57 protein-coding genes and 1 pseudogene (2 of these 58 cut by a window edge) are annotated in these 57,671 nt (G+C 35.7%); 13 read left to right on the plus strand and 45 right to left on the minus strand.

Annotated features, from left to right (window positions below; translation table 11 throughout):
* Together gltD and gltB are read right to left on the minus strand one after the other, a co-directional pair.
* Positions 1 to 774, minus strand: the 5' portion of a protein-coding gene (gltD, locus tag H7K77_RS08250; RefSeq protein WP_186577330.1) for a glutamate synthase small subunit. The gene continues 723 nt to the left of window position 1, outside the view; 774 of the gene's 1,497 nt are visible here — the first part of the coding sequence; it begins with the start codon at positions 772 to 774; its stop codon lies beyond the left edge, outside the window.
* A gap of 15 nt (positions 775 to 789) precedes the next feature.
* Positions 790 to 5,343, minus strand: a complete 4,554-nt coding sequence (gltB, locus tag H7K77_RS08255) for a glutamate synthase large subunit (protein ID WP_186577331.1) — start codon at positions 5,341 to 5,343, stop codon at positions 790 to 792.
* A 134-nt stretch (positions 5,344 to 5,477) separates the two neighbouring features.
* Between gltB and H7K77_RS08260 the strand changes: the two genes are divergently transcribed.
* On the plus strand, positions 5,478 to 6,380 hold the full coding sequence (locus tag H7K77_RS08260; protein ID WP_186577332.1) for a LysR family transcriptional regulator: 903 nt from the start codon (positions 5,478 to 5,480) through the stop codon (positions 6,378 to 6,380).
* Positions 6,381 to 6,637: 257 nt separating this feature from the next.
* On the opposite strand, the gene H7K77_RS08265 is transcribed toward H7K77_RS08260, so the two are convergent.
* From H7K77_RS08265 to H7K77_RS08275, 3 genes are all read right to left on the minus strand, one after another.
* Positions 6,638 to 6,775 (minus strand): small, acid-soluble spore protein L, encoded by a 138-nt coding sequence (locus H7K77_RS08265; protein WP_186577333.1) that lies wholly within the window; start codon positions 6,773 to 6,775, stop codon positions 6,638 to 6,640.
* A gap of 66 nt (positions 6,776 to 6,841) precedes the next feature.
* On the minus strand, positions 6,842 to 7,723 hold the full coding sequence (locus tag H7K77_RS08270; protein WP_186577334.1) for a 5'-3' exonuclease: 882 nt from the start codon (positions 7,721 to 7,723) through the stop codon (positions 6,842 to 6,844).
* A 109-nt stretch (positions 7,724 to 7,832) separates the two neighbouring features.
* A complete protein-coding gene (locus H7K77_RS08275) occupies positions 7,833 to 9,224 on the minus strand; it encodes a PAS domain S-box protein (protein WP_222599278.1) in 1,392 nt (463 codons plus the stop codon).
* A 135-nt stretch (positions 9,225 to 9,359) separates the two neighbouring features.
* On the opposite strand from H7K77_RS08275, the gene msrA reads away from it, so the two are divergent.
* Entirely contained in the window at positions 9,360 to 9,890 is a 531-nt protein-coding gene (gene msrA / locus H7K77_RS08280) for a peptide-methionine (S)-S-oxide reductase MsrA (RefSeq protein ID WP_186577336.1), read from the plus strand.
* Positions 9,891 to 9,979: 89 nt separating this feature from the next.
* Here msrA and H7K77_RS08285 read toward each other — a convergent pair whose 3' ends face one another.
* From H7K77_RS08285 to H7K77_RS21020, 11 genes are all read right to left on the minus strand, one after another.
* On the minus strand, positions 9,980 to 10,972 hold the full coding sequence (locus H7K77_RS08285) for an LLM class flavin-dependent oxidoreductase (protein ID WP_186577337.1): 993 nt from the start codon (positions 10,970 to 10,972) through the stop codon (positions 9,980 to 9,982).
* Positions 10,973 to 10,988: 16 nt separating this feature from the next.
* Complete coding sequence (locus H7K77_RS08290) at positions 10,989 to 11,147, minus strand: N-acetyltransferase (protein WP_186577338.1); 159 nt, start codon at positions 11,145 to 11,147, stop codon at positions 10,989 to 10,991.
* Between the two features lie 92 nt (positions 11,148 to 11,239).
* Positions 11,240 to 11,908 (minus strand): bifunctional phosphoribosyl-AMP cyclohydrolase/phosphoribosyl-ATP diphosphatase HisIE, encoded by a 669-nt coding sequence (gene hisIE, locus H7K77_RS08295; protein WP_186577339.1) that lies wholly within the window; start codon positions 11,906 to 11,908, stop codon positions 11,240 to 11,242.
* Positions 11,889 to 12,656, minus strand: coding sequence for an imidazole glycerol phosphate synthase subunit HisF (hisF, locus tag H7K77_RS08300; protein ID WP_186577340.1), 768 nt, complete (start codon positions 12,654 to 12,656; stop codon positions 11,889 to 11,891). The genes hisIE and hisF overlap by 20 nt, the downstream gene beginning before the upstream one ends.
* On the minus strand, positions 12,653 to 13,357 hold the full coding sequence (hisA, locus tag H7K77_RS08305; protein WP_186577341.1) for a 1-(5-phosphoribosyl)-5-[(5-phosphoribosylamino)methylideneamino]imidazole-4-carboxamide isomerase: 705 nt from the start codon (positions 13,355 to 13,357) through the stop codon (positions 12,653 to 12,655). The genes hisF and hisA overlap by 4 nt, the downstream gene beginning before the upstream one ends.
* A gap of 42 nt (positions 13,358 to 13,399) precedes the next feature.
* Positions 13,400 to 13,996 (minus strand): imidazole glycerol phosphate synthase subunit HisH, encoded by a 597-nt coding sequence (gene hisH / locus H7K77_RS08310; RefSeq protein ID WP_186577342.1) that lies wholly within the window; start codon positions 13,994 to 13,996, stop codon positions 13,400 to 13,402.
* Positions 13,993 to 14,586 (minus strand): imidazoleglycerol-phosphate dehydratase HisB, encoded by a 594-nt coding sequence (gene hisB, locus H7K77_RS08315; RefSeq protein WP_328701070.1) that lies wholly within the window; start codon positions 14,584 to 14,586, stop codon positions 13,993 to 13,995. The genes hisH and hisB overlap by 4 nt, the downstream gene beginning before the upstream one ends.
* A 6-nt stretch (positions 14,587 to 14,592) precedes the next feature.
* A complete protein-coding gene (gene hisD, locus H7K77_RS08320; RefSeq protein WP_186577344.1) occupies positions 14,593 to 15,882 on the minus strand; it encodes a histidinol dehydrogenase in 1,290 nt (429 codons plus the stop codon).
* Positions 15,879 to 16,499, minus strand: a complete 621-nt coding sequence (gene hisG / locus H7K77_RS08325; RefSeq protein WP_186577345.1) for an ATP phosphoribosyltransferase — start codon at positions 16,497 to 16,499, stop codon at positions 15,879 to 15,881. Before hisG ends, hisD begins: the two co-directional genes overlap by 4 nt.
* Positions 16,496 to 17,620 (minus strand): ATP phosphoribosyltransferase regulatory subunit, encoded by a 1,125-nt coding sequence (locus H7K77_RS08330; RefSeq protein ID WP_186577346.1) that lies wholly within the window; start codon positions 17,618 to 17,620, stop codon positions 16,496 to 16,498. The genes hisG and H7K77_RS08330 overlap by 4 nt, the downstream gene beginning before the upstream one ends.
* Positions 17,621 to 17,661: 41 nt before the next feature.
* A complete protein-coding gene (locus H7K77_RS21020) occupies positions 17,662 to 17,862 on the minus strand; it encodes a hypothetical protein (protein ID WP_222599279.1) in 201 nt (66 codons plus the stop codon).
* A gap of 46 nt (positions 17,863 to 17,908) precedes the next feature.
* Here H7K77_RS21020 and hisJ point away from each other — a divergent pair, with 46 nt between their 5' ends.
* The gene (gene hisJ, locus H7K77_RS08335) at positions 17,909 to 18,736 is read left to right on the plus strand and encodes a histidinol-phosphatase HisJ (protein WP_186577347.1); all 828 of its coding nucleotides are present in this window, start codon (positions 17,909 to 17,911) and stop codon (positions 18,734 to 18,736) included.
* Between the two features lie 33 nt (positions 18,737 to 18,769).
* Here hisJ and H7K77_RS08340 read toward each other — a convergent pair whose 3' ends face one another.
* The 5 genes from H7K77_RS08340 to H7K77_RS08360 all read right to left on the minus strand — a co-directional run bounded on the left by H7K77_RS08340 (position 18,770) and on the right by H7K77_RS08360 (position 28,841).
* Positions 18,770 to 22,393, minus strand: coding sequence for a dynamin family protein (locus tag H7K77_RS08340; RefSeq protein ID WP_186577348.1), 3,624 nt, complete (start codon positions 22,391 to 22,393; stop codon positions 18,770 to 18,772).
* A gap of 659 nt (positions 22,394 to 23,052) precedes the next feature.
* Positions 23,053 to 23,511 carry a flavin reductase family protein gene (locus H7K77_RS08345; RefSeq protein WP_186577349.1) on the minus strand — a complete coding sequence of 153 codons (459 nt, stop codon included), beginning with the start codon at positions 23,509 to 23,511 and terminating at the stop codon, positions 23,053 to 23,055.
* A gap of 198 nt (positions 23,512 to 23,709) precedes the next feature.
* Positions 23,710 to 26,163, minus strand: coding sequence for a DNA topoisomerase IV subunit A (gene parC, locus H7K77_RS08350; RefSeq protein WP_186577350.1), 2,454 nt, complete (start codon positions 26,161 to 26,163; stop codon positions 23,710 to 23,712).
* Between the two features lie 14 nt (positions 26,164 to 26,177).
* Positions 26,178 to 28,133: a DNA topoisomerase IV subunit B gene (gene parE / locus H7K77_RS08355; RefSeq protein WP_186577351.1), complete on the minus strand. Its 1,956-nt coding sequence runs from the start codon at positions 28,131 to 28,133 to the stop codon at positions 26,178 to 26,180.
* Between the two features lie 288 nt (positions 28,134 to 28,421).
* Positions 28,422 to 28,841: a CoA-binding protein gene (locus tag H7K77_RS08360; RefSeq protein WP_186577352.1), complete on the minus strand. Its 420-nt coding sequence runs from the start codon at positions 28,839 to 28,841 to the stop codon at positions 28,422 to 28,424.
* 345 nt (positions 28,842 to 29,186) lie between these two features.
* Here H7K77_RS08360 and plsY point away from each other — a divergent pair, with 345 nt between their 5' ends.
* From plsY to H7K77_RS08380, 4 genes are all read left to right on the plus strand, one after another.
* Positions 29,187 to 29,771 carry a glycerol-3-phosphate 1-O-acyltransferase PlsY gene (gene plsY / locus H7K77_RS08365; protein ID WP_186577353.1) on the plus strand — a complete coding sequence of 195 codons (585 nt, stop codon included), beginning with the start codon at positions 29,187 to 29,189 and terminating at the stop codon, positions 29,769 to 29,771.
* 165 nt (positions 29,772 to 29,936) lie between these two features.
* Positions 29,937 to 30,875: a GTP cyclohydrolase FolE2 gene (gene folE2 / locus H7K77_RS08370; protein ID WP_186577354.1), complete on the plus strand. Its 939-nt coding sequence runs from the start codon at positions 29,937 to 29,939 to the stop codon at positions 30,873 to 30,875.
* 6 nt (positions 30,876 to 30,881) lie between these two features.
* Positions 30,882 to 31,115 (plus strand): membrane protein insertion efficiency factor YidD, encoded by a 234-nt coding sequence (yidD, locus tag H7K77_RS08375; RefSeq protein ID WP_186577355.1) that lies wholly within the window; start codon positions 30,882 to 30,884, stop codon positions 31,113 to 31,115.
* Positions 31,116 to 31,203: 88 nt separating this feature from the next.
* Positions 31,204 to 32,091, plus strand: coding sequence for a manganese catalase family protein (locus H7K77_RS08380; RefSeq protein WP_186577356.1), 888 nt, complete (start codon positions 31,204 to 31,206; stop codon positions 32,089 to 32,091).
* Positions 32,092 to 32,126: 35 nt separating this feature from the next.
* Here H7K77_RS08380 and rsgA read toward each other — a convergent pair whose 3' ends face one another.
* From rsgA to H7K77_RS08430, 10 genes are all read right to left on the minus strand, one after another.
* On the minus strand, positions 32,127 to 33,191 hold the full coding sequence (rsgA, locus tag H7K77_RS08385; protein ID WP_235988881.1) for a ribosome small subunit-dependent GTPase A: 1,065 nt from the start codon (positions 33,189 to 33,191) through the stop codon (positions 32,127 to 32,129).
* A gap of 271 nt (positions 33,192 to 33,462) precedes the next feature.
* A complete protein-coding gene (locus H7K77_RS08390) occupies positions 33,463 to 33,762 on the minus strand; it encodes a hypothetical protein (protein WP_186577358.1) in 300 nt (99 codons plus the stop codon).
* A 1-nt stretch (position 33,763) separates the two neighbouring features.
* Positions 33,764 to 34,186 (minus strand): acyl-CoA thioesterase, encoded by a 423-nt coding sequence (locus H7K77_RS08395; protein WP_186577359.1) that lies wholly within the window; start codon positions 34,184 to 34,186, stop codon positions 33,764 to 33,766.
* Positions 34,183 to 36,465 (minus strand): AAA family ATPase, encoded by a 2,283-nt coding sequence (locus H7K77_RS08400; protein WP_407926424.1) that lies wholly within the window; start codon positions 36,463 to 36,465, stop codon positions 34,183 to 34,185. Before H7K77_RS08400 ends, H7K77_RS08395 begins: the two co-directional genes overlap by 4 nt.
* 108 nt (positions 36,466 to 36,573) lie before the next feature.
* On the minus strand, positions 36,574 to 36,801 hold the full coding sequence (gene tlp / locus H7K77_RS08405; RefSeq protein ID WP_186577360.1) for a small acid-soluble spore protein Tlp: 228 nt from the start codon (positions 36,799 to 36,801) through the stop codon (positions 36,574 to 36,576).
* Positions 36,802 to 36,816: 15 nt separating this feature from the next.
* The gene (locus H7K77_RS08410) at positions 36,817 to 36,957 is read right to left on the minus strand and encodes an acid-soluble spore protein N (RefSeq protein ID WP_186577361.1); all 141 of its coding nucleotides are present in this window, start codon (positions 36,955 to 36,957) and stop codon (positions 36,817 to 36,819) included.
* Positions 36,958 to 37,347: 390 nt separating this feature from the next.
* Positions 37,348 to 37,488: an FbpB family small basic protein gene (locus tag H7K77_RS08415; protein ID WP_186577362.1), complete on the minus strand. Its 141-nt coding sequence runs from the start codon at positions 37,486 to 37,488 to the stop codon at positions 37,348 to 37,350.
* 68 nt (positions 37,489 to 37,556) lie between these two features.
* A complete protein-coding gene (locus H7K77_RS08420) occupies positions 37,557 to 38,135 on the minus strand; it encodes a TlpA family protein disulfide reductase (RefSeq protein WP_186577363.1) in 579 nt (192 codons plus the stop codon).
* A gap of 128 nt (positions 38,136 to 38,263) precedes the next feature.
* Positions 38,264 to 40,972, minus strand: coding sequence for an aconitate hydratase AcnA (gene acnA, locus H7K77_RS08425; protein ID WP_186577364.1), 2,709 nt, complete (start codon positions 40,970 to 40,972; stop codon positions 38,264 to 38,266).
* Positions 40,973 to 41,176: 204 nt separating this feature from the next.
* Positions 41,177 to 41,380, minus strand: coding sequence for a hypothetical protein (locus H7K77_RS08430; protein WP_186577365.1), 204 nt, complete (start codon positions 41,378 to 41,380; stop codon positions 41,177 to 41,179).
* A 108-nt stretch (positions 41,381 to 41,488) separates the two neighbouring features.
* Here H7K77_RS08430 and H7K77_RS08435 point away from each other — a divergent pair, with 108 nt between their 5' ends.
* Entirely contained in the window at positions 41,489 to 41,599 is a 111-nt protein-coding gene (locus H7K77_RS08435; RefSeq protein ID WP_186577366.1) for a small acid-soluble spore protein P, read from the plus strand.
* A gap of 44 nt (positions 41,600 to 41,643) precedes the next feature.
* Here the strand turns inward: H7K77_RS08435 and H7K77_RS21710 are convergent, their stop codons facing one another.
* A complete protein-coding gene (locus tag H7K77_RS21710; protein WP_186577367.1) occupies positions 41,644 to 42,774 on the minus strand; it encodes an ATP-binding protein in 1,131 nt (376 codons plus the stop codon).
* A 265-nt stretch (positions 42,775 to 43,039) separates the two neighbouring features.
* On the opposite strand from H7K77_RS21710, the gene H7K77_RS08445 reads away from it, so the two are divergent.
* Entirely contained in the window at positions 43,040 to 43,468 is a 429-nt protein-coding gene (locus H7K77_RS08445) for a DUF2621 family protein (protein WP_186577368.1), read from the plus strand.
* Positions 43,469 to 43,478: 10 nt separating this feature from the next.
* Here the strand turns inward: H7K77_RS08445 and H7K77_RS08450 are convergent, their stop codons facing one another.
* The 8 genes from H7K77_RS08450 to H7K77_RS08485 form a co-directional block, all read right to left on the minus strand.
* Complete coding sequence (locus tag H7K77_RS08450) at positions 43,479 to 43,940, minus strand: CcdC family protein (protein WP_186577369.1); 462 nt, start codon at positions 43,938 to 43,940, stop codon at positions 43,479 to 43,481.
* 58 nt (positions 43,941 to 43,998) lie between these two features.
* Entirely contained in the window at positions 43,999 to 44,424 is a 426-nt protein-coding gene (locus H7K77_RS08455; protein ID WP_186577370.1) for a Na(+)/H(+) antiporter subunit B, read from the minus strand.
* A 57-nt stretch (positions 44,425 to 44,481) separates the two neighbouring features.
* Positions 44,482 to 45,186: a cytochrome c biogenesis CcdA family protein gene (locus tag H7K77_RS08460; RefSeq protein ID WP_186577371.1), complete on the minus strand. Its 705-nt coding sequence runs from the start codon at positions 45,184 to 45,186 to the stop codon at positions 44,482 to 44,484.
* A 259-nt stretch (positions 45,187 to 45,445) separates the two neighbouring features.
* Positions 45,446 to 45,664 carry a YneF family protein gene (locus H7K77_RS08465; RefSeq protein ID WP_186577372.1) on the minus strand — a complete coding sequence of 73 codons (219 nt, stop codon included), beginning with the start codon at positions 45,662 to 45,664 and terminating at the stop codon, positions 45,446 to 45,448.
* A gap of 69 nt (positions 45,665 to 45,733) precedes the next feature.
* Positions 45,734 to 46,162, minus strand: coding sequence for a sporulation inhibitor of replication protein SirA (sirA, locus tag H7K77_RS08470; RefSeq protein ID WP_186577373.1), 429 nt, complete (start codon positions 46,160 to 46,162; stop codon positions 45,734 to 45,736).
* 177 nt (positions 46,163 to 46,339) lie between these two features.
* Positions 46,340 to 48,340, minus strand: a complete 2,001-nt coding sequence (gene tkt / locus H7K77_RS08475; protein ID WP_186577374.1) for a transketolase — start codon at positions 48,338 to 48,340, stop codon at positions 46,340 to 46,342.
* Between the two features lie 150 nt (positions 48,341 to 48,490).
* Positions 48,491 to 48,730 carry a DUF896 domain-containing protein gene (locus tag H7K77_RS08480; protein WP_186577375.1) on the minus strand — a complete coding sequence of 80 codons (240 nt, stop codon included), beginning with the start codon at positions 48,728 to 48,730 and terminating at the stop codon, positions 48,491 to 48,493.
* 96 nt (positions 48,731 to 48,826) lie between these two features.
* The gene (locus H7K77_RS08485) at positions 48,827 to 49,492 is read right to left on the minus strand and encodes a YneB family resolvase-like protein (RefSeq protein ID WP_186577376.1); all 666 of its coding nucleotides are present in this window, start codon (positions 49,490 to 49,492) and stop codon (positions 48,827 to 48,829) included.
* A 284-nt stretch (positions 49,493 to 49,776) separates the two neighbouring features.
* Here H7K77_RS08485 and lexA point away from each other — a divergent pair, with 284 nt between their 5' ends.
* Positions 49,777 to 50,400 carry a transcriptional repressor LexA gene (gene lexA / locus H7K77_RS08490; RefSeq protein WP_186577377.1) on the plus strand — a complete coding sequence of 208 codons (624 nt, stop codon included), beginning with the start codon at positions 49,777 to 49,779 and terminating at the stop codon, positions 50,398 to 50,400.
* Positions 50,401 to 50,457: 57 nt separating this feature from the next.
* Here the strand turns inward: lexA and H7K77_RS08495 are convergent, their stop codons facing one another.
* Positions 50,458 to 51,126 carry an abortive infection system antitoxin AbiGi family protein gene (locus H7K77_RS08495; RefSeq protein WP_186577378.1) on the minus strand — a complete coding sequence of 223 codons (669 nt, stop codon included), beginning with the start codon at positions 51,124 to 51,126 and terminating at the stop codon, positions 50,458 to 50,460.
* Between the two features lie 556 nt (positions 51,127 to 51,682).
* Here H7K77_RS08495 and H7K77_RS08500 point away from each other — a divergent pair.
* Positions 51,683 to 52,385: pseudogene (locus H7K77_RS08500) on the plus strand (IS4 family transposase); the annotation flags it as partial.
* Between the two features lie 167 nt (positions 52,386 to 52,552).
* On the opposite strand, the gene H7K77_RS08505 reads toward H7K77_RS08500, so the two are convergent.
* Positions 52,553 to 53,098 carry a restriction endonuclease gene (locus H7K77_RS08505; protein ID WP_235988882.1) on the minus strand — a complete coding sequence of 182 codons (546 nt, stop codon included), beginning with the start codon at positions 53,096 to 53,098 and terminating at the stop codon, positions 52,553 to 52,555.
* 524 nt (positions 53,099 to 53,622) lie between these two features.
* Between H7K77_RS08505 and H7K77_RS08510 the strand changes: the two genes are divergently transcribed.
* On the plus strand, positions 53,623 to 54,438 hold the full coding sequence (locus H7K77_RS08510; protein WP_186577379.1) for a hypothetical protein: 816 nt from the start codon (positions 53,623 to 53,625) through the stop codon (positions 54,436 to 54,438).
* Positions 54,439 to 54,893: 455 nt separating this feature from the next.
* Here the strand turns inward: H7K77_RS08510 and H7K77_RS21025 are convergent, their stop codons facing one another.
* Positions 54,894 to 55,169 (minus strand): hypothetical protein, encoded by a 276-nt coding sequence (locus H7K77_RS21025; RefSeq protein ID WP_235988883.1) that lies wholly within the window; start codon positions 55,167 to 55,169, stop codon positions 54,894 to 54,896.
* Positions 55,170 to 55,544: 375 nt separating this feature from the next.
* Here H7K77_RS21025 and H7K77_RS08515 point away from each other — a divergent pair, with 375 nt between their 5' ends.
* The gene (locus H7K77_RS08515; RefSeq protein ID WP_186577380.1) at positions 55,545 to 55,760 is read left to right on the plus strand and encodes a hypothetical protein; all 216 of its coding nucleotides are present in this window, start codon (positions 55,545 to 55,547) and stop codon (positions 55,758 to 55,760) included.
* A gap of 279 nt (positions 55,761 to 56,039) precedes the next feature.
* Here the strand turns inward: H7K77_RS08515 and glnA are convergent, their stop codons facing one another.
* Both glnA and H7K77_RS08525 read right to left on the minus strand, forming a co-directional pair.
* Positions 56,040 to 57,371 carry a type I glutamate--ammonia ligase gene (gene glnA, locus H7K77_RS08520; protein WP_186577381.1) on the minus strand — a complete coding sequence of 444 codons (1,332 nt, stop codon included), beginning with the start codon at positions 57,369 to 57,371 and terminating at the stop codon, positions 56,040 to 56,042.
* A 22-nt stretch (positions 57,372 to 57,393) separates the two neighbouring features.
* A protein-coding gene (locus H7K77_RS08525; protein ID WP_186577382.1) for a MerR family transcriptional regulator crosses the window boundary here: on the minus strand, positions 57,394 to 57,671 show its 3' portion. Its footprint extends 118 nt past the window's final position; the window shows 278 of its 396 coding nt (coding positions 119-396); its start codon lies off the right edge, out of view; it ends in the stop codon at positions 57,394 to 57,396.

Below are 57,671 nucleotides of genomic sequence, written 5' to 3' on the forward strand. Positions count from 1 at the left end.
ACGACCCTTAATTACTAGATCACGTTGTTTCTGAGCTCCCGTACAAACAATAACAGAATCATACTGTTGTTTTAACTCATCAGCCGTAATATCAGTACCTACTTCTGTATTTAATACGAAAGAAACACCCTCTTGTTCTAACAACTTTATTCTACGTGCTACTACATCTTTTTCTAGTTTCATATTAGGAATACCGTAAGTTAACAATCCACCAGCACGGTCAGCACGTTCGTAAACCGTTACGTTGTGACCAGCTTGATTTAACTGGTCAGCACTAGCCATCCCTGCCGGACCTGAACCAATAATTGCCACCTTTTTACCTGTGCGCTTCTCAGGTATTCTTGGTGTAATCCAACCATTTTCAAATCCTTTATCAATAATTGCTTGCTCAATATTCTTAATAGCTACTGCAGGATCAGAAATAGCTACTGTACAAGACCCCTCACATGGCGCTGGGCAAACACGTCCAGTAAACTCAGGAAAATTATTAGTCTTCATCAAACGTTCTAATGCTTCTTTCCATTTTCCTTTATAAACTAAATCATTCCACTCCGGAATTAAGTTGTAAACAGGGCAACCAGACGTTGCCCCTCCTATTTCCATTCCAATATGACAGAAAGGTGTACCACAATCCATACAACGTGCACCCTGCCTGCTCATTACTTCATCCGAGAAAGGAGCAGAATATTCTTTCCAGTCATTTAAGCGTTCGATTGGATCACGTTGCGTTGCTTCTTCGCGCTTAATTTCCATAAAACCTGTTGCTTTTCCCATATTCCTCTCTCCTTTCTACTGTACTACCTTTTCTTTTGATTCTTTTGTAACTGCTTTTTGGTTATTTTTCGCTAAAAAGGCACTCATTTGCGCTTCTTCAGTAGTTTCACCTGCGTCAATGTAAGATTGAATTTGACTTAACATATGCTTGTAATCATTTGGAATGACTTTAACAAACTTTTGAGAAGCCTCATTCCAATTTTCAAGGATACTAGCAGCCTTACTACTATTCGTATATTGGAAGTGACTTTGAATCATATGCTTTAACTCATCTTCTTCAGCTGTATCTTCCAAGGATTCAAAACCTATCATTTCTGTATTACATAGACCTTTAAATACTTGTTTGTCTTCAGCATAAACATAAGCTATACCACCAGACATTCCCGCGCCAAAGTTTTTACCTACTTCACCTAATACAACTACACGTCCGCCAGTCATATATTCACAACCGTGATCACCGATTCCCTCAACAACAACCTTTGCACCACTGTTACGTACTGCAAAACGTTCACCAGCCATACCATTTATATACGCTTCACCGTTCGTAGCACCGTATAAAGATACGTTACCAGCAATTACGTTTTTACTAGGGAATATGGTTGATTCTTTCGGGGAAGAAACTACTATTTTCCCTCCAGATAAACCTTTTCCAACGTAGTCATTTGCATCACCATTAAGTAGCATTGTCATTCCTTTAGGGATAAATGCCCCAAAGCTCTGACCGGCTGAACCATTAAAACGTAGTGTAATAGTATCTTCTGGTAGACCTTCTTCTCCATATCGCTTAGATATTTCACTACCTACGATAGTACCTGTTACTCGATTTATATTTTTAATAGAGAACGTTGCATCTACCTTTTCTTTTGTCTCGATAGCTTGTGTAACAACAGGCAAGATCTCTGTTACATCAAGAGATTGATCAATCTTATGATTTTGAGGTGTCTTGAACGTACGTCCACCTTCAACTTGGTATAACAATGTAGAAAGATCTAAATCTTTGGCTTTCCAATGCGCTTTCGCACGATCACTAATACCAAGAACATCTGTACGCCCTACCATTTCTTCTACAGTTCTAAAGCCAAGTAAAGCCATAATTTCACGCATTTCCTCTGCGACAAAATGCATATAGTTTACAATATGGTCTGGGTCACCAATAAACTTTTTACGTAATTCAGGATTTTGCGTTGCAACCCCTACTGGGCAAGTATCCATATGACATACTCGCATCATAACACAGCCAAGAACAACTAAAGGAGCAGTTGCAAAACCATATTCTTCAGCACCCAACAAAGCAGCCATTACAACATCTTTACCAGTTAAAAGCTTACCGTCAGTTTCTAGAATGACACGCTCTCTTAGCCCATTAAGCATTAAGGTTTGGTGAGCTTCCGCTAAACCTAATTCCCAAGGTAATCCGGTGTGTTTAATACTAGTTTTAGGTGATGCACCAGTACCACCATCATAACCTACAACAGAAATGACATCTGCACTACCTTTAGCAACCCCCGCGGCAATCGTTCCAACGCCTGCTTTAGATACTAATTTCACACTTATTCTTGCATCACGATTAGCATTTTTAAGGTCATGTATCAACTGAGCTAAATCCTCAATAGAATAAATATCATGGTGCGGTGGTGGTGAAATTAAATCTACACCAGGAGTAGATCCACGTACATCTGCAACCCATGGGTATACCTTTTTACCTGGCAATTGACCACCCTCACCCGGTTTAGCACCTTGAGCCATCTTAATTTGAAGCTCATCAGCATTAACAAGGTAATGACTCTTTACACCAAATCGTCCAGATGCAATTTGTTTAATTGCGCTACGACGTTGATCTCCATTCTCATCAACAATGTAACGTTTAGCATCCTCTCCACCTTCACCACTATTACTCTTTCCACCAATACGGTTCATTGCAATAGCAAGTGCTTCATGTGCTTCTTGACTTAAAGAACCAAACGACATTGCGCCAGTTTTAAAACGTTTAACAATTGATTCAACAGGCTCAACTTCATCGATGGATATAGCATTCGTTTTCTCGAATGAAAATAAATTTCTTAAAAAGCCTAGACGCTCTTCATCAGCAGCCTTAGAGAATTCTTTAAATAAATTGTAATCTCCTCTTCGACAAGCCCATTGTAAAGTATGAATTGTCTTTGGATTGAACGCGTGATGTTCTCCCGTTTTTCTCCATTGGAAGTCACTTCCTGATTCAAGTGATTTATCAATAGCTTCTTGATATCCAGATTGATGACGAAGGATGGCTTCTTTTGCAATCGTGTCAAATCCAATTCCATCAATTTGAGAAGCTGTACCTGTAAAATGTTCATTAATTACTTGTTTACTAATACCGACTGCTTCAAATATTTGTGCGCCACGGTAACTTTGAACAGTAGAAATACCCATCTTACTCATTACTTTGACAACGCCTTCTGTAACAGCACCAATGTACTTATTAACGGTATCTTCATAACTTACATCCAGGTTTCCACGTTCGATTTCATATTTATATGTTTCGAATGCAAGATACGGATTTATCGCATCAACACCATAGCCAAGTAATGCAGCAAAGTGATGAACCTCTCTCGTTTCACCAGTTTCCGCAATTAAACTTACCTTTGTTCTACTACCCTGACGAACAAGATATTGGTGTAGAGCACTCACAACTAACAATGCTGGAATCGCAACATTATTTCCATCCATCTTTCTATCAGATAGGATTAATAAATTAGCACCATCTGCTATTGCTTTGTCAGCCTCTTCAAAGACAGATTGTAGTCCTACTTCAAGGTTGTCTGAAAATAATGCATCAATAGTATGGCTTGTAAAACCAGTGTACTTATCCTCTCTAATCCCTTTTAACTGGTAGTTAGAAAGTACAAATGATTCCAATTGGATACGATGACAATTCGCCTTATTAGGGTGGAGGATATTCCCTTCAGGTCCTAATAACGTCATAGTAGAAGTAACAATTTGTTCACGGTATGCATCAATCGGAGGATTTGTCACTTGAGCAAACAATTGTTTGAAATAATTAAACAATGATTGAGGACGCTCAGATAATACCGCAAGTGGGACATCATTCCCCATTGCACCAATTGGATCTTTTCCTTGGGTAATCATCGGTACTAAATATTTTTCAATATCCTCTGTTGTATATCCGAAAGCTTTTTGTCTAATAAACAGACTATCAATTGTAGGTTCGTTTTCCCCTACAACACTTCCATCTAATCGCACAAGTTTTTCATCTAACCACTCTTGGTATGGATGTGCATGTGCTACTTCTTTTTTAATTTCTTCATCAGAAATAATACGCCCTTCTTCTAAATCAATTAGTAGCATCTTACCAGGGCTTAATCTATCTTTATATAGAATATTTTCTTCTTCCACATCAATAACGCCAACTTCGGAAGAATAAATAATGTAATCATCTTTTGTTACATAATAACGTGCGGGTCTGAGACCATTACGGTCCAATATTGCCCCAATTTGCTTTCCATCTGTAAATGTAATGGAAGTAGGACCATCCCACTGCTCCATTAAACAGCTGTGGTATTCGTAAAATGCTCGTTTTTCCTCGGAGATATGTGGATTTTTCTTCCACGGCTCAGGAATAAGCATCATAGCCGCGTGTGCAGGTGTTCTTCCTGCCAATGTGAAAAATTCCAACGCGTTATCCAATGTTGATGAATCACTACCGTCAGCATTTAGAATTGGAAGAACCTTTTGAAGATCTTCACCAAACGCCTCAGACACAAATTGTTGTTCACGCGCTCTCATCCAGTTAATGTTCCCTCTCATCGTATTAATCTCACCATTATGGATAAGGTAACGGTTAGGATGAGCACGTTCCCAACTAGGGAATGTGTTTGTACTAAATCTAGAGTGAACAAGTGAAAATGCAGACACAAAGTCTTCATCTTGCAGTTCTAAATAAAATTCATCTACTTGATTAGGTGTAAGTAACCCTTTATATACAATAGTTCTGTTAGATAGACTAGCAAAATAAAAGCGCATTTCACGTTTTTCTGCCCAGTATTCCGCTTGCTTTCTAATCACGTATAATTTTCTTTCAAACACTAATTCATCCGTAATATTATCATTAGCACCAATAAACACTTGTCGTACTACTGGACAAGTTTCCTGTGCGTTTATTCCGATTTTTCTGACATCTGTTGGTACAGTTCTCCAACCAATAAGCTGTTGACCTTCTTTTGCAATTATTTCGTTTACATACGTTTCAATTTCTTCTCTTTCTTGGTCATCCTTAGAGAAGAATACCATACCTACTCCATAACGCCCTTTTTCTGGTAATGTAAATTCTGGGCATACTTTACGAAAATATTGATCTGGTATCTGTACCATCAAACCTGCGCCGTCTCCTGTATTCGGATCACTACCTTGACCACCACGGTGATCTAATTGACATAACATATTTAAACCTTTTTTAACTATGTCATGAGTAGCCAGACCTTTCATGTGTGCATACAAACCAATACCACATGCATCATGTTCGAATTCAGGACGGTATAGCCCTTGTGCTTTAGGCATCTGATTATAACTCATTTTTTATACGCCCCCGTTTATTCTATACTTTTAAGGTGTCTATTTACATTGTAGGTTTATTTATTCATCCAAACAATATATAATATAGATGAAAACAATCTCAGTTTGAGATGGATTGGATTGGAGTGGTAAAAATGGAGTTGAGACAGCTTCGTTATTTTATGGAGGTAGCTGAAAGAGAACACGTTTCAGAAGCGGCAGCTCATTTACATGTAGCACAATCTGCTATCAGTAGACAGATTGCAAATTTAGAAGCAGAATTAGGTGTTTCTTTATTTGAAAGAGAAGGAAGAAACGTAAAGTTAACACATATAGGGAAAGTTTTTTTAGCTCATACTAAAACCGCAATGAAGGCCATTGATCATGCAAAAAAGCAAATTGATGAATACATTGATCCAGAACGCGGATCGATTAAGATTGGTTTTCCGACCAGTTTAGCTAGTAACCTTCTTCCTACGGTAGTTTCCGAATTTAAGAAGAAACACCCTAAAATAGCTTTTCAACTTAGACAAGGTTCTTATAATTTTTTAATTGAATCAGTAGAAAACAGAGAAATAGATGTTGCCTTTTTGGGACCTGTACCAACCGACCACCCTGAACTTAAGGGAGACATTTTGTTCACTGAAAATTTATCCGCCTTGGTTCCTAGCACTCACCCTTTGTCCGAAAGAAAGAGTGTTAACCTTAGAGATTTGCGAGACGAACCGTTTGTACTCTTTCCGAAAGGGTATATACTACACAAGCTTGTGATTGATGGCTGTAAACAAGCTGGATTCAGGCCGAATGTCACCTCGGAGGGAGAAGATCTAGATGCCATCAAGGGACTCGTTGCTGCAGGAATTGGTATTACTCTTTTACCAGAAAGTGCATTTAGTGAAGTGAAGCCACATTACAGTGCCAAAGTTAACATTAATAATCCTGAATTAAGAAGAACGGTTGGCATTATCATACCTAAACATCGAAACTTAGCACCTTCTGAAAAAGTATTCTACGACTTTGTTAAAGATTTCTTTTCCATTTTGCAACAATTTCAATAATGCCTATAGAATAATTAAGATAGTATATGTGTCCACCAGTTCATATTATAATGAAGAAACAGTTTATTGCTCTTATTATCTATGTATATTAGTTAAAGAAAACAAGATCTAGTTGCAACATCTTTTATCCCCTTCCATATACGATAATAATTCGAAAATTGGTGGGACGTGCTGTTTTAACATGTTATCCACATTCAGCAGATGGTATAATTTTTTAAAACAATGAAAAAAAGGTAAGGTTATGGAAAACCATAACCTTACCTTTTTGTGTTTGATCTTTTTGCGTTATCCTCTAGCTCTGATTTAGGACGTTGGTTAGCCTCGTCTTCTGTAAGTCCTTGAGGATTTACACTAGTTCTAGGTCGATGATCATAATTAGTCTTCTTATTGGTCATTTAAAGCCACCTCCAAGGATAGTCTTTACAATGACAAGGTGACTTATCCAAGATATCAAATGTTTCTTAGATTACCTTATTCATCCATCTAGAAGAGTTTTTAAATTCAAGTTGTTTTTCTAACATGTGTTTCACACGTTCACCGTTAATTTTCCAAGAAGCATCTTCTAAAGAACAAGAAACTGGAACCTCTGTATGAATTTTGGCCAGGTTTCTTGATAAATGAAGCATATCTATATTTTCTTCAATTTTTTTCTTAATCCCTTTAGATAATTTATCCAAGTTGTTAATGATTTCGTCAATCGAACCATATTCTTGAATCAGCTTGGTTGCTGTTTTTTCACCAATGCCTTTAACACCAGGATAATTGTCAGACGTGTCCCCCATCAAACCTTTTAAATCAACTATTTGGAGCGGTAAAAGTCCTTTAGCTTCATAAAAAGAGTCATTCTTATAAACCTCATAATTCCCCTGGCCCTTTTTCATAATTGCAACTGATACATGATCTGTAACTAATTGAAGCATGTCTTGATCTCCAGTAACAATTAATACATCATTTTCTTCACTATATATATTCGCAAGAGTCCCTATACAATCGTCTGCTTCATATCCCTCTAGACCAATATTTGGCACTTCAAAAGCATCTACAACTTCTTTAACAATGTTGAATTGTGGGATAAGTTCAACAGGTGGTTCTCCGCGGTTGGATTTATAGCCATCGTACATTTCAGAACGAAATGTTTTACTACCCATGTCCCAACAGCAGATAACATGACTAGGATCAAACGTTTCAATTGAATTAATAAAATAGTTTAAAAACCCATAAATACCATTTGTTGGAGTTCCTTTACTATTAATCATAAAATTGCCTGAATAGGCTGTTGCATAAAAGCCTCTAAAAAGTAACGCCATTCCGTCCACTAATAAAATTGTTTTTCTATTTTCCATTATAATCGTCCTTAATCAATAAATTTATTAATCTATCATAATACTCTCATAAATTCACAGATTAACCAAGTGTAATTTCTTTATTAAATGTATATAAATGGTAGAATTCCTATCTTGCAATTGGCATCTTCACCATAAAGGTTGTTCCTTCATTTACAATACTGTCTATTAATATTTCTCCCTCATGATTACTAATTATCTTGTGACTTACCATTAATCCTAAGCCTGTACCCTTCTTTTTAGTTGTAAAGAAAGATTCTCCGACCTTGTCCAAGTATTCTTTAGGAATTCCACAACCAAAATCTCTTACTTTTACAAAAGCTTTTCCTTCTTCAGTATGTAACTCAATGACTACTCTTTGATGTGTTTCTGAAGCTTCTACAGCATTTTTAATTAAATTAATAAACACTTGTTTAAGTTGAGATTTATCTCCGAATACACGAACAGGGTCTTCTTTAGGTCTCCAAGTGATTTGGATATTTTTACTACGTGCTGTTGAATTAATTAAAAAAACAACTTCATCTATAATTTGAACCATATTATGGGAATTCATTTCTTCCTTTGGTTTCGCGAAACCTAGTAGGTCATTAGCAAGTTGTTCAATTCTTTCTATTTCTGAATTTAGAATATTGATATAATCTTTTGTTTTAATGGTTCCTGCTTGCATTAACTGCAAAAACCCTTTAATTGATGTAAGTGGATTTTTAATCTCATGAACAACACCTGCACTCAATTCACCAATTACGGCTAATTTTTCAGATTGTCTTAGGAGTTTTTCAGATTCGATTTGATCTGTAACATTACGTGAGTCAACAATGACACGGAAGTCATTATTTCTTGTAAACACTTTGGCTTTTGATTCCATCCATAAGTAATCTTCATCTTTACATTTCACCCTACAACATATATTACTAGTAGTCACAGACTTTTTTAACTTTTTGTAGGCGTTAAGTAACACGATTTTGTCATCGGGGTGGATGTACTCATATATATTTTTCCCTCGAATCTCATCTTCACCATAGCCTAGTAACCCTTCTACTGATGGGGAAACGTATTGAATAGTCCCATCAAAACTAATTTCCGTTATAACATCAGAAATATTCTCGCTTATTAATTTATATTGCTCGACACTTTGTACGTATTCTTTTTCGTATAGCTTTCTTTTCGTTATATTATGTATATGGACTTGAGCATATACCTTTCCATCTTGTACGTATGGTGATGCAAATACCTCTACATCAATTGGAAACCCATTCTTATCAATAAATACTTGCTCCATTGCTTCTACTTTTTCTTTATCTTCAATTACCCTCTTTAACCTCTGCTTACAGGCCTCTTTGTAGTCCGAATGGAGAATTTGTTCAAAATCGAGTAAATCTTTATAACTATAACCTAACAACTCATAAACATACTTATTAGCATAGATTATTTCTCTATTATCAACTACTAGTATCCCAGTAGTTGAATTATTTATAATTTGTGAGTAATCTAAAGAATTCATATAAGTTACCAAGATATCCCCCCTTCCTTAAATTAAACACGAATACTAGACAATTGTAACTAAATTATGTACATTATAAAATACATTTACATCTATTTCTATTCTACTATACCATTTTCTAACGGAGTGTGACTAATGACAAAACAATTAGAGTTAGCAACCTTTGCAGGTGGATGCTTTTGGTGCATGGTAAAACCATTTGATCAATGGGAAGGTGTGGAACAAGTTATTTCTGGATATACTGGAGGCTCGTTGGATAACCCAAGCTACGAGCAGGTAAAAACAGGAACAACAGGACATTATGAAGCTGTCCAAATCACCTTTAATCCATCCATTATACCATATGATCAAATATTATCTCTTTATTGGCCACAAATTGACCCAACTGATGCTGATGGCCAATTTCAAGATAGAGGACCACAGTATCGTGCTGCAATTTTTTACCATACATTGGAACAGAAAGAGGCTGCCGAACAGTCCAAACAAGAGATTATTAATAGTAACCGTTTTAAAAAGCCAATTGTTACTGAAATCCTACCTGCTTCTAACTTCTATCCAGCAGAGGATTATCATCAGGACTTCTATAAAAAGAGCGAGAAGGAATACAAAGAGGATCGAGAGAAGTCTGGGCGAGATGAATTTATCAACCAGCATTGGGAAGAATAATATGCCTGTTAGGGAACCGTTCTATATAGAATGGTTCCTTTTTTATAGTACTGTTTCACCTTAACCAGTTTACATAATATTATTATGGTCTATAGTAATTTCTCTGCTATTAGTCGATATGATTTTACTTTATCGTCGAAATCATAAATGTTGGTTATAATTAGAAATTCATCCGTATGATATAGATCACTTAATCGCTCTAATTCATCCTTCACCTTATTCGGAGTACCTACAATGGTACGCTTCCTGTTCTGTTTAATTTTATGTATATCTACTTCAGTAAAAGTATTGCTTTTAACCTCCTCAATGGAAGGTACTTTCGTATCTCTTCCCGCTCCTACATTTAATAACCATTTATCCTGACTAAGTGCAATTTCTTCTGCTTTTTCTTGTGTTTCAGCACATACAACAAAAATACAAACATTCGATTGCGGCATCTCGCTATTCTCTGATGCTAAAAATTGCTCACGATAAGTAGTCAACACTCTTTCACCATTGGTGGGGTTTATAAAGTGACCAAACGTATAACCTACACCTAAACGTGCTGCATTATATGCACTTCTTTCTGATAGTCCTAATATCCACATATCAGGGTTTGTATCCGTTCTTGGGCTAGCTTTAACAAGTCTATAATCGTGGTCTCGCGGCAATGTATTATGAAGAAATCCTTTTAGATCTGTTACTTTTCTCAGAAAGGAGTTCATACCTGATTCAGCCCCATCGGTTAAAGCCATCCTTGTTTTTTCAGATCCGCCAGGCGACCTACCTATTCCTAAATCAATTCTTCCTGGGAATAATCCCTCTAGCAATTTAAAGTTTTCCGCAACTTTTAAAGGTGCATACTGTGGGAGCAATACCCCGCCAGATCCGACTCGTATTCGCGATGTTGCAGAAGCAATTCTTGCGATCAATATTTCAGGCGATGTACTTGCTAATCCGTTCGTACTATGATGTTCTGCAACCCAATATCTACTATACCCCATTTGTTCTGTAATTTTTGCTAATTTTATAGTATTTTCTAATGCACTAACGGGACTGGAACCACGAGAAATCGGAACCTGATCTAAAACACCTAATTTCATCTAAATTGACCTCTTTTCAGTACACATTTTTCCCCATAGAAATAACGTCTATGGTAAATCCTTTTGAGTTCTGCACAGTAAAATCATCTATTATATCATAATCTAAGGATTCATATAGTTTAACATTCGTACTTACCTGTTTTCTAACATTACACCAGATTAATTTACATTTCATTTTTCTTGCAAACTCCTCCAACCAACTAATGAGCGCCTTGGCTATGCATGAGTAGACCAGTTATTAATTAAGGGAAAAGAAAAAAGAGTGATTTACCACTCTTTCACCTCGGGACGGTCCCCTTTACTATTCCCTTTTTTAGAGAAACGATTGCGTAATTCTTGTTTAACTTCGTCTAAACTTACATCTTGGTCTGCCATTAGTACAAAACTGTGATAGATTAAATCACTAACTTCATTTACTATCTCTTGCTTATCCTTGTTTTTAGCTGCAATTACAACCTCACCAGCTTCTTCAATAACCTTTTTACCGATTTTATCGATCCCTTTTTGAAACAGATAATTAGTGTAAGATTTTTCAACTTCTTTTACTTTTCTTTGTTCAATCTCGGTCATGACTTCTTCAAAAATCGTTGAAGAAAAGCTGTTTTCCAATAGAAATCCATCCCCAGTTTCAATATTAACACCAGTATGGAAACAAGAATTATTTCCTGTATGACAAGCTGGTCCATGTGGGGTTATACGAACTAACAAAGTATCTTGATCACAGTCTAATTGGATCGATTCTACAGTTTGATAGTTACCAGATGTAGCACCTTTGTTCCAAAGCTCTTGACGAGATCTCGAATAAAACCATGTTTGCTTTGTCTCTAATGTTTTCTGATAAGATTCTTCATTCATATAAGCTAACATCAATACTTCGTTTGATTGATCGTCTACCACGATAGTAGGAATTAAACCTTTAGAGAAGTCCGGCTTCACGTATATCCACTCCTTGTTGTGCACAACTCTGTTTTACTTGTTTAATAGAAAATGTTCCCTCGTGAAAGATTGATGCTGCTAACGCTGCTGATACATCTGTTTTCTCAAATACCTCAGAAAAGTGTTCCGGTTCTCCACATCCACCTGAAGCGATGACAGGAATTCTAACTGCATCTACAACCGCTTGTGTAAGCTCGATGTCAAAACCATCTTTCACACCATCAGTATCAACACTCGTTAGTAATATCTCCCCTGCACCTTTTTGCTCCGCTGTTTTTGCCCATTCAATCGCATCAATTCCAGTATCTTTGCTTCCACCATGTGTCATAACGTGCCATCCATCATTAAATTTTTTTGCATCGATGGCCACTACAATACATTGAGCCCCAAATCGATTAGAAGATTCAGCTATTAGATTAGGATTAGCTACAGCAGCAGAGTTCATTCCTACTTTGTCCGCTCCTGCTTTTAACAGTCTAGTAACATCGTCTATTGTTCTTACTCCACCACCAACTGTAAAAGGGACAAATACATTTTCTGCGGTTTCACGAACAATATCCACCATCGTCTGTCTTCCTTCATTCGTTGCGGATATATCTAGAAATATAATTTCATCTGCTCCTTCTTTTGAATAAAGAGAAGCCATTTCCACAGGGTCACCTAGTTCACGTAAAGAAACAAAGTTAGTACCTTTTACCACTTTTCCTTCTTTAACATCAAGACATGGGATAATTCGTTTTACTATCACTGAACCGCCCCCTTTAATTTGACCTTCCCTTCATAAATTGCCTTCCCAACAATCGCTTCTTCAATTCCAATCGAATCTAGTTCTTCTAAATCTTCGTTACTTCTTATTCCACCTGAAGCTACTATTTTACAAGAGACAGCCTTTTGTAAATCTTGTAGTGCAGAAAGGTTTGGACCAGCCATTGTCCCGTCTCTAGATATATCTGTAAAGACGATGGTTTGAACACCTAATGATTCCATTTTCTTAGCAAATTCTATATAATTTACTTCCGTAACCGTTTCCCATCCTCTAGTTGCCACCATTCCATCCTTTGCATCAATACCGACTACGATATGTTCCGCATATTTTGCAATGGCATCTTGTAAAAACTGTTCATCCTCTAGCGCTGCAGTACCTAACACTAACCGACTCGCACCAACTTCAACTAATTTTTCAATAGTATCTAGGTTTCTAATTCCTCCACCAACTTGTATTGGAACAGTAGCTTTTTGACAAAGTTTTTTGATTAAATTATATTGTCTAGCATCGCCATTTCTAGCACCATCTAAATCAACAATATGAACTATCTCCGCCCCGTCTTTTAAGAAACTTTCAAGTTGGGATTCGGGATCACTCCCAACTTGTGTTGTTTTAGTAAAGTCTCCTTGGTATAACCGAACACATTTCCCATCAATTAGATCGATTGCAGGTAAAATCTTCATTCCTATTCCTCCTCAACAAAACGGAATCAAATTGAATATCCTTTACTCCGTTGTTTTCAAAAATGCTTTTAAAATTTCGACACCGACTTCTCCACTTTTTTCAGGATGAAACTGAATACCATAAACATATCCATTTTGAACAATACCAGGGATTTCTGTTCCGTAATCAGTTGTTGCAACTAAGTAGTTGGCTTCTGTTCTTGCTTCAAATGTATGAACAAAATACACATGCTTGTCTTGAAATGGTAGAAATGCAGTATGGCCTTCTTTGATAGTTAAAGCGTTCCAGCCTATGTGTGGAAGTAAATAGGGTGTATCAATTTGCTCTACAGTTCCAGGTATAATATCTAGTCCCTCTGTAACGCCATTTTCAAACCCAGTTGTAAATAACAGCTGCATTCCTAAACAAATTCCTAAAAAAGGTTTTTCTTTTGCTAATTGCTGTAAAGGTTCCTTTAGACCCCGTTCCCTAATTTCTTCCATGGCGGCCTGAAAAGACCCGACCCCAGGTAAAATAATGTGTGTTGCTTGCTTTAGTTTCTCTACATTGTCTGTAAGGGTAACATCATGGCCTAACCTTTTAAATGCGTTTGACACACTAGCAACATTACCCATTCCGTAATCTACGATAGCAATCATTCGATTAACCCCTTCGTTGAATTAACCCCCTGTATATCCGGATTGATTCGAATTGCTTCTGAGAGAGATCTCCCTAACGCTTTAAACAAAGCTTCCACTTTATGGTGTGTGTTGGCTCCGTATAGGACTTTAGCATGTAAAGTAATTCCTGCTTGAAAAGCAAAAGCTTGGAAAAACTCCCTTACTAGTTCTGTATCGAAGTTTCCTAGTTTTGGGTTCTCAAAAGAAGCATCAAATACTAAAAAAGGCCGCCCGCTTATATCGAGAGCAATAAAACCAAGTGTTTCGTCCATTGGAACGTATGCATTGCCATAGCGACTAATTTGCTTCTTATCCCCTAATGCCTCTCGCAATACTTGACCTAGTACAATTCCAACGTCTTCCACAGTGTGATGGCTATCAATGTGTAAATCTCCATCTGCTTTCACAATTAGTCCAATACGACCATGTCTGGCTAGTAGTTCTAGCATATGGTCAAAAAAACCAACACCAGTATTGATTTCAACATTAGAACTGTCATCTAAATTAATGGCAACAGAGATATTTGTCTCATTTGTTTTTCTATCCTTTTTAGCTGTACGCAAAGTCATATCCTCCTATTCGATATCTTTTACTGTCCGCTTTATTACTGCCCTTGCGTGTCCAGCAAGTTGTTCTTCTGTAGCAAGGTTGATTACGTGCTCGGACGCTTCGTTTAGTGCACGTTCTGAATAATATAAAAAGGTTGATTTTTTAATAAAATCATCTACAGACAATCCGGAGGAAAACCTTGCTGTTCCTGATGTTGGTAGTACATGATTCGGACCAGCGAAATAGTCGCCAAGAGCCTCTGGCGTATAGTGCCCAAGAAAAACAGAGCCTGCATTTCTAACTTTTCCTAAATAATTCATTGGATTATCTAATTGGATTTCTAAATGCTCAGGTGCTAATTTATTTACTAAATCAAAAGCTTGATCCGTGTTTTCGACTAACACCGTGGCACTTTTGTTTATAAGTGCCTCCTCAGCAATTTGTTTTCTAGGAAGATCACTACATTGTATTTTTAATTGCTCATTTGTTTCTCTAATTAATTTTTCAGATGTGCTAAATAAGAATGCACGTGCATTCACATCATGCTCAGCTTGGGCAATTAAATCTGCTGCAACAAAAGATGGGTCCGCAGATTCATCAGCTACAATGGCCACCTCAGAAGGACCCGCGATCATGTCAATACCAACATCGCCAAATACAAGCGATTTTGCTGCAGCTACATAAGCATTTCCTGGACCAACAATTTTATCTACAGAAGGAATAGTCTCTGTTCCGTAAGCAAGTGAAGCAATTGCTTGAATTCCACCGATTTTGTATATTGTTGAAACACCTGCAATTTCAGCAGCAACAGAAAGGATTGGTGCAATTGTTTCACCATTTCGAGCTGGGGTTACCATGATCACTTCCTCCACCCCAGCAAGTACTGCTGGAATGGCATTCATTAATACTGAAGATGGATAACAAGCCGTACCACCTGGAACGTAAATCCCTACTTTTTCGATAGGACGAAATAGCTGACCAGATACAATGTTCTCATCCACATTCATGAATCTAGATGATTGTAATTGTTTCTTATGAAAGTCTCTAATATTTTTAGCAGCGAGTTTTAAAGATTCAATTGTTTTGGGCTCAATTTGTTCCCAAGCCTGTTGTTTTTCTTCTTCGCTCACTATTAAGTTTTCAGGTACAATCCCATCAAACTTTTCCACATATTTATATAGCGCTTTATCACCATTACTTCGAATATCTTGAATAACCTGATTAGCAGTTTGAAAAACCTCACTGTTTACTTGGTTGTTTTTTTTAGAAGACAAGAACTGATTAACAAAATCTTCTGATGATAATTTTGGGATCATTTTACCTTTACCCCCTCTTGAAACGCCTCTATTACCGGTGTCAACTTCTCACGCTTTATTTTAAGAGAGGACCGATTGGCAATACAACGAGCACTAAACTCAAAGAATTCTTCTTTTATAACCAACCCATTTTCTCTCAAGGTATTCCCTGTTTCAACTATATCGACGATCCCATCAGCTAAACCTAATATAGGCGCTAATTCAACCGAACCTTCTAATTTAAAAATATCAACAGACTCCCCTTTTTGACGGAAAAACTCTTTCGTGATATTGGTGTATTTACTTGCGATCCGACGTTTTCGATCTGGCCATTCTTTGCCTTTTTCTGTTGCTAGAGCCATACGACATTGTCCAAATGGCAGTGGGAATAAATTGTAGACATCCGGTTGAAATTCAGCAAGGATATCCTCCCCTACAATCCCAAGATCGGCAATCCCATTTTCTACGTAAGTCGTGACATCGACACCTTTTGCAAACACAAACAAAAAATCATCTGTTTCTACTCTTAATTTTCTCCCCTTATTTACTAATGGATCTATATCATAATTTAATGATTGAAAAAATTTCAAAAACTGTTTCTCTAATCTACCTTTAGTTAATGCAATACACGGTTTCATTTTTGTACCACCTTATATTCATCGTTTTCCTTTACGATCTGCAGTATTTTGTCATAGTCCCCTTCATTTATAAGGGTATATTGGATATCGACTATTGCTTCAGGGTATGTTGTACGCAAATTTTCAGCATAAACATGTGTTTCCTCATTTGCTATTATGCAAATTTTGTCTATTTTCTCCTGTAAAGAATAGTGATCAGCCAAAACGTCTACATCAAATGCCAACCCAACTGCTGAAATTTGTTCATTAAATTGCTCATATAATTTATCGTACCTTCCTCCTGAGAAACAGGTGGAACCGTCTGTAGCAAGGAATCCACGGAACATCGTACCACAATAATATGGCAGATTCTTTACACGACCAAGGTCAACTAAAATATCCTGCACGCCTAAATCCTTTAATAGAACAGCTAACTGTTTTAAATGCCCTAAAATGTCTAATAATCTACTATTACCAGCCCATAACTTTTCATACTTTTCTAGTACATCAAAAGATCCATATGCATCAATTAGCATGGATAATTGATCAGCAATGTTAGAATTGCCACTGTTAGCGACAATCTGATAAACCTCATCTTTTCGCTTATCATGCATCGCCATTCGTAATTTTTCTAATTGATCTGTCTCTAATTTAAGCGGTGATGTTAATTCATCAAAAATTCCAGTATGCCCTAATTCTATTAAATAATGGTCAATATGTAATTCTTTTAGATAATGTATAGCTGTTAACAGACATTCACTTTCCCCAAGTAATGGCGTAGTATGGACAATCTCTACACCAGCCTGTCTGCTTTCCGTACCATGTTTGTCGCTCCTAAATATCGAACCCTGATAGGACCATTTCAATTGTGATGGATGTTGACTTACAAGTGCTCTTGCAATAGCTGTTGTCCAGTCTGGTCGAAGTACTTCAATTTCTCCATCCCGATTAAACCACTTCAACATATTTTGCAGTTCCATTCCTGCATATTTATTTGTAAAGGTATTGGCATATTCTACAACTGGTGTTGAAATCTGTTTGAAGTTACGCTTCGTGGTAACTTGGCGGAATATTTCATAAGCTTTTAATCTACTATTAAGACGATTTCCGATCTCATCTTGACTTCCTGCGGGTAAAAACATTTCCGAATCACATCCTGACTGCTCTTTATCTTTTTACCACTCTACTTAAGTAAAGTGTTTTTAACTTGAATTGAACTTACCATAATAAATTGTAATAAGTCAAGGTTCTTACGTAAAAAAGTACTATAAAAGAAATTAATTAATGTGTTGTGTTCGATCACAAATATTAAATCTGAAATAATTTCTAACACGTCACCTATTTCAGTCCGAAAAGCATCTTTGTCAGCAACTATAACTTTCATTTTAAAACTATTAATACTATTATAAACAAGAGGAAGGAGAATTTCGATGCAGATTAAAGGTGATTTTCATGTTCATTCTAATTATTGCCCTCATGGAACAAACGATTCTATGGAGAAATACATAGAAATTGCGATAAAACATGGTTTTAAGCACTTAAGTTTTACAGAGCATGCACCACTTCCAGAGGGGTTTATCGATCCTACGCCTGACCGGGATAGTGGGATGCGTTGGGATGAGGTAGATGATTACATTAACGAAATCTCGAAACTAAAAGAGAAATACAAGCGTTTTATATCTATTAATGTAGGATTTGAAGTAGACTTTATTGAAGGATATGAAACAGAAACGAAAAAACTGTTAGATCGGTTTGGACAACAAATTGACGATGCTATTTTATCGGTCCATATGCTTAAAGCTCCGAACGGTGAATATGTGTGTTTAGACTATAGCTTAGAAGAATTCAAACGAATAACCGACTTATTCGATACGATTGACCATGTCCATAAGGCTTATTATCATACTGTTGTAAACTCGATAAAAACAGACTTAGGTTTATATAAACCTTCTAGAATTGGACACATAACATTAGTTAATAAATTTTCTAAAACATGTAAACCTATAAACGATTATAAAAAGGAAGTTATGACAATCCTTCATTTAATGAAGGAACAACAATTAGAATTAGATGTAAATACAGCTGGACTTTATAAGGAACATTGCGGCTCTATCTACCCTAACATCGATTTACTAGAGGAGGCAGGTCAAATTGGCCTATCTCTAGTACCTGGATCAGATAGTCACACATACACTCATATTGGTCGGGGCTTTGACTTATTGCCTTCCACCCTAAATTATTCCATTCCAAGAAAATAGAATTACTAGTAAAAGAAAAGCTGCTAACCTCGGTTAGTAGCTTTTCTGCAACAAATTCTTTAATTGTACTTGCTTATTTTTTAACAGGTTGATATCAACCTGTTCAGAAAGAGAGTAAGTTAAGCTTTCGTAATAATGTTCAACAGTCGTTTTACTTTGTTTTCTAACAAGTTCAATAAGTTCATGCCACTGGTCCATATATTGATGTTTAATAATTTGCTTGTTTGAATCTAGATAGTCTTTTATATGTGGCTCTAAAATACTGAACATCATTTCTTTCATTACTTCTTTCTCATTTTTTTCAAAGAATGACTTAGTATTTTTAAAGATACCAATTGCTTTATTAAATTCAGAAACCGATAAATGAACAAATGCATCCTCAAATTCAGGCGAAGTAAAGGAGAAATCGGATAACTGCGCAAGCTCTATATCTTGTTGCATTGATTGGCATCTAGTTTCGATAATATGATGGAACTCCTTCCCCTTCTGATTAATAAATTTTTCTAAACGAAGGGAAACAGCTCTCATTTCCTGTGCTAGATCAAAACCAATTGTTTTTAGAATATCCTTTACACAATTCTTTAGCTCTTCCTTCGCTTCTCTACCATTGTTACTTTTAATCGTTGAAGGATTAAATGCTTCCTTAAATCGATCGGAAAACTGAATTGTATTCCGCTGATCCACATAGAAAAGCTGCTTACTTAACTTTTGGTTAATCTCTTCCTCCATAGAGTCAGAAGGGATTTGCTCAATTGCTTGCTGAATCTGTGCTTCATAATGTTCATTATTAAGGATAAGTTGATGTTTTTCCTCATTATTTAAAGACGCTGATTCTATATACTTGCCTAATAAATGACTAGCTCTTTCTAAGTTATAGTAAGAGGAGTTTATCATTATCTCCATTAACTCTTCTTTAATAAAATAATGAAAATCCTTTTCGAAATGGTCAATTCCATCATCAAGATTTTGTATCCGATTGATTCTTGACTCCATTGCTTTTTTACTAGAAACTGCGTACATCCTAGGTGTTTTCACACCGTATTCTTGTAGTTGTTCTGTTACATATTTCGTTACCAATTCTAATTCTTTCTTATCTTGGGCGAGATCTGCCGCATTTACAATAAAAAACATCTTATCTAAACTAAAGGAATCTTTCACTCGTCCTAATTGAATCAAAAATTCACGGTCCGCTTTAGAAAATGCATGATTATAGTAAGTTATATACAATATAGCATCTGCCTCTTTAATATAATCAAATGCAACACTGGTATGTCTTGCATTGATAGAATCAGCTCCAGGTGTATCCACTAAAGAAATACCTTGCCTCGTTATAGGAGAATCATAAAATAATTCAATAGACTCTACATAACACGCCAATGATTCCTCAGTTACATATTTACTAAACTGGTCTAATGAAGCAGATATACATGATCCAAGTTTTCTATTAACGGACGAATAACCAGCTACTAGTGCATCAATGAGACCTCTGCTTTTTTCATCCAAAGATTGCTTATGATTACTTACATAATCAAACGCTCGCTCAAGAGAATAATCAACTATACTAGTATCTATTAATGGTTGAATATCCTTTAGTATCATTGGTTGATCCTTTAGCTGAACAAGTACAGTCCCATGGGGATTTGTCTCAGTTGGTGGACTTATTTTATTAATCGTCGCTGTAGTCGGATTAGGTGAAGATGGCAAGATATTTGAACCGATAAGTGCATTTGCAAACGAAGATTTCCCAGCACTAAACGCCCCAAATAGGGCAACAGTGTATTTTTTATTTTTAATATTTAAACTATTTTTTTTCAGGTCAGATTGAATTGCTTGAAATCCAGAGATACCTTCTAATATGGTAATGGCTTCTTCTAAATCAAGCACGGTTTGTGATGCGGACTTAGAATGTTTAGCCTGGCTCATAGGGAATTGCTTTCCTTCAGCCCCATCACGACTATCTTGATTAGTTTGGGTTGTGTCTAAGCTCCCTTTCTTGATTTTACTTTCACTTCTTTTTTTAATCTGATCTCTTGCTTTTTCTAAAATTTCTATATTGGATTGATTTGATTGCAAAACATCGTAAAGCTTATTTGATTCTTGGACAAGCCATTCATCTAGTTTAGATAATTCGTAATTTAACTCCCGTAGCTTGTCAATTTGATCAAGTTCTGCTTGAATGCTAGCTTGCTCTTCTCTAAGCCTTTTGTTTAATATCATACTTATTTGTTCCCAACACTCCACTGTTTTCTGCCTATAAAGTTGTTTCAATTGATTGGCTATGTCATCTGTATAAACTAGAATATATTCACCAGTTAGTTTAGCCCCATCTTTAATAAGGTGTATAAGTTGCTCCTTTGGAAAATGAATCGTCAATGCTTGAATCGTTGATAAAACAGACGTGTCATCCAAATTAAGGTCTTTGATAAAATTTGTTAATTTTTCTCTTAGCTTCCACTCCATGTTTGCTTGTACCTGTTTGCTTAATTCTTGGTAGAATTCCTCTAATCTTCTATCTTTCTCAGCCTCAATCTTTTTCTTGGATGAAAATAATCCTAATTTAAAACCTGGTTGAACGGACTCCAAAAATGATTTGGCCAAATCTCTGATCTCAAATGGCATAATATATGCATTATTTAAAGTAGAGGAAACGACTTCTTTATAACTTTGATATAGCTTATTACGCTCTGCTTCTATATCATGTAACCTTTTTTTTAGGAAATGTTCGTCCTGTATCCTTCCTCCATCTTCAATCTGTTCCCTTTTTGCTTCCAATGCCTCACGTTCACTTGAAAATTCATCTTTAAATTTATTAATCTGTGCTTCTACAAGTTTATTTGTTGCATTTTTAACAGATTCTTTTATAAGAGATTCATCAAAAGACATTAGTTGATCAATCTCTGATTTCAAGGCATTTATTTGGTTATGAGTAAGAAGAGTGCTCTTTAACGAAGTAAAATATACTTTAATAGGATTAATTCCCCACGCCGTAAATGTCTCCGTAATTTTCCCTTTATAATCTGAAAATGTTAATTCACTTTCATTATGTTTATCAATTTGATTGATGATCACATATACAGGAACGCCTTTACTTTGCATATCTTTTATAAAATTCAAATTAACTTCAGATTGTACATGGTTGTAATCCATTACATAAAAAAGAACATCTACTGTATGTAACGAAGATTCAGTCATGATTCGATCAGCATCATTAGCTGAGTCAATTCCTGGTGTATCGAGGATTGCTACATTGTTTGGAATGGAGCACTCCTTTTTGCTAATTTCAACTTTTTTAACAGTATCCCCATTTTTACAATATGACTGTACAAGATTATTGTTATATGGGCCACTTAGCTGAATAGGTGCTTCTTCATGAAAGAATACGCGGACAAAATCATTTCCTGAAGTTACTTTTACAAGATTAGCACTGGTTGGAATCGGGCTTTGTGGTAATACGTCATCGTCTATAAGATAATTTATTAAGGATGATTTTCCTGCTGAGAAGTGTCCTGAAAAACAAATACTGTACTCGCATTTATCAATCTTTTCCAATAAATCTAGCGCTTTTTGTGCTTGTATATTCTCATCCAACGCTTGAAATCTTTCAAAAAGCTTTGCAATATTTTCAGGATGTATAGCCCTTGTTTCAGATATAGTCATATATGCTTTTTACCCCTTTGTCTTGGATATATATAAATAAAAGCTCCTCTTTAAACTATTCAAACTTGTACACAATTTGTATAGAATCACCAGTAAGTAATTTTCTTCTATTTACTTATTTGATGGGTGCGATCACTCGCTTCGGCAGAATACTCCGCTTTCCGTGGGCACGGCCTCAGCTTCCTCAGAGCAAAGACCGCTCTTCCGGGATCTTCGGACTCGTGCTGTTCCCACAGGACTAGGTATGCAACGGAAGCGATACATCGCACGAAGAAAATCGGGTTGTATTTTCGAGGAGTCTCCGTATTCTGCCTACGCTATATAATTTTTTCTCATTTTGTGAGTTGTTAAAACCTATGTAATTAACACTTCTTAGACCCTGCCGACTAGAGAGGAGGCTGAAGCGTTCCCCACGGAAAGCGAGTATTTTTCCACAGCGTCGCATTTCCACTCAATAATTAAAGTATTCAGTTGCTGCACATTTTCTCTCAAATACGACGGTATGAATAATAATTGCAAAAATCGGTATCGTTCTTATTACAACAAGTTCATTATACGTATTAATCGTTTACATTTCTAGTCACTAATCTATATTACAATTGTTTTCTATTTTTTTATGAATTTAAAAAATAAAACAAGTATAGTACTTGTTTTATTTCTCACTCAATATATCGGTATTTTCCACCAAAATATAGGATTGGTTCGCCTTCTCTACTTTCAACAGACGTAACTTCGGCAATAAAAATGATATGATCACCTGCTACAACAGTAGTTTGCACATGACAAGTTAATTGAACAAGGGATCCTTCTAACAAGGGAACCCCATTCTTGAACGCATACTCCATTGTGTGATCTGCATCTTTCTGTTTCCCAAATATCATAGATAAATCTTGTTGTTCCTCTGATAAAACGCTTATTCCAAATTGATTTGTTTCCTGTAATATATTATACATACTAGCCTTTTCATCAATAGATATAGCGATAAGTTTTGGTTCAAGTGAAATGGACATAAATGCATTTACTGTCATTCCATACACTTGATTATCTTTCTGTGTTGTTATCACAGTAATTCCTGTAGCAAATTTACCCATCGCCTCGCGAAACATTTGATTTTCCATTTAGCTTCGATCCCCTTTTATAACCTATTAGCATACGAAAAGGATACCATTTTCAGTCTTCATTAAAAAAATAATGCATATCCTGCCTTGTTATCCTATGATATGAACTATTCCCTAACATTTATTCCTATAGACAACAGAAAGCGACAACACTACTTTATAGTGCGTCGCTTTCTGGTTTACATAATATAATTATAGTTAATCTTCATCTTTGTGGAATGGCTTATTGTAATTTGCATTTTTCCATACATATTTCACTAAGCCTTGTTCATCTGAATCAATAATAAAGGAACCATTACTATATCGGTCACTTTTTGGTAGTTCCAGTGGATAAACTGTATGCATGTTACCATTTTCTGTTTGGAATTGAACCGTGTCTTTTTCGTCCACCAATTCAAAACCGACTATCCTGTGTGGGTTTTTCTTCAACTCTCTTAGCATTACAACTCCACGCTTTGCTCGTGACGTTTTTTCAAAGTCGTTTAATTTCATTCGTTTACAGGATCCACGTTGAGTGATTAATACTAGGTTCGGATCTGCTGTTAGATCATCAAAGACAGCCCCATTTACTAAGTATTCCTCATCTTTTAATTGAATTGCTTTTACTCCAGCTGCACGTTGCCCTACTGGAGATACCTCTTGCTCGTGGAACCAAAGTCCATATCCTTTATTTGAAGCCAAGAATATATCTGCATTGCCATCTGTCAAATGAACGTTTTGAAGCCGATCGTCCTGTTTGAGGTTAACTGCAATTAGTGCCTTCGAATATCGTTGTGCATCATATAATTTGAATTCACTTCTTTTTATCATCCCGTTTTTAGTAAGGAAAATAAGGTACTGATCTTCTTTAAATTCTCTAACCGGTAGAGCTTTAATAATAATCTCATCTTTATCGATAGTTACCATGTTAGAGACGTGTTGCCCTAGGTCTTTCCATCTAATATCAGGTAACTCATGGACTGGATAATAAATATACCTACCTTTATTAGTGAATAATAGTACCTTGTCAGTTGTATTTATTTCCAGTAAACCGACTAGATGATCGTCATCCTTGATAGCAAAGTCTTCTCCATTTGAGGCAGCGTAGGAACGTAAACTTGTTCGCTTCACATAACCATCTCGAGTAATTGTTACTAGAACGTCCTCACTAGCAACCATAACTTCTAGGTTTATCTTTAATTCTTCTATTTCTTTTTCAATAACAGTTTTACGCTGATCTGCATATTTTTTTCTTATTTCTTTTAAATCACTTTTAATGACATGAAAAAGCTTTTTTTCGTCATTTAAAATCGCTTCAAGATTATCAATTTTACTTTGCAGTTCTTTTGCTTCTTCCTGAAGTGACGTGATATCAGTATTGGTTAAACGGTACAATTGTAAATTTACAATTGCTTCAGCTTGTTCATCCGTAAAGCCGTAAGCTTCTTTTATTGCATTTTTGGCATCTTGTTTGTCTTTAGAGGCTCTAATTGTTGCGATTAATTCATCTAGAATGGAAATCGCTTTGATTAAACCTTCGACAATATGTGAACGCTCTTTTGCTTTTCTTAAATCATAACGGGATTGCCTTGTTACAACTTCCTTTTGGTGATTGATATAGGATTCGAGCATATCTGTTAAACTCAGAAGCTTTGGTGTTTTATCCTTTATTGCAACCATATTAAAGTTATAAGTAATCTGTAAGTCCGTATTCTTGTATAGAAAGTGTAAGATCCCTTCGCTGTCTGCATCTTTTTTTAATTCAATAACGATTCTTAGACCGGTACGATCTGTTTCATCTCTAACTTCAGCAATACCCTCTACTTTGCGGTCAAGACGAAGTTCGTCCATCCGTTTTACTAAATTAGCTTTGTTCACTTCAAAAGGAATTTCATCGATAACAATTTGTTCACGATTGCTGCGGAGCTTTTCTACTTCCGCTCTACCTCTAACAACTATTTTTCCTTTACCAGTTTTATAAGCTTGTTTTAAGCCTTCAACCCCTTGGATTATACCACCGGTTGGGAAATCTGGACCTTTTATTTCATTCATTAGTTCATCAATTGTAATAGATGGATTATCTATTTTTTTAATAACCGCGTCGATAACTTCACCAAGGTTATGTGGCGGTATTTCAGTTGCGTATCCGGCAGAGATACCTGTCGAACCATTGGCTAATAAACTCGGAAACCTAGCTGGTAAAACTACAGGCTCATCAATTGAATCATCAAAGTTAGGAATAAAGTCCACTGTTTCTTTATCAATATCCCTAATCAATTCTGAAGCAATACTAGATAAACGCGCTTCCGTGTAACGCATAGCAGCAGGTGGGTCACCATCTACACTACCATTATTTCCATGCATTTCTACTAACACATTACGAACTTTCCATGTCTGACTTAGGCGTACCATCGCCTCGTAAACAGAGGAATCACCATGTGGGTGGAAGTTACCAATTACTGTACCAACTGTTTTGGCAGATTTTCTAAATGGTTTATCATGTGTGTTTCTTTCCTCATGCATCGCATACAATATACGTCTTTGTACAGGTTTAAGACCGTCCCTTGCATCTGGTAAGGCACGATCTTGAATAATATATTTACTATACCTTCCGAAGCGATCCCCAATGACATCTTCGAGTGGTAAATCTAAAAACTTTTCTAGTTCAGCCAAACAGAATCCCCCCTTTAGGAATGAATATTTTCATTATCTATAATATTAGTCTCATCATCCATCGTAAATTCCACATTGGATTCGATCCATTTCCTTCTTGGTTCTACCTTATCTCCCATCAGAGTAGTGACACGACGCTCGGCTCTTGCTAGATCATCAATCGTAACACGTATAAGTGTACGGGTTTCTGGGTCCATCGTTGTTTCCCATAGTTGGTCTGCGTTCATCTCACCCAACCCTTTGTAACGTTGAAGAATATAACCATTTTTTAATTCTTTAATGATCTTTTTCATTTCTTCATCGTTCCAAGCGTATTTAATCATTTCTTTTTTCCCTTTACCCTTAGACACTTTATACAATGGAGGTAAAGCAATATAAACTTTACCTGCTTCAATTAATGGACGCATATAACGGTAAAAGAAAGTTAGAAGCAATACTTGAATATGCGCCCCATCTGTATCAGCATCAGTCATGATAATAACTTTATCGTAGTTAACATCTTCTAAGGTAAAGTCAGCGCCAACACCTGCACCAATCGTATGAATAATTGTTGAAATCTCTTCGTTTTTAAACACATCCGCAAGCTTTGCCTTTTCAGTATTAATAACCTTACCACGTAAAGGTAAAACAGCTTGGAACTTTCTGTCCCTTCCTTGCTTTGCTGATCCACCTGCTGAATCACCCTCCACTAAATACAATTCGTTTTTTTCAGGGTTTCTTGATTGTGCAGGGGTTAATTTCCCACTTAGTAAAGCATCTCTTCGCTTTTTCTTCTTACCTGAACGAGCATCTTCCCTTGCTTTCCGAGCAGCTTCCCTTGCTTCCTTTGCCCGAATTGCCTTTTTAATCAACATGGTAGAAATGTCCGGGTTTTCTTCTAGGAAATAGGAAAGATTCTCAGATACAACTCCATCTACTGCAGACCTTGCTTCGGATGTACCCAATTTACCTTTTGTTTGGCCTTCAAACTGAAGTTTAGCTTCAGGAATCCGAACAGATACAATCGCAGTAAATCCTTCCCTGATATCATTTCCTTCTAAATTTTTATCTTTTTCTTTTAAAACATTTATTTTTCTTGCATGATCATTAAAGGAACGCGTAATAGCAGATCTTGCGCCTGATTCGTGTGTTCCTCCATCTTTTGTACGTACATTATTTACGAATGATAGCATGCTCTCGGCATAACCATCATTGAATTGAAAAGCGAAATCAACTTCTATCTCCTGCTGTTCTCCTTCAAATGATACAACAGGATGCAAGGCATCTTTTTCTTCATTCAAATACGTAACAAATGATTCTAGACCATCTGGATATTTATAAGATTCAGACTGATTGTTTCGCTCATCTAATAGGTCAATCTGCATACCTTTCAATAAGAAAGCAGCTTCTCTTAATCTTTCTGACAGCATGTCAAATTGATATGTTGTAGTAGTAAAGATAGTTGGATCTGGCTTGAAATGAATTTCTGTTCCAGTTTTTTTTGTTTTCCCCTTTTTATCTAGAGAAGTGACCGGTACACCACCATTTTCGAATCGTTGCACATAACTATATCCATCGCGGTGTATCGTTACTTCAAGCCATTCTGACAAAGCATTTACTACTGAGGCACCAACTCCGTGTAAACCACCACTAGTTTTATACCCACCTTGTCCAAATTTACCACCAGCGTGAAGAACTGTGAAAATTACTTCTGGTGTAGGACGTCCAGTCTTGTGCATTCCAGTAGGCATACCACGTCCCATATCTACTACAGTAATACTATTATCGTTATGTATCGTTACTTTAATAATATCCCCGAATCCTGCTAATGCTTCATCGACAGCATTATCTACAATCTCAAAAACAAGGTGGTGTAGTCCTCTGGAATCTGTACTCCCTATATACATCCCCGGTCGCTTTCTTACAGCTTCTAAACCTTCTAGAACCTGGATCGAATCATCTGAATATTGCGTTGTTGTTTTCTTTACCACCCGAACACGGCTCCTTTCTCCTGTATATCTAAACGTGTCTTATTTCAACTTTTATGATTACTTCATACATTAGAACAATCGTTCGCTATTGTAAAGATACTCTTTCGCTATACTTTTACTATTTTAGCTTTTTTCTCATATTTCGCAAACAATTTTTGTAAATAATGATCAAGAATGTACGAAATCAGCCCTTATTAATTGGTGGGATTAGAGTTAATTTGACAACCTAAAGTTTGTTTCTTACAACAAAAAATCCCTGTGCATGGACCAGGGATTTTTTCCACCTATTCATTTGCCTATCATAACCGAGTGCGCTACTTTAATACAAGTATCCATTATAACTATATAACCCTTACTTGTTAAATAATCATATGCATCTTGATTAAAAATCCCTTGTTGTGCCCAAAAAGTCGTAGCATCTGTATGAATTGCTTCTTTAGCTATTTCAGGTAAAAATTCAGAACGTCTAAATACGTTGATTATATCAATCTTTTCGTTAATTTCAGTCAGAGAACTATAAGCTTTTTCTCCTAGTACCTCAGATATAGTTGGATTAACTGGTATAATTCGGTAGCCAACTTTTTGCATTGCTTCAGCAATTTGATAGGAGGTTCTTTCTGGTTTGTCGGATAAACCAACAACTGCTACTGTTTTCGCATTCTGTAGGATTTCTTTTATTTTCTCGTTTGATGGGTTTAAGTTATTCATACTAGTTGCCTCCTCTTTAATTAAGATATTTCTAATTTTCATATTTGAGATAAAAGCCGTTATAGTTAAAATCTCACTTTTGGAAATAGGTTGTGTGCTTTGTACTCGTTCCGTAGAATACTCGACTTTTCATGGGCAACTGCCCGGAGCGGCATTCAACGTCACCATTTATTACTGAGACTCTAGATAGTTTTAAAATTCATCGATAAAATTATTATTGTATAGAATGGATACCTCCATACTAACATAAATATAAGCAAATAGTTGAATATTAAATTAGGGAGTACCCTTATTTAATAACTTCATGTTAAAATAACGATACAAGTTTATTAAAGGAGTTATTATATGGACTATTCTTTACTAGCAATTATTGCATATTTTATAGGTTCAGTGCCTTTTGCTCTTATTATTGGGAAACTAGGTTATCAAACTGATATAAGAGAGCATGGTAGTGGAAATCTAGGTGGTACTAACACCTTTCGAGTTTTAGGTGTTAAAGCAGGAATGATGGTGACTGCTGGCGATATCTTGAAAGGAACACTTGCAACGCTTCTTCCCATTATATTTGGTTACACAGAGGTTAACCCTCTGATAATTGGTATCTTTGCTGTTATAGGACACATGTACCCTATCTTTGCAAAATTTAAGGGTGGGAAGGCTGTAGCAACATCGGGTGGTATTATATTAGGTGTAAATCCACTTCTCTTTTTAATCATGATTATTTCCTTTTTAATTGTTCTTTATTTATCGAAATATGTTTCACTTTCTTCGATGATTACAGGACTTGTCGCGATCATTGTTTCGATCATCCAAAGAGATGTAGGGTTATTAATAGTGTTATCTATCCTTACTATTTTTGTCTTTTACCGACATCGTGCGAACATAAAACGAATTATAAATAAAACAGAACCGAAAATAACGTGGATGTAAGTTATATTTCCTAACTTTATTTTCTAAATAATAATTAGTTAAAAGGATCTAACCCTTTGCGCAAAGGCTTAGGTCCTTTTTAAACAACAAGTTAAAAAAATTGAATAAAAGTGTCTTGTTGAGTATACTTTGAAATAGTTGAAAGACGCAGAAAGGAGTCATATTATGGCTAATACTAATTTTAAAACTAAAAAAACACTTCCAAATAAAACAGAACGTCATAAATTATTCGGTTCTGTAGATCCTGGACCAAGAACCAAGCCCACTGAAAAGCACGAAATGGCTGATTTACAAAATACCAGAAAAGACTTCATGTTTGATATAGATGCAGTAGGTATAGCAAATGTAAAGCACCCAATTAGAATACAAAGTGATATCTCACCACATTTTCAAACTACTATCGGTACTTTTGAGTTCACCTCTACGATTACTTTAGATAGTAAAGGTACTAACATGAGTAGATTTACGGAACAATTACACCAATATCATTTAGATGAGAATTTTTACGTTTCCATTACTAGCCTCAAACAGTTTACGAAAGAACTTGCAACAAGATTAAAGCAAAAAGATGCCATGGTAAAAGTAACATATCCCTGGTTTTTCGAACGGAAGGGACCTTCATCTGAGTTAGTAGGAATGAACCATGCTGATGCTTTCATGGAGGTTCATTATGATAGTGACGAAGGCTATGATGTACAGGTTGGCCTGTCAGGTACGATAACAACACTATGTCCTTGCTCAAAGGAAATTAGTGAATATAGTGCACATAACCAACGTGGGATAGTTAGTATGTCTGTAGTACTTTCAGAAGACTTCAGTGAAGAAGATGTAGATTGGAAACATGCTTTATTAGAAGCTGCTGAAAGTAATGCTAGTGCTCGTATTCACCCTGTTCTTAAACGACCAGATGAAAAAATGGTAACAGAACAGGCATTTGAAAACCCACGATTCGTTGAGGATATTGTGAGATTAGTTGCTGCTGATTTGTATGAGCTTTCCTATGTAGATAAGTTCACTATTTCTTGCCGTAACGAGGAATCCATTCATTTGCATGATGCCATTGCAACGATCTCTTATGATAAAAGAGAAGAAGTAGGAAGATAAAAATAGATGAGAAGAGTCTTTATCTTAATTATTAAATTTTATCAAAAAGTAATTAGTCCGATAAAACCTCCAACATGTAGATTTTATCCAACATGTTCCCATTACGGCCTAGAAGCATTCCAACGCTTCGGGGCCATTAAGGGACTTTACTTAACAGTTAAAAGAATTTTAAAATGCCACCCATTTCATCCAGGTGGATTTGATCCAGTTCCAGAGAAAAGTCATAAGCATTCAAAGTAAATTCCTCACATCTTGTGGGGAATTTTTCTATGGATATAACTCTTCAATTTCAGAACAATAATGATATACCTAAAAAGGAGGTAATTAGATGTTCTTTCATACGAAAGAGTTGCAATATAACGCTAAACCAAGTAATCCAGATCCTGTCTATGCGAAAAAACTTCAAGAGATTTTAGGTGGTCAGTTTGGAGAAATGTCAGTAATGATGCAGTACCTTTTCCAAGGTTGGAATTGTCGAGCTGCAGATGACAAGTATAAAGATATGATTTTGGATATTGGGACAGAAGAAATAGCACACGTAGAAATGATAGCAACGATGATTGCTCAGTTATTAGATGGAGCTCCTGCTCGTGTTCAAGATGAAGCAGCTAAGGATCCAACTGTTGAGGCCGTTCTTGGTGGGATGAACCCTCAGCATGCTATTGTAGCAGGTCTAGGGGCAAAGCCAGAAGATAGTGTTGGCTATCCATGGACTGCTCGTTATACAATTTCTAGTGGTAACCTTCTAGCAGACTTTAGAGCGAATCTTAATGCAGAATCACAAGGTCGACTTCAAGTTGTTCGTTTATACGAAATGACTACAGACCCTGGTGTTCGTGACATGTTATCATTCTTAATTGCACGGGATACGATGCACCAAAACCAATGGATGGCAGCAATTGAAGAACTTGAACAAAACCAAAAAGCTATTGTACCAAGTACTTTTCCACAAGCGCTTGAGAAACAAGAAGTATCGTATTCCTTCATGAACTTCTCTGACGGTGAGGAAAGCTCTAAGGGTAGATGGGCTAGTGGTCCGAGCATGGACGGACAAGCGAATTTTGAATATGTCGCAAAACCTGAAGCAATGGGACAAGTCCCTAAATTAAACCCTTCTCCCGCGTACATGCACGGTACCACACTTCCCGGACAAATTGTACCTGGAATGAACCAAGCTAATTATGAAGACAACCATAAAGGTAACGAACTTCACTAAAACTAAGAAGCAGTACCAATTGGTACTGCTTCTTACTATCTCCGATGTACTCTCGTTCGATCACCAGCGAGTTTTTTCCATTTTTCTCGTTCTTTTAATTGTGCCAACTTATCTGTTTTCCGCTCCAAATATTCCAATTCTTTTTGTAGTTTGTGGTAACTAGTTAACCTTTCTTGATCAAGTTCATCGTTTTTTATAGCCTGTTTGACAGCACATCCTGGTTCATGCTCGTGATTGCAATCCCGAAACTTACATAATTCTGCAAAGCGAGTTATATCTTCAAAGCTAACATCAACACTGTCTTCTGCACTCCATAATTGTAATTCACGCATTCCTGGCGTATCTATTAGAACTCCTCCTGTAGGAAGAACTACCAATTCACGATGTGTAGTGGTGTGCCGGCCTTTATCATCTGCTTCTCTAATATTTTGAACTTTTAATAGTTCTTTCCCTAATAATTTGTTAGTTAATGTAGACTTGCCAACCCCTGAAGAACCAAGAAGTGCTATAGTTTCTCCTTCCTTTAAGTAAGGCAATATGTCAGTTATTCCACTACCATTCATAGCACTTACAACATGGATAGGAACGCCAATAGCAATATGTTCGACATCCAAAACTTTTGATTCCACATCGTAACACAAATCAGATTTAGTTAAGATAATAACAGGGTTGGCACCACTTTCCCAAGCCATAACAAGGTATCGCTCTATTCTTCGTATATTAAGATCACTATTTAATGCGCTAACTAAGAAGATTGTGTCAATGTTAGCCGCTACAATTTGTTCCTGAGTAGTTGCTCCAGCAACCTTCCTAGAAAATTTACTTCTTCTCGGTAAAACGTTGTGGATAATTGCTCGATTTTCATGTTGCTGTTTCTTTATAACCACCCAATCCCCCACTGCGGGATAATCATTTCTTTCAGATGAGTTGTGCTGCATTTTACCGGATATCTCTGCGAATAACTGCCCATCTTCATTTAATATTTCATATAAACCTTTATGTTCTTTCGAAACACGAGCCACTGTAAAATCTTCATCATCTATATATCCGTTTGCAAGTGCTAAAAAATAGTCATTCCAACCTAGCTTTTTTAAATTCAATTTAAATCCTCCCATGTGGTATAAAAAAAGAGACCATACCTATGTATGATCTCTTTTTTTAATAGTAGAAACCATAGACATAGCACTGCCCATGGTAATTAAATCCACAATAAAAGAAATTAAAAAATAATCCCGTTGGGCAGTGTAAGAACTTCAACATTTAATTGGTCTGATTGAAATTTAATTAAATTCATAACACATACCCCCTTTTCTTTAATAATTTAATTATAAAGGAAAAATTGGAAAAGTAAAGATTATTTACCGTTTTCTACTATAAGTTAAAACGTTTAACCTGTTCAAACTGCTTTTCTTTTATTAAAATGTCTTTTTGTCTATCTCCAAACAAATCAAAATGAGGATAACTCTGATCATAATGAATCCAATTTGGCTGTAAGTTGTAACGTGCTCCCCACTCAATTAGCTTATCAATATGACAACATCCTACTTTGGTAACTGTTGTACATCCAGGGAAGCGATCGTCTAGCCAAAAGTGAGTTAAAAATGCTATCTCTCCATTTAAAACACACTGCTTCCATTTTTTTAACTCCTCTTTCTTAACACCAAAAGCCATATCACTTATCTCCTACAGCATTTGTATATGCTTCGTGCCAATCCGGAAATTTTTTTCTAAGAGAGACTGGTCTAAAATTGTCTTTTTTCACGATAACATGTTTAGTTGAACCAGCAACTGCAACATTACCTTCTTCATCCATAATTTGATAGCCATAAGTAGTTCTTAGACCATCATACTCTTCAATCCAGGTTTCTACATATGCATCTTGTCCATAACGTATCGGTTGTTTGAAATACATATGTGCGTCAACTACCGGTGATACAACGCCGTCCTTTTCCATATCATGATAATTAAATCCTAGTGATTCAATAAAGGCAGTTCTTCCTATTTCAAACCAAACTAAATAATTTGCATGATAGACTACACCCATTTGATCCGTTTCTTGATACCTTACTTTTATAGAAGTTTTCACTTTTTTCACGACTTTTTCCCCCTTACTGTTGACCAAGCGTGTTCAAAATCTTTTCTGCCCAATTTTTGTAATGATTGAATAGATTCGAGATCTTCCTCTTGAACCATTCTTAACGCTTGGTACTGTATCGCTTCATCAATTAGGTTGATCACAGATCTTGCATTTCCACCAACACTATGTTCACTGAATTTCTCTTGTAAAAAGTTTAGTGCTTCTTCGTCCATTTCATATTGATAATTATTCACGTGGAACTTAGTTATACTAATTAATTCCTCTTGATTATAATCTTCAAAATGAAAATATTTTTTAAATCTCGACTCTAAACCAGGGTTACTTGAAATAAATTGTTCCATTTCATTTTGGTAACCAGCCAGTATAACTACTAAATTTTCGTTATGTTTTGTCATCTCATCAACAAGCGTATCGATCGCTTCTTTACCAAAATCTTTTTCCCCACGATAAAGGGAATAGGCTTCATCAATAAATAGAACTCCACCAAGCGCTTCTCTAACCTTTTGCTTTGTTTTCATTGCAGTTTGTCCAACAAAACCAGCTACAAGATCACTTCTCGAGGCAAGCACAAAGTGTCCTCTTTTTAACAAGCCACATTCTTTTAATATTTGTGAGTAGATTTTGGCAATAGTAGTCTTACCTGTTCCTGGATTCCCGGAAAAAATGGCATGTAATTGAACTGGAACACCCGGAAGCCCTTTTTGTTTTCTTTTTTGTTGGATGCGCACGAACGATGATAACTTTTTAACTTCCTGTTTAACTTGGTTTAACCCAACTAGTTGGTCTAATTGCTTCATTGGTTGTTCATCAGTTGATGTATTGTCCATAATATCCAAATCACTACTGTCAATACGCATATGTTCTATCCAATCTTCCTTCATTGAAATATGCTTAGATGCACCTTTTTTAAAAATTGCTTTTAGTACCAAATCTCTAACAGTTCGTGCATTACCAAAAGTTTCGTCTACACGTGATTTATCGATTATCCCCTTAAATCGATTTAAAGCTTCTTCTGTAAAAAAATAATCATTTTGTAATGCAGTATCTTCTGCAATTTTCAGTAACTCATCCATCTCAAAGTTAGGTAAATCAATGGAATTCTGCTCTGGGAATCGACTTCTTAAACCTGGGTTTGACCAGAGAAACTGTCTCATCTCTTCTGGGTAACCTGCTAAAATAACAGCAAAACGGTTAGAATACTCCTTACTCGTCATGCTAGATACTAATGTATCTATCACTGCCTGACCATAATCGTTACCGCTCTGACCTTCTCTTTTTAAACTATAAGCTTCATCAATAAACAAAATTCCACCTTGTGATTCCTTGACGTAATTTATTGTGTTTTCTTCACTTTGGCCTACGTAAGACCCTACAAGATGGGAACGGTTTACCTCTGTTACATTGCTTGTTTCAAGTAAGCCCAATTCAAAATAGATTTCGGCTAGCAACCGCGCTATTGTTGTTTTTCCTGTTCCAGGATTACCTGTTATAATCATATGCAAGCCAGGTTCATCAACCATCTGAAAGCCTAACTTCTTTCTTTGCTTCTGATACTTTAGGTAATGGTAGTAATTTTGAATATACGTTTTAACTTCTTTTAAACCTACCATAACGTTAAGCTTCTCAAGTGGGTCTTCTTGACGGTTATTAGTAAAGATAGTTGGAAACTGCTGATGAAATTTTTCCTTGAGTGTGTTAATTCGTCTAACACTGTCATTTATTTGCTTTACCGGTGTTCCGGACCTTTTATTCTCCAATCCCTCAATAGATTCCAATACTAGATCTTGTAAATGATAAAATTCTTCTAGAATTTGATTATATAGCGCACTTAATTGGTTATTAGTATTTTCTTTTACATAGTGATTTGTTTCTAGAAATGTTTCCACTATTTCTAATAATTCATTTAATTTTTTTAGTTTAGCCGGTTCAAAGTCAGTTTCACGAATGGACCAAGCTCCCAAACTAGATTGCTCTAATGTTGAATAAAAATTGAAGAATTGCTTCAAATTCATAATTTCCTGCGACATAGTGTTACCGTCACTATTATTTGCTTGTTTTAATAGTATTTTAGTAATATCATCATCATTATAATTACGACGTAGCCTATAAAATGCTAACATACTATATAATACGGAAACTACCTCTTCAGATATATGTAATGACTCATTTTTATAATTGTCAATCGACCTTAACACCTCAACCTCAGACAAAGGCGGCAAAGATTCAATGGATGTCCAATTCTTAATTTGTTGTTCTAACTCTTTCTCATGCAACACAATCTTCCCCTTTCACCCCTTTAGTTTATCATATTCCCTATGATTCCGTTATAAATAGGCTTATGTACATAAAACCCCTCTCAGCTTAGAACTAAGAGGGGTTTGTTACTAACGTTGATCGTGATATTCGTCTTTTATTTCCTCACGCATAGCCTGAATGGATTCTTCACGGCGAGCGTTTTTGTTCTTAATCTGCTCTTTTTCTTCCCCTGAGGCATATCGCATTGTATCATGTGCAGCCTCGATATTTTCAATCGTATCTTGCACCATGTTTTGTAACTTCTCTACGTTATCTGAACGATCATCTGGATTTGGCTTTGAATGATGTTTACTCATAAAGTTACCCCCCTACTATCCTTTTTGTTGTATTAGATCTGGTTGTTCGTTTGTTTTTGAAGACATCTGTTTACCTTTGTTCCCATCAGCCGCATGCGATTGAAGACCAAGGTGTTCCGGACGAAAATGTTTTGTATCCTTTTTTGGATTTCCCATTTTACAATCCCCTTTCTTTTTGATGTCCATACTATTATCTGTTTTCAAGTACTGCAATATTCACCACTATATATGGAAAAAGTACATCTACCATATATACCAAGGTGTTCACAGTCTTTCAAGCACAAAAGCGCAGAGCGCCGGTTAGTGACGTACGAACTGGACTGAAACGTAGGAGATAAAGGCAAAACGTGAACGAAGTAATTTCGGAAATTCGACTAAGCGTCGAATTGTTATCATACGGAGGCGAGGGAAGTCTCGCTAGTCGCTGGCGCTCGGAGTTGGACGAGGCTGATTTTGCAAGTTATCCACATTCGGCAGATTATATAATATCCTAAAAAATAAAAAAAGAATCGGCCTTTTCTCGACCAATCCCTCTTTCGTGTTATTTTATGCATCATTACTTAATGTACTATTTAAGCGCTGTTCAATTCTTTCATCGATTTTTTCAAGAATGGATTCACTTTCCAAAATTTCATTTCTATTCTCATTTAGCAATTGCTCAAAGGTTCTTTTCTTTTTTTTAGACATGGAAATCCTCTCCTTAATATTCATTATTTAAAGGATTACCATTTTTCAGAAAAATTATAACTATTTACCTACTTTAGTTTCTCCATCATCTCTATCATGTAGTCCACTGTCATTGGGCCAGTTAATTTGTCCCTTATTACCCCTTCACTATCAATGAAATAAGTAACTGGGATTGTGTAGATCATATACTCATTAGAGACAGCACCATCTTTGTCTAACAATACATTAAAAGTATAGTTCCCTTTTTCGATAAACGCGGGAACGTCACTTGGTTTATATTCATTACCTGTCGAATTAATGGCTAAAATTTCTACTTCATCACCATATTGTTCATGGAAGGTTTGCATGTCTGGCATTTCCTTTTTGCATGGTGGACACCATGTTGTCCAGAAGTTCAAAAAAACCTTTTTCCCTTTATAATCTGATAGTGATACTCTCTCACCTTCTAGTGTCTCTAAGGTGAAATTTGGAGCTGTACTTCCAGATTCTAGAGCAGAATTATTGTTAGGAGAAACAATAGCTGTCCCCTCAATAGGATTATCAAATGTTAGCTTCTCTGAATTTATATCATCAGCAAAGACAAGGTTAAACAGAACGATACCAATGAGACTTAAAATAAGTACCAACCCTATAATCTTTTTAGTCAAAAATAACACTTCCTTTTTCTAATACTCCATGTAGACAATTCTAGTATATGGAGTATCTCCCTTAAATAGTAAGGTTTTTAAAATAAAATGTAAAGAAAAAGACAGCCACAAGGCTGTCTTTTTCTCAATTATACTGTTTCTAATTTATTACGAAGCACCATTTGTAGTATCCCACCATGACGGTAGTAATCAATTTCAACATCACTATCGAAACGAGCAATTACTTCAAATTCAGTTTTCTTTCCTTCTGCATCTGTTGCAGTTACTTTTACTAAATCATGAGGTTTTACTTCTTCACCGATTTTTACGTCAAATGATTCTTTTCCAGTTAAGCCTAGAGATTCAGCACTGTCTCCATCCTGGAATTGTAGCGGAAGTACACCCATCATAACAAGGTTAGAACGGTGAATTCTTTCAAAACTTTCGGCAATAACTGTTTTAATACCTAGAAGGTTCGTACCCTTAGCAGCCCAGTCACGTGAACTACCCATACCATAATCTTTACCGGCTAGAACAATCAAACCTGTTCCATTTTCTTGATATTTCATTGCTGCATCATAAATTGGCATTACTTCTTCCGTAGGCCAGTATGTTGTATAACCACCTTCTGTCCCTGGAGCCAATTGGTTTTTAATTCGAATATTTGCAAAAGTACCTCTCATCATTACTTCATGATTACCACGTCGAGAGCCATATGAATTAAAGTTTCTTGGAGATACATTCTTCTCTTGCAGATATGTACCTGCAGGCATATCTTTCGCAATCGCTCCAGCCGGAGAGATGTGATCTGTTGTAACAGAATCTCCAAACTTTCCTATTGCACTTAAATTTGATAAATCTTCTACTTTGCCAGCTTCTTTTGAAAGTCCTTCAAAGAATGGTGGGTTTTGAATGTAAGTAGATTCTTGATCCCATTTATATAACGGTTCATCCGTTGTTTGAATTTCATTCCACTTTTCATTTGATTTAAATACTTCTTCATATTCTTTACGGAAGATTTCTGGTGTTACTACATTTTTAACTTGTTCACGAATCTCATCCATTGTAGGCCATATATCATTGAAGTAAACAGGTTTACCATCTTTATCCTCACCGATAGGCTCTGAATGAAGATCGACGTCAACTGTTCCTGCAAGTGCATAAGCAACAACTAGCGGTGGAGAAGCAAGATAATTAGCTTTCACCAATGGGTGGATCCTTCCTTCAAAATTACGGTTTCCTGAAAGAACAGACGACACTGTTAAGTCATTTTTAGCAATCGCCTCTTCAATTTCATCAGATAGAGGACCTGAGTTACCGATACATGTTGTACAACCATACCCAACAAGATTAAAACCTAAATCATTTAGATATGGCATTAAGCCCGAATCCTCTAAATATCTTGTTACAACTTTGGAACCAGGTGCCAATGAAGTCTTAACATACGCTGGAACCTCTAGTCCTTTTTCTACTGCCTTTTTAGCTAATAGACCTGCACCCAACATTACGTATGGATTGGATGTATTAGTACAAGATGTTATCGCAGCTATAGCAACCGCACCTGTTTTCATCACAGATGTTTTACCACTTGGGTGCTCCACTTTAACCTCTTTATCAAATTCCTTCTTATCTAAACCAAAACCTTGATTTCCTGCTGGTGCCGTAATAGCTTCATTAAAGGATTTTTTCATTCCAGACAGTGGAATAAGATCCTGTGGACGCTTAGGACCAGAAAGATTCGGCTCTAATTCAGAAAGGTCAATTTCAACTAACTCTGTAAATTCAGGATCTGGTTGCTCAGGTGAATACCAGAGATTGTTTTCTTTACAATACTTTTCAACAATAGAAATATGCTCTTCAGTTCGACCTGTAAGGCGTAAATAGTTTAATGCCTCTTGATCAACTGGGAAAAATCCACAAGTTGCACCGTATTCAGGCGCCATATTGGAAATAGTAGCGCGATCAGCTAAAGGCATATCTTTTAGACCAGGACCAAAGTATTCTACAAATTTTCCTACCACTTTTTTCTCACGAAGAACTTGCGTCACTTTAAGTGCAAGATCAGTTGCTGTAGTTCCATTAGGGAAACTTCCTGTAAATTTCACACCAATAACATCTGGTGCCGGGAAATAAGAAGGTTGACCAAGCATACCAGCTTCTGCTTCAATACCACCAACACCCCAACCTAGTACACCTAACCCGTTGATCATAGTTGTGTGGGAATCGGTACCGACTAGTGTATCAGGGAATGCGTCAAATTCACCTTGTTCATTCTCAACTGCATGAACAACATTTGCAATATACTCAAGGTTAACCTGGTGAACAATACCAGTTGCAGGTGGAACAGCTCGATAATTATCAAATGCTTTTTGTGCCCAACTTAAAAATTCGTAACGTTCTGCATTTCTTTCAAATTCTAATTCCATGTTTGCTCGTAACGCATCGTTTGTACCATATTTATCAACTTGAACCGAGTGGTCAATTACAAGGTCAACTGGAACTTCTGGATTTATTTTGTCAGGTGAACCACCCATATCAACCATCGCCTTACGTAAAGACGCTAGGTCAACCACTGCTGGAACACCAGTGAAATCTTGAAGAATAACGCGAGATGGTTTAAATGGCACATCTGTACCCTTTGATTTCCCCCAGTTAGCTAGTCCTTCGACATGTTCTTCTTTAATAACATGTCCATCGTATTGACGAATAAGTGATTCTAGTAACACACGAATAGAAAATGGAAGACGTGATATTTTACCTAATCCGGCATCTTCTAGTGCTTTCAAATGGTAGTAGTTGTATTTCTTACCATTTAGTTCAAATTGCTTATGCGCGCTGTAGACATCATTTTTTGCCATAATTTATGTTACCCCCTTTAGTTATTTAAGATCGTAATCCGATCTCTCCTCTTCCCCTAAGTATCACTTTCCTTTTATATTATGCACGTATATATTTTAAATGAAATCGGTTTATAAGTAAAATAATTAGCCAGAAAAATTAAGCATATTAGGATAACCATTTCTTATATTTTTGTATAAGTAATGGTTATCCTTAAGCAATTTTTATTTTAAATGGTTTTGAATTTGCTCTAGTATTGCCTTATAATCTTCTAGTCGTTCTATTGAATGCTTACTTGCTCTTCGTAAGGCATTATCAACTTGTTCCGTTGTAGCGTTAATTTCATTGTTCAAGTGGGAAAGTTCTTCTCCATGTTCACTTATATTGGCCGTGTTTACAATCTCCATATTGTTAAAATTGTTAGTCATTAAAGTATCCTCCTTTCTTTCATAGTTTGTACTTTGACAGTTTGACCATTCATTCGGAATAAAAAGACTTCTGTGACACAATATATGAAGGATAGGAGGGATTATTTAATGGCAGATAATAAACAGAAAAAACAACCAAATGAACCATTAAGCGGATCAAAAAAAGTGAAGAATAGAAACCACAGTAGACAGAAAAAAGGCGCTTCTCACGATATGTAAATAAAGAGGAAGCATTCTCCTATAAACGGTAGGAGAATGCTTCCTTAAATTTCAGGAGATATAGGTAATTTTATTGTGAATGTACTTCCTTTTTCTTTATTTTGAAATATATCAAGTGTACCTTGGTGATTCTCTATAATCTTATTTGAAATCATCAGGCCTAGCCCAGTTCCATTTTTTTTCGTTGTAAAGAATGGTTCTTTCAATTTATGTAAAATATGTTCCGGAATCCCTGGACCTTCGTCAATAATAGAGATCGAACATGTAGTTGTTGAGTAAGATACCTCTACTGTTATAGTTCCACCATCCAGCATTTCTTCTACTGCATTTTTTATTAAATTAATTAGTACTTGTTTAATTTGTGTACGGTCACAATAAACCTCTGTATCCACATTATCCATTTCAACACGAATATTAATATTATGTAGGTTAGCTTGTGATTGTAACAAAGTAACCACATCTCGTAACATTTTTGATACATTCTCATATTTCCGTTCATCAGTCATTGGTTTTGAGATAAACAATAGTTCTGAAGTAATCGTGTCGATTTTATCAATTTCATCTACCATTATTTTATAATACTCTTCCTTTCTATCTATTCCAGCTTGTAATAACTGGACAAAACCCTTTAAGGAAGTAAGTGGATTTCGTATCTCATGCGCTACTCCTGCTGCTAGTTGACCAGCAACTGACATTTTTTCTGAACGTATAAGCATTTCTTCTGCTTCTTTTTTATCTGTAATATCCTTTGATAAACTAATATATACAGGAACATCAGATTGTAAAAAATCTTTTGAGATAACAGTTTCTACCCAAACATATTTACCAAAACAGTCTCTAAGATTAATATTAAATTTCTGTGGTAAATTTGTATTACCTATATTCTTTTGTAGTATCTTTTGTTGATCATCAATAGGAAGGTAATTCAGTGCTTTTTTGCCTACTAATTCACATGGTTCATACCCTAGCAGTTTGTTTACAGAATGGGAAACAAACATTATTTCACCGTACATATCACAAATGATGATGAGATCATAGCTATGTTGCTCAATCCAGTTAATAAGCTTTTTGGGTAAGGACGCTAGCGAGTACACATCATCAGCTTTAGATGGTAGGTTTTCATTATTTACATTGAACTCTAGTCCACTATTGCCTTTACTGTAGTCAGACGACACACCTATCTCCCTCCTTTTTATTCTATTTTCAAATTTTCACAATAAGAAATATCCATCTGGTACATTTTCTATTTCTGATGTTATAATGAAATGAAATAAATTATTTTTATTATGTATATTCAAATTTTGTAAGATTATTATGGAAAAGTAGAAAAAATGGAGAAAAATTAAGAAATAAGTAATTTATAGTAATATTACTATAAATTAGAAGAAAATAAAACTTTTCTATTATAATAAAGGTTAATTTGAAAGAATAGGTGGTTACATGTCATTTGGTTTTTCATTATTCATTGTTGCATGGACTTTTATTCTCGTAGGACTTCTTGCGATAGGCGGCTTTTTCATGTTTAGAAAGTTTCTTAAGAAGTTACCGAAAGAGGACGGAAAGTCGAACCTCGACTGGGAAGAATATTACTTTGAGAAAACAAAACATATGTGGAAAACAGAAGATAAAGTTCTATTAGAGGAATTGGTAGCTCCTGTCCCTGAGTTATTTAGAGATGTTGCCAGACAAAAAATCGCTAGTAAAATTGGGGAATTAGCCCTACAAAAAAGGAAGTCTAAAATTAATCAAGATATACTTATTGAGGGATACATACTAGCTACTCCAAAACGAGATCATAAGTTCCTAATTAAAAAGTTAAATGAAAAAGAAATAGATATAACCCCTTATTTATCCCTTTTCGATAAATAAGGGGTTATATCTATAGTCGCTTTTGAAGTTTCTTGAACTTATATAGCATAGATAAACGCCACGTGACAATCATCCCAAAAGCTAAGAGGAAGAACATTCCACTTGTCTCCCCAACAGCAACCGATTGGCCAATGATCCACTTTAAAATTATCCTAACTAGTAACAACCCGAACAAAATTATCACGAAAAATTTAGAAGGTATAAGGTAAATCTCACCATCACGAATCTCAAATTTAGTCGTCAAGGTTAGGAGAATGGAGAACACCATCCCAACAAAAATTGCTTCCACCACTTCTCTCCAACCTATTTGAAATATTGGGAAAATGAACATAAGTGCACCTGTACTCATAAAAAGTGGTGGTAAGATGATCTTCATGACGCTTGCTGGTTTTCTTGAGGCTTTTAATCTGACAAATATCATGGCTATAGCCATCATCATACCAACAACTGTACTAGCTATGGCCCAAAACATATGATCAACTCTTTCTGACTTCTAGTTAATAGAAACGAATACACGATTATCTAACTGGTTATTGATCATTAGCAATTGTCAATATAATGGTAAGTGAAACACCTACAACTGTTAAATAAACCCCAAGGTCAAAAAGGAGTGCTGTTGCTAACTCTTTTTCACCTAAAATCGGGAGATCAAAATAACCAAAAGTTTGGTTCAGAAATGGTTCTCCTATGAAAACAGATCCTATACTCGTTAGTAATGCAATCGTTAGTCCTATTGGAATTAGTAATTGGTAATTAATAGGAAGGATTTTACTTACAGCCTTTAATCCATAAGCCATATACATCAACAAGATTGCAGCAGAGGTCATTAATCCCCCTATAAAACCACCACCTGGAGCACTATGGCCAGCCAAAAACAGGTAGATGGAAAATCCAAACAAGATAAAAGCGATTAATGTAGTAGTTGTTCTTAAAATTAAGTCATTTTCTTTAATCACAATTAAAAACTCCTTTTTTCTGTACTCATCATATTATATACTTTAACCATTTTCCATTTAAAATCCACTGAAATTAAAATATCCTGCAAGAAATGAGGTCAGTTTTGTCATCAAATCAAAGAACAAGAATATTCCCATAAATATCATAACATATCCACCAACTTTTACTAGTCGTGGACCGTTTTTCTTGATCCATTTCATTTTCCCTATAAAAAAAGACAATATTAAAAACGGTATAGAAAATCCTAATGAATATGCTCCCATCATTACCAAGCCAGTGTCCGTATCTGCAGCAGCCATCGAAATAACCGCCATTAAAATCGGTCCTGTGCAGGGTGTCCAACCTAATGAAAATGCCATACCGATAATAAAGGAACCAAAATAACCCGACGGCCGATTTTTAAAGACTACTTTTTGATCTTTCATCAAAAATTCAAAATTAAAAACACCTACAATAACTAGCCCAAAAAAGACAATTAGTATAGCTCCTATTTGCCTGATTATGTCTTGCCAGCTTGTTAAAAATTGGCCAATAAATGTCATATTAAATCCTAAAATGATAAATACCGAAGAAAAACCTATCAAAAATAAAACTGTATGTAAAATGCTTTTGGTATTAAACATTCCATTATCTTCTTTTAATTCGCTGACACTCATTCCTGTTATATAAGATAGAAATGCAGGATATAAAGGCAGCACACAAGGAGAAATAAAGGATAGAAATCCAGCTCCAAATGCCACAAAAATATTAAGTTCCGTCATTCATTTTCCCTCACTTTCTTTTTTAGAAAGTCAATAAAATTATAAATCCCTTGTCACCTATATGGCGCAAGGGATTTATAAGAAGAAAACATCCTTCTGAAGATTACTAATGCCCTCTGAAAGATAATTTCTGAACCAATCAGAGTAAGATTCTGTCCATCTCAAGCCTGAAGTTAGCACTCCATTTATGGTCATTCTAGATAAACAGAAGCTGCGATATGTAAACAACTAACTACAAGAGGTTGTCCCTATACACATTCTACTTAATCTGATTGTTCATCGCACGCATCATTTGATTAATTTTCTTTTGAGAAGGCTTTTGCCCCATCTGCATCATCATAGTGCGTAACATTTGTTCATTAATTGGTGGGTTCTTTTTCAAGTAATTCATCATGTACCTTCTCGCAATGAAAAATCCTAAAGCGACACCAGCAATTAAGGCTACTATAATAAGAACTATTCCTAGCCATAATTCCATGATATTTCCTCCTTCATGTTGTCTCTCATACAGTATAGTAAATCATACAAAATAATACAATAGTAGTGTTTAAAGAAGTGCTTCTTTCTTTACAGGTGTAATCCATCCTGAATTGGTGGAGCCGTTCTCCACAATGAAGAAACTAGGATCAAACATCTTTAAGGCACCAAATAGTAAAAAATCAGCTTCTTGAACAGAAGTACATTTAATTATCATCGATCTCTCTTTTAAATATAAGGTAACTTTATTATTGTTCTTTATTAAATCTATTTTTCTTCCATTTACTTTAAGCTCTATTTGATTACCGTGAAAGCGCTGGATGTGGGTAACCAAGTTACTATAAGGAATAGATTTCGTAATAAAATCAAACTGAGATTGTAGGTCGTTCCTTGAATTATTATTCATATACTCATTCAAAAATCGAAAAAGAATTTCGGACTTATAAAAATAATGATAACAGAACTCTTGCTCAATCCAAAAAATTGTATATTTCTGCATATGCTTGTCCCTCCTACTTTGACAAACATTATACCTAAATATACCTAAGTTTGTTGTCATAACCTGAAAAAAATAATCGCTAGTTTTGTCTAATTAAATTGGTCATAATACTCATTTGATAAAATTAATTAAAAAGATAACCTCTGGCTACTTAAGCCAAAGGTTATCCTCACTAACTTAGTTAAACAAAGATTCTACTTGTTTCACAACGTTCTCTACTGTAAATCCATACTCAGCCATCACTTTATCACCATCAGCTGAAGCTCCAAATGTATCAATCGCAAGAATTTTACCTTCATCACCAGTATAACGATCCCAACCTAATGAAGCACCCATTTCAATTCCTAAGCGTTTTTTAACTGCTTTTGGTAATACGGATTCTTTATAGGCTGCATCTTGTTGGTTAAAACGATCCCATGAAGGCATACTTACAACACTAACATCATGTCCTTTAGCTTTTAATTCAGCTTGTGCTTTAACAGCTAATTGAACTTCTGAACCTGTTGCAATTAACAATGCATCTGGATTTTCTTTAGATGCTGGGCTCACTACATAAGCACCTTTTTTAACACCTTCATAAGCATTTTCTGCAGTTCCTTCTAATGTAGGAAGGTTTTGTCTAGTTAGCACTAGTGCAGTTGGAGTCTTAGTTGACTCTAGTGCAAGGCGCCATGCCGCTTGTGTTTCGTTTCCATCAGCTGGACGAATAACTGATAGGTTAGGCATTGCTCTAAATGCTGCTAATTGCTCAACTGGTTCATGAGTTGGACCATCTTCTCCAACTGCAATAGAATCGTGAGTTAACACATAAGTTACTGGTAGATTTTGAATAGCAGATAAACGAACTGCTGGACGTAAATAGTCACTAAATACGAAGAATGTTCCACCAAAAACTTTAAGTCCACCATGTAACGCCATACCATTTAATGCTGCTGCCATAGCAAATTCACGAACACCGAACCAAATATTTCTTCCACTATAATCATTTCGAGAGAAATCTCCAGCGTCTTTCATATTTGTTTTGTTCGATCCAGCTAAATCAGCACTTCCACCAAAGAATGAAGGAACAGTTTTTGCGATAGCATTTAGGACTTCACCTGATGAAGCTCTCGTAGCCAAGGATTTACCAGTCTCGTACACTGGAAGATCCTTGTCCCAACCTTCAGGTAATTCACCCTTAATAGCTTGTGCCAATTCTTTCGCCAATTCAGGGTGCGCTGCTTTGTATTCTTCAAACAATGCATTCCACTCTGCTTCTGTCTTTTGTCCACGTTCTACTATTTTGGTATTAAAATCTTGGTACACTTCATCCGGAACATGGAAATCATCATGTTCCCACTCATAAAATTCTTTCGTCAATTTAATTTCATCTGTCCCTAACGGTGCTCCATGGGAAGCCGCAGATGCAGATTTATTAGGTGATCCATAACCGATAATCGTTCTTACTTCGATTAATGTTGGTTGATCTGTATTAGCTTTTGCTTCTTCAATCGCTTTTGCGATCGCTTTAGTGTCATTACCGTCCTCAACTCGTAATACCTGCCAACCATATGCATTAAATCTTCCTGCTACATCTTCAGAGAATGATTTATTTAATTCTCCATCTAAAGAAATATCATTGGAATCGTAGAGTGCAATTAATTTTCCTAACTTTAAGTGTCCAGCAAGTGACGCAGATTCATGTGAAATTCCTTCCATTAAGTCCCCATCACTAACTAATGCAAATGTGTAATGATCCACTACTGAAAAATTCTCTTTGTTATATTTAGCAGCTAAATGTTTTTCAGCCATTGCCATTCCTACTGACATTGCAACACCCTGTCCCAGTGGACCAGTTGTAGCTTCTACACCATCTGTATGATGTACTTCCGGATGACCAGGAGTTTTAGAATCCCATTGACGGAAACCCTTTAGGTCATCAATAGTAACGTTGTAACCAGAAAGATGCAATAAACTGTAAAGTAGCATCGAACCATGTCCCGCTGATAAGACAAAGCGGTCACGATTAAACCATTTTGAGTTTTTCGGATTGTGATCCATAAAATCAGTCCATAGTGTGTAAGCCATAGGTGCTGCACCCATTGGTAAGCCAGGGTGTCCAGAATTAGCATTTTCAATTGCGTCTATAGACAATGTTCTTATTGTATTAATAGACAAGTTTTCTGTATTTTTAGACATGAATTAGTCCCCTTTCCCAATCATAAAATATGTACGTACATTTATTATCCTATAATGAAATGGAATAATAAACAAGTCCTACCATGTGAATAACGGCAAATAAATGTCAATTATCCTTAATTTGTTACAAATAACGAAAAGATCCATTAACTAGTGTAGATTTCTGTTACTATTATTTTTTAATCGCTTTACTTTCTCAGGAGTTACGTCATCTCCATTTGGATCTACAACCTTCATGCTCTTAAATTGATTTTTGAAAGAAGAACGGACATTCTTTAAGTATTCTTCCCTAAGTTTCTTTTGCTCTATTTTTTCTTCGTCAGATAACCCTTCGTTTTTCGACTTTCTGGCTAGGGTATTAATTCGCTCTATTTTATCCTTGGAAAGCATAATTATTCTCCTTTTATTGTTTTTGTCTTTTATCATCAATGAACAGGAATTTAAAAATTAAAAAGACAAGTATCTTTTTAAAAGATGCTTGTCTTTCTATTCTATCTTAATATTTTCATTTATTTCAAGTAATACATGTTCCTTGTATCTTCGATGGACGGTTGCTTTAGAAACTGGGTAGCCTAATCCTTTTAATGTTGCACTTATTTCTGAAAATGTAAGGTTATTCTTTCTTAATCTGATAACCTCCTCGATTGGAAATTCCACCCTATCCCTACCTGATGCTTTATGTTTATTTTTGAGATTTTTACTTGGATTAAAACCATTTTCAATCGCTTTTTTCATCCCCCGCTTAATCTTCGCATTATGTATTCTCCGCTGGTATTCTTCGACTATACTTACGATCTGAAGAACCATAGAATCAGAATCTGATAGCTGTAACTCCCCTTTTAAAGATAAAGAGAAAATGGTTACCTTTAATTTAGTTAAATGATGTAATAGCGCTATTTTAGTATTTCCTCTTCCCAGTCGTGTTTCGTCCTGGATTAGAAGAGTACTTGCTTGATTTCTTGCGAAAAGGTCAAGCATTTTAAAAATTCCTTCTCGTTCTATTTCGTACCCACTGGCTCTTTCTTCTATTATTTCGATCACTTCAAAATTCTGACTACGCGCAACCTCCAATAATTCAGTCTTTTGTCTCAGGAGAGACGTAGTTTGTTCTTCCTTGTTAGTACTAACCCTGCAGTAAATAATAGCTCTCATAGATCATAAAACTCCTTCACATGTTTATTAACTAATCACCATAGAGACGTAAAGGAATCCTAGTGTTAAACCAAATAAAACTAAGTAGAACCAATCAACTTTTGATAGATTTTGAAACATTAATAAACCTCTCCTTTATTTAAAATAGAATGTATGTTCGTCTACTTGTATAATAATAGCGAACGTAGGTTCTTGTCAACTGTTTTTTCGAACGGGTGTTTGTATATGTTTGGTAATCATGGTATAATATCCATAATAAATAATATGTACGAGGTGTTCTTTCTATGACAAAACTATCAAAACGACAGGAAGCAATCTTGCAATATATTAAAGAACAAGTTCTCGATAAGGGGTATCCACCCTCTGTTAGGGAGATTGGAGAAGCGGTTGGTCTAGCATCGAGCTCTACTGTTCATGGTCATTTATCTCGACTTGAGAAGAAAGGATATATTAGAAGAGATCCAACCAAACCACGTGCAATTGAAATTCTTGAACTCGAGGATGAAGCAAGCATTCCAAAAATGGAAGCAAACTTTGCACCTGTTATAGGTAAAGTTACAGCTGGTATTCCTATTACTGCAGTTGAAAATATCGAAGAATATGTGCCTCTTCCTAGCAATATAGCAAATCCTAACGATACGATCTTTGTATTAATTATCGAAGGGGAAAGTATGATAGAAGCGGGGATACTCAATGGGGATATGGTCATTGTCAGACAGCAACATTCTGCACAAAATGGTGAGATAGTTGTTGCCATGACAGAAGAAGGGGAAGCTACTGTAAAAAGGTTCTTCAAAGAGAAAGACCATATAAGATTACAACCAGAGAACGCCACGATGGCTCCTCTCCTGTATCCTAATGTTTCTATTCTAGGTAAAGTAGTAGGCTTATATCGAGATATACATTAATATTATATTAGAAACATAAAACTACATTACAATTACGTATTGTAGTTTTATGTTTTTTTAAATATTATTAATAAGATCCCAACTCAAGATACTAATGTTATGATATCCATACTTAAGTAAGTGATTATGTATAATCTCAACTTCTTCCTTAGGAACAATAATAGCTTCTACATTCCCAGTCTCAAAATGAAAGTCCTCTAAACAGCGCCATTCTCTCTCTCCATAAAAGCTATGGTCGTAATCTTTAGCAAAGCTTGTAATTTTTATAAAATTAACTAACGGATTTTCTTTATGTAGTCCTACTACCTCCCAAACCTTTTTCGAGTCCATAACTGTTGATTTGCTAGTATTCAGCTGATCATAGTATGGGTCTAAATATAACACTGGATGAAAGTGCTGATGAATTTCCTTTGATGCAAAACCAATCGCATAATCACCATAGTATTTTCTGTGATAAATCAAATCATTTAAGGGTATATCGCACACACAACAAAACTTTTTCGTTTCAACCTTCTCAGAAACTAGCTCTGTACTTGTCGCCTTTAATGTTTTTTGAGAAATAATAGTCTTAAGGTTTTCCATCGCTTTTAATGGATCTCTCAAATCATAATTTCTTTTAACATCTTTCAGGCTCTTATACCCATGCCAAACCACATCCCTACCTTTGGTAGAAGGCCCTCCAGTAAAATGCCAATAAATATTAGAGTAAAATCTCGGCTTGCTCAATATTTTCCCCCATTTCAGCTTCCAAGTAGAAAAACATAGTCATATTATGGACTAATTTTATTTCTCTATATACTACCTTTTTTATTGTACATCTACTTTTTCATCATTCTCTTTAAGTAATTTTAAAGACCAGCCTGTAAATCAGTGATTAATATATTCTCCCGTAAAGATAGGAGCATTCTTCCTATATCACTCTATTTAATACTTTTGATTGAATAGTAAAATAGGCTAACAAAAAGTTAGCCATACACTCACTTCGTCACACACACGCTGTAATACTATTAGAAGCTGAAGCAGATATGAAATACACTTCAAGAAAGTTTGGGGTACAGTAGTATTCAAATATCATCATGTGTCTATTCTGACGTTTCTCCAAAAAGAGAAAGAAACAACTGATCAGATTTGAAGATTACATGAAAAGAATATTAAAGAAATGATATATTTTAGGGGCATATAAGGGGGCGACTACCCTTAATACAATTTCGTCAATTAACTTTCCTTTAAACAAAAAACCCCTCAACACTAAGAGTGCCAAGGGGTTATTACTATTAATAAGTTTGTAGGTACTGATTCTTGGTTCACGTACCAACCTCTCGTAAAAGAGATTAAAGACCAAGGGCTTAATGTCATTGGCATGGTGAAGAACTTGAAGCAGCGTTACTTTGTGAATGGCCAACGTGTGAGCTTAAAGGAGCTCTACTGTTTAGCGAAACCAACAGATGAAAAGAAAGATATTCTTCGTTTGATTCATACGGAACAAGCTAATGGCGTTCCTATTAAAGTTGTCTTTGTTCGCAATCGTAATAAAAAAGAGTGAGTGGTTAGCCATTTTAAGCACAGACTGTACGCTCAGTGACCAAGAAATCATCCGTATTTATGGGATGCGATGGGACATTGAAGTCTTTTTTAAAACAACAAAGTCTCTTTTGAAGCTCCAAAAAGAGTTCCAAAGTCGTTCTTATGACAGTCTAATTAGTCATACAACGATCGTATTCGCAAGATATATTGTTCTCTCATGGCAAAACCGTTGTAGTACGGACCAGCAAACACTAGGTGGTATGTTTTATGAGCTATGTGATGAAATCAATGACCTTGATTGGGCTGTAGCACTACGGCAATTAATCGAACTTCTTGAAAATGCCTTGAAAAAGAGTAACAAACAAGTACAAAAACTAATCAAAAGTCAACTACAACAATGGATCGCAGGCTTACCCAGCTATATCAAGGCATATCTACCAATTTCAGTCTGCGAAAGTTGAGTAATTTAAATAAAATAATTAATTACAATTGTTCATATATTTATTTCTGAGTCGTCTAATTAAAAATCTCTACAACATTTCTCGAGTAAACGTATTGTTGCTGTATTTCATATCTATTTAGTAATAGCAGCTGTAAAAACAGTTGTAGTATTGTAACTTAGAGTAAACTACTCCACAGCAGCGTCATTCGTTACTTTTGAATCCTCAAGCATCCACTTCATTAACTCTTTCCTATCAATCAACCTAACATGATTCGATACTGCTAATTTTCTTGCAGGCTCGGTATAAAAACTATTGGTAATTACCCAGCACTCATCCGCATTATAATGACTTTTAGCCGAAGCAACTTCTTGTACAGATTTTATTCCAACCTTGTTCTTGTATCGTTTTGCTTGCACGATTATCTTCTTTTTTTCTTTTGTTGTTAAAATGAGGTCAGCACCATAATCACCCGTTGCTGTTGTCAGAGTAACGCTGTATCCTCTTAATTTAAGTAATACACGGAGATATTCCTCGAAAACCCTACCCTTCATTTTATCAACATCTAGCATTCCGGATTTTCTAAGCCTGTTTTCTTTAATGCTTTCAATAACGTATGTAATTACCAGTGAACTAACAATGATTACAATTAAGGAAATAGTAAACTTAGGTTCTGCTGATAACATATTCCAAAGTAACTCAATACCCATTTTCAGCCCATCAAAGAATCCCATTTATTTTCCACCCTCCTTTATTACTATACACAATTCGACACCAACTAAAGAAATCCTTCAAAAAATTTACAAATAATAGGTATATTGTTACATCACCTTAATTAATGGAGATGACTTTATTCCCATTTGTCATTTCCTGTATATACTTTTATCCGATGAGACAGATTTTATTAAAAGGAAGGAAGTATATCAATTAGATGAAAATAACATTATTGACACTTACGATGGACTAATTGTTAGGCGTTAACCGACAATGAAGAAATGATTATAGACGAACAAAACAATCCAAAAATATTTATAATTTTAACAATCGAGAATCTGGATATTAATATAGAGGATGATCAAATAGTGGATTTTTTTGTAAGTGTATGTGACGCTGATTAGTTGGTATTAATTTTTATGGAAAAATTTAACTAAAATGGAACCTCTTTGAGCATTCTTACGTCTTATTATTGAAAGGGGATGAAGGCTTGCCGGCAGCATTCACCTTTCATAAATATAAAAATGTAGGGAGAGGGATAAAAGTGTTTAAAAAAAATCTATTACTACTAACGTTGCTAGTTCTTGTTTTAAGTATGACTTTCGCAGGTACTGCTAGTGCAAAAATAAAGGGAAAAAAGGATAAGAATGATGAAGTGGCAGTAGAAATGAAAACCCTTGAACATATTGATGAAGCTACAATAGACACATTCTTAACAGATCGAGGTATGCCTGAAGATGTGTTAAATAATTTAAGCTACCGAGGTAAGTACACAATTTATACCACATTAGAAGATGATTCTATATTTGATGGGTATACAGAAAGAACAGCAGCTTCGTTACCAAACCGTGACGGTGATTTCTCTACTCAGTACATCTCTACCAGCGATTTGGAATTTGATGCAACAGGTTGGAAGAATAGCGATGGAACATACAGTATCTATCCAAGTTTCTACTGGAAAGAGAACGTAGAATTGGATAATGATTCTTTTGGATTTGCAATAAATAATAGATATTGGGATAACGTTTCTGGTGCCACATTAAATTTATGGATGAGAGATTTCGGACCTTTAGGTTCAACTACTTCATACTTTATAGATCGAGCTTCTAAGTCGGATTATTCTGGTCATTCTTTTAAGATGAGTGGTTTTGGAACTATTCCTCATGACTATGAAGGTAATGGCTATTTTAAAGCTAAGCCAGTAGGTAGCAAAATTGATCGTACAATCAGCATTAGCTATGCTGATGATGAAAGTAGTTCGGGAACTGTCAGCTATGGTGTGAGCATTGGCATGACGAGTGTAACTTATTCTTCAAGTTCTAGCAATTTTAGATCAACAGCAGATATTATTGGGTGGTAATTGGAGGTAACTTCATGGGTTTAGTTATATTTATACTATGTTTGATATCAATAAGTAACTTCCTAGTTCTATTGAATTTTGGTACAACTACAATACAAGCATTCTTGTATTCAGTACCAATAGATTTAACTGTTTGTACCATAATAGTGTTATTGTACAAGATTCTAAAAGAAGTTATGAAAAGTAGAACAAACAAATAGAACCTTGAAGGGAAGGAAAAATAACTATCTTTTAGAGGAGGCCACTGAAAAAGTCATCCTAATTAATGTAAAAAGGTATAATACCTCAAATTTTGAAGAAATTATACCTTTCTTTCTATATAATTATGAGTAAGCATCAAATAATCCCCATCTGAAAATAGGTGGGGATTATTTGACGCTTACTTTCATAGAGTGTTTTTCGTTTCTAGTGTCGCTTGTTTCATTGGTGCTATATTTTCTTATTTTATTTCTGTCTTAAATCGTGATAGACTTCTTTGGTTGAATTTTCACCACCACTTTTATAGCTGCAAAAGAAGTTATAATTAACCTTATTAATTTTGGTACAAATACGAAGGCCATCCTCAGCAAAACAAAGCGGGCTACAAAACCTAATAGAGTCATACCCGTAGAAACTACATCTTGAACGTTAAACGGTAAGTTATGGTCAAAATGAATCCTTGAAATTTGTCGAAGGTCTAACAAATGAGTGTGGTGGAAAGCTTGAGACATTATTTGGGGAAATTTAAGCAATTTGATGCTTACGATAATGCTCCCCACAGAACTAGACCTCATATAAGTAATTTGGTTATACTTTCTCACCGGATTATACAAATGGAGGTATTAAATTTTAACAGAGAACTTCTTTAATGAAGTGGATAACAGAAGTACTGTTAATTTAACATCCATTTCTGGAGTGGTGAGTCCGTTTCATATACTATTTACAAAAATGGAACGTCAATTATTGGATATTAATCGATATCTTTAAGATTAAACATGTAAAAAACCGCCCTTAAATAGGACGGTAATATTAATTATTATATTTCTGATAATAATTGTCACACTTGGAATATGGAACCTAACTACGAACTAAAAAGAAACTTATGGAAGAAAAGGAGCGATTAAGCGATGAGTCAAACAGAAGTGCATAAGAAATGGCAATCCAAAAACAAAGAACGCGCTAAATATCTAAGCAATCGTTCCCGTGCTCGTAGTTTTATTAAGAACCAGGCTACAGAAGAAGATATAGAAGAATTCAAGGAATTACTACAACAAAGAAAAGAATTAAGAAAAAAGCCCCCACTATCTGTGAGGGCTTTTTTCTTAATTCTTTTCTTGATCTAACGAAGACTCTAATTCTTTCAACTGATCTTCAAAGACTTAACCAGAAATTCATTTACATTATCCGTAATACGTTTAGTAACTCTCATGTATCAAAGAAAATGGAACAAAAAAATACTGCTCAGTTTGAAGAATACATGGATAGTATTTTAAAGAAATGATATTTTTTTATTTTCTTTTAGGGGCATATTAGAGGCATGACGACCTATCCCTTCATAAATTAACCTTTGCCCCAAACAACGAAAAACCCCTGACGCATAGTGCGCCAAGGGTTCCTTCTTCTTAATAAGTAGACATATATTGTTCTCTTTCCCAAGGGTGAACTTGAGTACGGAACATATCCCATTCAATTTCTTTTGCTTCAACAAAGTGTTCGAAGATATGCTCACCTAATGCATCAACTATAATAGAATCTTTTTTCAATTCATCAAGCGCAGCAGCTAGTGTTGCAGGTAGATCTTGAACGCCATTAGCTTCTCTTTCCTCTTTATCCATGATGTAGATATTACGATCCACAGCTTTAGGTGCGGAAAGTTTATTTTCAATTCCATCTAAACCAGCAGCTAGTAAAACACTCATTGCTAGGTAAGGATTTGCCGCTGGATCTACACTACGTACTTCAATACGTGTGCTTAAACCACGTGAAGCAGGTACACGGATCAGTGGACTTCTATTAGTTCCAGACCATGCAACATAGCAAGGAGCTTCATAACCAGGTACTAAACGCTTATAAGAGTTAACTGTCGGATTTGTTACCGCTGTAAAGCTTAAAGCGTGTTTAATGATACCCGCGATAAATTGATATGCTGTTTCACTTAACTGTAATGGGCCATTTTCGTCAAGGAACGTATTTGTTTTTCCTTTAAATAATGACATATTACAGTGCATACCAGAACCATTCACCCCAAACAATGGTTTTGGCATAAATGTAGCGTGTAAGCCATGCTTTCTAGCAATCGTTTTAACTACTAATTTGAAAGTTTGAATATCATCAGCGTGCTTTACAGCGTCCGCATATTTAAAATCGATTTCATGTTGACCTGGCGCTACCTCATGGTGAGATGCTTCCACTTCAAAACCCATTTCTTCTAATTCAAGCACGATGTCACGACGGCAATTTTCACCTAAATCAGTAGGAGCTAGGTCAAAATAACCACCCTTATCATTCAATTCAAGTGTAGGTTCACCTTTTTCGTCTAGTTTGAACAAGAAGAATTCTGGTTCTGTACCAAGGTTGAATGCTGAGAATCCTAGTTCTTCCATTTTCTTAAGATTACGCTTTAAGTTATAACGTGGGCAACCTTCAAATGGTGTACCATCAGGTTTATAGATGTCACAAATGAATCTAGCAACTTTCCCCTTCTCAGAAGTCCAAGGAAATACTAAGAAAGTATCTAGATCCGGATATAATTTCATATCAGATTCTTCAATACGTACAAATCCTTCAATTGACGATCCATCAAACGCCATTTCATTATCTAATGCTTTATCTAGTTGGCTTAGAGGAATTTCTACGTTTTTGATAGTTCCTAGTAAATCAGTAAACTGCAAACGAATAAATTTTACGTTTTCCTCTTGGACTTTTTGCTTAATTTGTTCTCTAGTTAATCCCATGTTTTCCTCTCCTTTTTATCTTTTAATGGAAGAATCGTGATAATTCTCCCTGACGTAACGAAGCTTTGCCAAGTCTCCCAGAATCAAATAATTCCTTATGTAACATTTTCCTTAATTCCTTATCTGATAGTTCAGGAGTTGCCTGACCCTCATCCAGCTCTTTTGTTTTTGGTAGATCTTTGATAGAAAGTACTTGTTTAATACCTGCTAGATTAATTCCTTTTTCAATCAATTCTTTTATTTCAAGTAATCGATCTACATCATTAAAAGAAAATAATCGTTGATTACCAGTCGTTCTTG

The organism is Aquibacillus kalidii, from assembly GCF_014280935.1.
GTDB lineage: Bacteria > Bacillota > Bacilli > Bacillales > Amphibacillaceae > Aquibacillus_D > Aquibacillus_D kalidii.

Excerpts from the sequence above, each read along its gene's own strand:
- hisD (WP_186577344.1), bottom strand. The coding sequence starts at position 15,882 with ATGATCCCAAAATTATCATCAGAAGATTTTGTTAATCAGTTCTTGTCT.
- H7K77_RS08340 (WP_186577348.1), bottom strand. The coding sequence starts at position 22,393 with ATGACTATATCTGAAACAAGGGCTATACATCCTGAAAATATTGCAAAG.
- H7K77_RS08480 (WP_186577375.1), bottom strand. The coding sequence starts at position 48,730 with ATGCTTTCCAAGGATAAAATAGAGCGAATTAATACCCTAGCCAGAAAG.
- H7K77_RS08505 (WP_235988882.1), bottom strand. The coding sequence starts at position 53,098 with ATGGGATTCTTTGATGGGCTGAAAATGGGTATTGAGTTACTTTGGAAT.
- gltB (WP_186577331.1), bottom strand. The coding sequence starts at position 5,343 with ATGAGTTATAATCAGATGCCTAAAGCACAAGGGCTATACCGTCCTGAA.
- H7K77_RS08360 (WP_186577352.1), bottom strand. The coding sequence starts at position 28,841 with ATGAATAACTTAAACCCATCAAACGAGAAAATAAAAGAAATCCTACAG.
- H7K77_RS08460 (WP_186577371.1), bottom strand. The coding sequence starts at position 45,186 with ATGACGGAACTTAATATTTTTGTGGCATTTGGAGCTGGATTTCTATCC.
- H7K77_RS08265 (WP_186577333.1), bottom strand. The coding sequence starts at position 6,775 with ATGACCAATAAGAAGACTAATTATGATCATCGACCTAGAACTAGTGTA.
- H7K77_RS08435 (WP_186577366.1), top strand. The coding sequence starts at position 41,489 with ATGGCAGATAATAAACAGAAAAAACAACCAAATGAACCATTAAGCGGA.
- tlp (WP_186577360.1), bottom strand. The coding sequence starts at position 36,801 with ATGAGTAAACATCATTCAAAGCCAAATCCAGATGATCGTTCAGATAAC.
- H7K77_RS21020 (WP_222599279.1), bottom strand. The coding sequence starts at position 17,862 with ATGAAAGTTATAGTTGCTGACAAAGATGCTTTTCGGACTGAAATAGGT.
- hisG (WP_186577345.1), bottom strand. The coding sequence starts at position 16,499 with ATGAAACCGTGTATTGCATTAACTAAAGGTAGATTAGAGAAACAGTTT.
- hisJ (WP_186577347.1), top strand. The coding sequence starts at position 17,909 with ATGCAGATTAAAGGTGATTTTCATGTTCATTCTAATTATTGCCCTCAT.
- glnA (WP_186577381.1), bottom strand. The coding sequence starts at position 57,371 with ATGGGATTAACTAGAGAACAAATTAAGCAAAAAGTCCAAGAGGAAAAC.
- plsY (WP_186577353.1), top strand. The coding sequence starts at position 29,187 with ATGGACTATTCTTTACTAGCAATTATTGCATATTTTATAGGTTCAGTG.
- sirA (WP_186577373.1), bottom strand. The coding sequence starts at position 46,162 with ATGCAGAAATATACAATTTTTTGGATTGAGCAAGAGTTCTGTTATCAT.
- yidD (WP_186577355.1), top strand. The coding sequence starts at position 30,882 with ATGAGAAGAGTCTTTATCTTAATTATTAAATTTTATCAAAAAGTAATT.
- H7K77_RS08380 (WP_186577356.1), top strand. The coding sequence starts at position 31,204 with ATGTTCTTTCATACGAAAGAGTTGCAATATAACGCTAAACCAAGTAAT.
- hisH (WP_186577342.1), bottom strand. The coding sequence starts at position 13,996 with ATGATTGCTATCGTAGATTACGGAATGGGTAATGTTGCTAGTGTGTCA.
- H7K77_RS08260 (WP_186577332.1), top strand. The coding sequence starts at position 5,478 with ATGGAGTTGAGACAGCTTCGTTATTTTATGGAGGTAGCTGAAAGAGAA.
- hisA (WP_186577341.1), bottom strand. The coding sequence starts at position 13,357 with ATGAAGATTTTACCTGCAATCGATCTAATTGATGGGAAATGTGTTCGG.
- msrA (WP_186577336.1), top strand. The coding sequence starts at position 9,360 with ATGACAAAACAATTAGAGTTAGCAACCTTTGCAGGTGGATGCTTTTGG.
- hisB (WP_328701070.1), bottom strand. The coding sequence starts at position 14,586 with ATGACTTTGCGTACAGCTAAAAAGGATAGAAAAACAAATGAGACAAAT.
- H7K77_RS08390 (WP_186577358.1), bottom strand. The coding sequence starts at position 33,762 with ATGGCTTTTGGTGTTAAGAAAGAGGAGTTAAAAAAATGGAAGCAGTGT.
- H7K77_RS08275 (WP_222599278.1), bottom strand. The coding sequence starts at position 9,224 with ATGAATTCTTTAGATTACTCACAAATTATAAATAATTCAACTACTGGG.
- H7K77_RS08285 (WP_186577337.1), bottom strand. The coding sequence starts at position 10,972 with ATGAAATTAGGTGTTTTAGATCAGGTTCCGATTTCTCGTGGTTCCAGT.
- H7K77_RS08430 (WP_186577365.1), bottom strand. The coding sequence starts at position 41,380 with ATGACTAACAATTTTAACAATATGGAGATTGTAAACACGGCCAATATA.
- H7K77_RS08270 (WP_186577334.1), bottom strand. The coding sequence starts at position 7,723 with ATGGAAAATAGAAAAACAATTTTATTAGTGGACGGAATGGCGTTACTT.
- folE2 (WP_186577354.1), top strand. The coding sequence starts at position 29,937 with ATGGCTAATACTAATTTTAAAACTAAAAAAACACTTCCAAATAAAACA.
- H7K77_RS08485 (WP_186577376.1), bottom strand. The coding sequence starts at position 49,492 with ATGAGAGCTATTATTTACTGCAGGGTTAGTACTAACAAGGAAGAACAA.
- H7K77_RS08515 (WP_186577380.1), top strand. The coding sequence starts at position 55,545 with ATGAGTCAAACAGAAGTGCATAAGAAATGGCAATCCAAAAACAAAGAA.
- H7K77_RS08290 (WP_186577338.1), bottom strand. The coding sequence starts at position 11,147 with ATGAAATGTAAATTAATCTGGTGTAATGTTAGAAAACAGGTAAGTACG.
- H7K77_RS08345 (WP_186577349.1), bottom strand. The coding sequence starts at position 23,511 with ATGGAAAATCAAATGTTTCGCGAGGCGATGGGTAAATTTGCTACAGGA.
- H7K77_RS08465 (WP_186577372.1), bottom strand. The coding sequence starts at position 45,664 with ATGGAATTATGGCTAGGAATAGTTCTTATTATAGTAGCCTTAATTGCT.
- H7K77_RS08410 (WP_186577361.1), bottom strand. The coding sequence starts at position 36,957 with ATGGGAAATCCAAAAAAGGATACAAAACATTTTCGTCCGGAACACCTT.
- H7K77_RS08450 (WP_186577369.1), bottom strand. The coding sequence starts at position 43,940 with ATGTTTTGGGCCATAGCTAGTACAGTTGTTGGTATGATGATGGCTATA.
- acnA (WP_186577364.1), bottom strand. The coding sequence starts at position 40,972 with ATGGCAAAAAATGATGTCTACAGCGCGCATAAGCAATTTGAACTAAAT.
- lexA (WP_186577377.1), top strand. The coding sequence starts at position 49,777 with ATGACAAAACTATCAAAACGACAGGAAGCAATCTTGCAATATATTAAA.
- H7K77_RS08445 (WP_186577368.1), top strand. The coding sequence starts at position 43,040 with ATGTCATTTGGTTTTTCATTATTCATTGTTGCATGGACTTTTATTCTC.
- tkt (WP_186577374.1), bottom strand. The coding sequence starts at position 48,340 with ATGTCTAAAAATACAGAAAACTTGTCTATTAATACAATAAGAACATTG.
- H7K77_RS08415 (WP_186577362.1), bottom strand. The coding sequence starts at position 37,488 with ATGTCTAAAAAAAAGAAAAGAACCTTTGAGCAATTGCTAAATGAGAAT.
- H7K77_RS08330 (WP_186577346.1), bottom strand. The coding sequence starts at position 17,620 with ATGTTTTTACCCGCAGGAAGTCAAGATGAGATCGGAAATCGTCTTAAT.